The organism is Pseudomonas sp. UYIF39 (assembly GCF_029963765.1).
Classification (GTDB): Bacteria; Pseudomonadota; Gammaproteobacteria; order Pseudomonadales; family Pseudomonadaceae; genus Aquipseudomonas.
The window spans coordinates 56,738-104,679 of the sequence record NZ_JALBYU010000023.1 but is presented as its reverse complement, the minus strand read 5'-3'; the positions used below and the strand labels follow the sequence as shown (position 1 = coordinate 104,679).

At 55.8% G+C, this 47,942-nt stretch carries 38 protein-coding genes, 4 tRNA genes, 2 pseudogenes and 1 riboswitch (1 of these 45 cut by a window edge); of the genes and pseudogenes, 28 read left to right on the top strand and 16 right to left on the bottom strand.

Translation table 11 applies throughout. The features are described from left to right. Positions 1-43: 43 nt before the first annotated feature. The 3 genes from MO767_RS24895 to MO767_RS24885 all read right to left on the bottom strand — a co-directional run bounded on the left by MO767_RS24895 (position 44) and on the right by MO767_RS24885 (position 1,781). Positions 44-493, bottom strand: a complete 450-nt coding sequence (locus MO767_RS24895) for a hypothetical protein (RefSeq protein WP_282482688.1) — start codon at positions 491-493, stop codon at positions 44-46. A gap of 449 nt (positions 494-942) precedes the next feature. Further along, complete coding sequence (locus tag MO767_RS24890) at positions 943-1,575, bottom strand: Fic family protein (RefSeq protein ID WP_095667586.1); 633 nt, start codon at positions 1,573-1,575, stop codon at positions 943-945. Beyond that, a complete protein-coding gene (locus MO767_RS24885) occupies positions 1,572-1,781 on the bottom strand; it encodes a hypothetical protein (protein WP_143519873.1) in 210 nt (69 codons plus the stop codon). Before MO767_RS24885 ends, MO767_RS24890 begins: the two co-directional genes overlap by 4 nt. A gap of 761 nt (positions 1,782-2,542) precedes the next feature. Here MO767_RS24885 and MO767_RS24880 point away from each other — a divergent pair. Further along, positions 2,543-4,807, top strand: a complete 2,265-nt coding sequence (locus MO767_RS24880) for a restriction endonuclease (RefSeq protein ID WP_282482687.1) — start codon at positions 2,543-2,545, stop codon at positions 4,805-4,807. Between the two features lie 187 nt (positions 4,808-4,994). Then, positions 4,995-6,155: an IS30 family transposase gene (locus MO767_RS24875; protein ID WP_282482686.1), complete on the top strand. Its 1,161-nt coding sequence runs from the start codon at positions 4,995-4,997 to the stop codon at positions 6,153-6,155. A gap of 283 nt (positions 6,156-6,438) precedes the next feature. On the opposite strand, the gene MO767_RS24870 is transcribed toward MO767_RS24875, so the two are convergent. Continuing rightward, positions 6,439-7,035, bottom strand: a complete 597-nt coding sequence (locus MO767_RS24870) for a LysE family translocator (protein ID WP_219097844.1) — start codon at positions 7,033-7,035, stop codon at positions 6,439-6,441. A gap of 100 nt (positions 7,036-7,135) precedes the next feature. On the opposite strand from MO767_RS24870, the gene MO767_RS24865 reads away from it, so the two are divergent. Beyond that, on the top strand, positions 7,136-8,005 hold the full coding sequence (locus tag MO767_RS24865; RefSeq protein ID WP_219097843.1) for a LysR family transcriptional regulator: 870 nt from the start codon (positions 7,136-7,138) through the stop codon (positions 8,003-8,005). Between the two features lie 607 nt (positions 8,006-8,612). On the opposite strand, the gene MO767_RS24860 is transcribed toward MO767_RS24865, so the two are convergent. From MO767_RS24860 to MO767_RS24840, 5 genes are all read right to left on the bottom strand, one after another. After that, entirely contained in the window at positions 8,613-8,918 is a 306-nt protein-coding gene (locus MO767_RS24860; RefSeq protein WP_219097841.1) for a helix-turn-helix transcriptional regulator, read from the bottom strand. A gap of 129 nt (positions 8,919-9,047) precedes the next feature. Then, positions 9,048-9,509: a hypothetical protein gene (locus MO767_RS24855; protein ID WP_219097840.1), complete on the bottom strand. Its 462-nt coding sequence runs from the start codon at positions 9,507-9,509 to the stop codon at positions 9,048-9,050. Between the two features lie 706 nt (positions 9,510-10,215). Beyond that, entirely contained in the window at positions 10,216-11,466 is a 1,251-nt protein-coding gene (locus tag MO767_RS24850) for a ribonucleotide-diphosphate reductase subunit beta (protein ID WP_008034875.1), read from the bottom strand. A 517-nt stretch (positions 11,467-11,983) separates the two neighbouring features. Beyond that, positions 11,984-12,259, bottom strand: a complete 276-nt coding sequence (locus tag MO767_RS24845) for a hypothetical protein (protein ID WP_282482685.1) — start codon at positions 12,257-12,259, stop codon at positions 11,984-11,986. Positions 12,260-12,448: 189 nt separating this feature from the next. Continuing rightward, positions 12,449-12,712 carry a DUF2790 domain-containing protein gene (locus MO767_RS24840; RefSeq protein ID WP_038979415.1) on the bottom strand — a complete coding sequence of 88 codons (264 nt, stop codon included), beginning with the start codon at positions 12,710-12,712 and terminating at the stop codon, positions 12,449-12,451. A 414-nt stretch (positions 12,713-13,126) separates the two neighbouring features. Between MO767_RS24840 and acs the strand changes: the two genes are divergently transcribed. The 7 genes from acs (at position 13,127) to MO767_RS24805 (ending at position 20,919) form a co-directional block, all read left to right on the top strand. Continuing rightward, positions 13,127-15,082 carry an acetate--CoA ligase gene (gene acs, locus MO767_RS24835; protein ID WP_282482684.1) on the top strand — a complete coding sequence of 652 codons (1,956 nt, stop codon included), beginning with the start codon at positions 13,127-13,129 and terminating at the stop codon, positions 15,080-15,082. A gap of 587 nt (positions 15,083-15,669) precedes the next feature. Continuing rightward, positions 15,670-16,443: an ABC transporter substrate-binding protein gene (locus MO767_RS24830; RefSeq protein WP_008154331.1), complete on the top strand. Its 774-nt coding sequence runs from the start codon at positions 15,670-15,672 to the stop codon at positions 16,441-16,443. Between the two features lie 91 nt (positions 16,444-16,534). Beyond that, the gene (locus MO767_RS24825) at positions 16,535-17,224 is read left to right on the top strand and encodes an ABC transporter permease (RefSeq protein WP_008154330.1); all 690 of its coding nucleotides are present in this window, start codon (positions 16,535-16,537) and stop codon (positions 17,222-17,224) included. Beyond that, positions 17,221-17,919, top strand: coding sequence for an ABC transporter permease (locus MO767_RS24820; protein ID WP_129437652.1), 699 nt, complete (start codon positions 17,221-17,223; stop codon positions 17,917-17,919). Before MO767_RS24825 ends, MO767_RS24820 begins: the two co-directional genes overlap by 4 nt. Position 17,920: 1 nt before the next feature. Then, positions 17,921-19,033, top strand: a complete 1,113-nt coding sequence (locus MO767_RS24815) for a M14 family metallopeptidase (RefSeq protein ID WP_282482683.1) — start codon at positions 17,921-17,923, stop codon at positions 19,031-19,033. Positions 19,034-19,060: 27 nt separating this feature from the next. Further along, the gene (locus MO767_RS24810) at positions 19,061-19,825 is read left to right on the top strand and encodes an ATP-binding cassette domain-containing protein (protein WP_008154324.1); all 765 of its coding nucleotides are present in this window, start codon (positions 19,061-19,063) and stop codon (positions 19,823-19,825) included. Positions 19,826-19,938: 113 nt separating this feature from the next. After that, complete coding sequence (locus tag MO767_RS24805) at positions 19,939-20,919, top strand: GlxA family transcriptional regulator (protein WP_282482682.1); 981 nt, start codon at positions 19,939-19,941, stop codon at positions 20,917-20,919. A gap of 32 nt (positions 20,920-20,951) precedes the next feature. On the opposite strand, the gene MO767_RS24800 is transcribed toward MO767_RS24805, so the two are convergent. Further along, positions 20,952-25,817 carry a DUF6543 domain-containing protein gene (locus tag MO767_RS24800; protein ID WP_282482681.1) on the bottom strand — a complete coding sequence of 1,622 codons (4,866 nt, stop codon included), beginning with the start codon at positions 25,815-25,817 and terminating at the stop codon, positions 20,952-20,954. 287 nt (positions 25,818-26,104) lie between these two features. On the opposite strand from MO767_RS24800, the gene MO767_RS24795 reads away from it, so the two are divergent. The 7 genes from MO767_RS24795 (at position 26,105) to astE (ending at position 33,879) form a co-directional block, all read left to right on the top strand. Continuing rightward, entirely contained in the window at positions 26,105-27,325 is a 1,221-nt protein-coding gene (locus tag MO767_RS24795) for an aspartate aminotransferase family protein (RefSeq protein ID WP_282482680.1), read from the top strand. A gap of 132 nt (positions 27,326-27,457) precedes the next feature. Continuing rightward, a complete protein-coding gene (gene aruF / locus MO767_RS24790; protein WP_008154316.1) occupies positions 27,458-28,477 on the top strand; it encodes an arginine/ornithine succinyltransferase subunit alpha in 1,020 nt (339 codons plus the stop codon). A 95-nt stretch (positions 28,478-28,572) separates the two neighbouring features. Continuing rightward, on the top strand, positions 28,573-29,598 hold the full coding sequence (gene astA, locus MO767_RS24785) for an arginine N-succinyltransferase (protein WP_282482679.1): 1,026 nt from the start codon (positions 28,573-28,575) through the stop codon (positions 29,596-29,598). Beyond that, on the top strand, positions 29,595-31,064 hold the full coding sequence (gene astD, locus MO767_RS24780) for a succinylglutamate-semialdehyde dehydrogenase (protein WP_282482690.1): 1,470 nt from the start codon (positions 29,595-29,597) through the stop codon (positions 31,062-31,064). The genes astA and astD overlap by 4 nt, the downstream gene beginning before the upstream one ends. Before the next feature lie 137 nt (positions 31,065-31,201). After that, positions 31,202-32,548 carry an N-succinylarginine dihydrolase gene (gene astB / locus MO767_RS24775; protein ID WP_282482678.1) on the top strand — a complete coding sequence of 449 codons (1,347 nt, stop codon included), beginning with the start codon at positions 31,202-31,204 and terminating at the stop codon, positions 32,546-32,548. Positions 32,549-32,568: 20 nt separating this feature from the next. Continuing rightward, positions 32,569-32,856: a hypothetical protein gene (locus tag MO767_RS24770; RefSeq protein ID WP_033056735.1), complete on the top strand. Its 288-nt coding sequence runs from the start codon at positions 32,569-32,571 to the stop codon at positions 32,854-32,856. Positions 32,857-32,868: 12 nt separating this feature from the next. Next, positions 32,869-33,879, top strand: a complete 1,011-nt coding sequence (gene astE / locus MO767_RS24765; protein ID WP_056741420.1) for a succinylglutamate desuccinylase — start codon at positions 32,869-32,871, stop codon at positions 33,877-33,879. A gap of 53 nt (positions 33,880-33,932) precedes the next feature. Here astE and MO767_RS24760 read toward each other — a convergent pair whose 3' ends face one another. Next, entirely contained in the window at positions 33,933-34,442 is a 510-nt protein-coding gene (locus tag MO767_RS24760; RefSeq protein WP_123368736.1) for a 6,7-dimethyl-8-ribityllumazine synthase, read from the bottom strand. 102 nt (positions 34,443-34,544) lie between these two features. Continuing rightward, a riboswitch (FMN riboswitch) is annotated at positions 34,545-34,715 on the bottom strand. Positions 34,716-34,910: 195 nt separating this feature from the next. Here MO767_RS24760 and ltaE point away from each other — a divergent pair. From ltaE to MO767_RS24725, 7 genes are all read left to right on the top strand, one after another. Next, positions 34,911-35,915: a low-specificity L-threonine aldolase gene (ltaE, locus tag MO767_RS24755; protein WP_282482676.1), complete on the top strand. Its 1,005-nt coding sequence runs from the start codon at positions 34,911-34,913 to the stop codon at positions 35,913-35,915. 146 nt (positions 35,916-36,061) lie between these two features. Next, positions 36,062-38,686, top strand: a complete 2,625-nt coding sequence (gene alaS / locus MO767_RS24750) for an alanine--tRNA ligase (protein WP_282482675.1) — start codon at positions 36,062-36,064, stop codon at positions 38,684-38,686. A 91-nt stretch (positions 38,687-38,777) separates the two neighbouring features. Continuing rightward, on the top strand, positions 38,778-40,019 hold the full coding sequence (locus MO767_RS24745; RefSeq protein WP_129437628.1) for an aspartate kinase: 1,242 nt from the start codon (positions 38,778-38,780) through the stop codon (positions 40,017-40,019). Positions 40,020-40,206: 187 nt separating this feature from the next. Further along, positions 40,207-40,395, top strand: coding sequence for a carbon storage regulator CsrA (gene csrA, locus MO767_RS24740; RefSeq protein ID WP_002554426.1), 189 nt, complete (start codon positions 40,207-40,209; stop codon positions 40,393-40,395). Positions 40,396-40,457: 62 nt separating this feature from the next. Continuing rightward, positions 40,458-40,548 (top strand) — tRNA-Ser (locus MO767_RS24735). Between the two features lie 107 nt (positions 40,549-40,655). Then, positions 40,656-40,732 (top strand) — tRNA-Arg (locus MO767_RS24730). 71 nt (positions 40,733-40,803) lie between these two features. Further along, positions 40,804-40,880, top strand: a tRNA-Arg gene (locus tag MO767_RS24725). A 19-nt stretch (positions 40,881-40,899) separates the two neighbouring features. Here the strand turns inward: MO767_RS24725 and MO767_RS24720 are convergent. After that, positions 40,900-41,418, bottom strand: a complete 519-nt coding sequence (locus MO767_RS24720) for a cell envelope protein SmpA (protein ID WP_282482674.1) — start codon at positions 41,416-41,418, stop codon at positions 40,900-40,902. Positions 41,419-41,738: 320 nt separating this feature from the next. Here MO767_RS24720 and mgtE point away from each other — a divergent pair, with 320 nt between their 5' ends. Next, on the top strand, positions 41,739-43,181 hold the full coding sequence (mgtE, locus tag MO767_RS24715; protein WP_282482673.1) for a magnesium transporter: 1,443 nt from the start codon (positions 41,739-41,741) through the stop codon (positions 43,179-43,181). Between the two features lie 105 nt (positions 43,182-43,286). Here mgtE and MO767_RS24710 read toward each other — a convergent pair whose 3' ends face one another. Beyond that, positions 43,287-43,613, bottom strand: a complete 327-nt coding sequence (locus MO767_RS24710; RefSeq protein WP_003178899.1) for an Arc family DNA-binding protein — start codon at positions 43,611-43,613, stop codon at positions 43,287-43,289. A 386-nt stretch (positions 43,614-43,999) separates the two neighbouring features. Here MO767_RS24710 and phnN point away from each other — a divergent pair. Beyond that, positions 44,000-44,573, top strand: a pseudogene (phnN, locus tag MO767_RS24705) (phosphonate metabolism protein/1,5-bisphosphokinase (PRPP-forming) PhnN). Here phnN and MO767_RS24700 read toward each other — a convergent pair. Together MO767_RS24700 and MO767_RS24695 are read right to left on the bottom strand one after the other, a co-directional pair. After that, positions 44,548-44,727: a PA3371 family protein gene (locus MO767_RS24700; protein ID WP_282482672.1), complete on the bottom strand. Its 180-nt coding sequence runs from the start codon at positions 44,725-44,727 to the stop codon at positions 44,548-44,550. The pseudogene phnN and the gene MO767_RS24700 sit on opposite strands and share 26 nt — an antisense overlap. Positions 44,728-44,749: 22 nt before the next feature. Further along, positions 44,750-44,983: a hypothetical protein gene (locus MO767_RS24695; RefSeq protein ID WP_282482671.1), complete on the bottom strand. Its 234-nt coding sequence runs from the start codon at positions 44,981-44,983 to the stop codon at positions 44,750-44,752. 292 nt (positions 44,984-45,275) lie between these two features. Here MO767_RS24695 and MO767_RS24690 point away from each other — a divergent pair. Then, a tRNA-Arg gene (locus MO767_RS24690) sits at positions 45,276-45,352 on the top strand. A gap of 374 nt (positions 45,353-45,726) precedes the next feature. On the opposite strand, the pseudogene MO767_RS24685 reads toward MO767_RS24690, so the two are convergent. Next, positions 45,727-46,491 (bottom strand): annotated as a pseudogene (locus tag MO767_RS24685) (transposase); the annotation flags it as partial. A gap of 199 nt (positions 46,492-46,690) precedes the next feature. Between MO767_RS24685 and MO767_RS24680 the strand changes: the two are divergent. After that, positions 46,691-47,942: the 5' portion of a tetratricopeptide repeat-containing response regulator gene (locus tag MO767_RS24680; RefSeq protein ID WP_282482670.1), read on the top strand. Its footprint extends 353 nt past the window's final position; 1,252 of the gene's 1,605 nt are visible here — the first part of the coding sequence; its start codon is at positions 46,691-46,693; its stop codon lies beyond the right edge, outside the window.

Below are 47,942 nucleotides of genomic sequence, written 5' to 3'. Positions count from 1 at the left end.
GTCCTGGGTCATTTTTCAATCGGCAGGGTGGGTCAGTTTTCAATCAGCGCCAACAGGCCGATGCTAAGGAACGGCGTACAGAATCCATTCCTAGGATATCAATAATCGGGTCAGACGCTACGGTGGCGAGTTTGTACCAGTAAGGATCTATAAACCGTCGATTCGGATGAGATACGGAGTTCCTAACGCCATAGATCTCATACTTTATGAACAACTCCCGAAATGAAACAAGGTAGTTGTTAATGGATGTATCTTTTGTGAGCTCGGTAAGTATTTGAAATAATTCATCGAGATATGTTGCTTCTACTACATCTTTAACCTTGGTTCCATCAAACTGTCGATTGCTATCTTTTTCTCTGCTGGCTATATCTTGGATCAGCTGCTCTGGAAATCTGGAGACATCTAACTCTGTATCAATCACGAAATTCCCAAGCGCCTGCTCCATTTCATGGAGCACCATTGCAGCTTTGCGCCTATTTAAATTATCGCTCATCATTCATATCCCTGTCGTGCTTGATAGCGCAGTATTATTGTTAGAAACTAAAGCTCGCCACACACAAAAAAAAGCATTTTCAAAAAGAATCCATACCTCATATATATTTACTTTCTGCATATTTTCTTCCCTGATAGATTTATCAATCTAGTTTATGCGTTATGACCATAAAAAAGCCGAGATGGCCAATAGATATCACAACACCAAACTAAATACCACTTAGAAATGCGCCGCAAAAGCTTGGTCGACGAGTGCTACAGATTCGGGTGACAGCCTCAATGCCATGAGCTCGAATTCCATTGCAGGTATCCGGCGTTCAGATCCTTGCAGCTGAATGTCCACTTTTGGCCGTTTTCTGTCTGTCACTGAACGTTGAAAACGCCCCGAAGCTGACAATGGCTATATCCCCAGAGTGATTCTCGTGCGAAACGACCAAGGCGTTATAGAAATTAATCCTGAGGCTTATCTGCGGGGGGTTGTTGCGTACTGAGTTGCTCGGTGATTAGCCGGACTAACAGATCATGCAGCGGGCTTAGATCCAGCTTTCCTGTAGGCAGGGACGCATCAACACGCTGTAGTGCATCGACGTATTCATCTCGGTTGCGACAAATCAGCTCAGGAAGGATCGTAGTCCCTGGTAGCCAGCTTCCGGACTTCACACACAACACGAAATAGCAGGCAGCCCTAGCTGTTCGACCGTTGCCATTGATAAACGGGTGAATGTGGTTTAGTCGCCAAAGCACGTATGCCGTTAGCGTCACTGGATCGGATTGCTCCCAGCTCCTGTTCACTATATTCACAAAATCGTCCATGAGCGCCTCGACACGGTAGTGCTCGGGGGGCATATGATTGCCTACGACGACTTGGCAAGGACGGTACTCGCCTGCATTTGTATGCAGGCAAGTAATGGCATGAAAATTCAATGCCTTGATGATGTGGTTCGACAGAAACGCTCGGTCCACAGCCAATGCTGCACCCACTATAGACCGCAAAAAGTCGTACTGCCGATTGCCATTGGAGACTTCCAGTTCTTGGTAGACTGGATTTTGCTCGGTGTTTCCGCATAGCTCGAAGAGGATCAACGTTTCGCCCCTTCGACTCCTTCCTGCTCAAAGATCAGCTTGCGAACCTGTTCGCGGGTTATGCCGTTCTTCGAGCCAACAGACCCGTAAACGAACGATACACGCTGTTCCAATACTTCTTCGGCCGTCTGCTTATGTTGCGCAGCCCCTTTGAGCGCAAGCAACAGATCTGGGCTCGTATTCAAGTCCAAGAAATTCTTTGCCACGTTGACCTCCTTTGCGCTGGTTGACCTATTCATTCGACACCGGTGCACGCCTGATGTCCTCTTTATTTATCGATCCCGCTGACAAATAGCGCAAGAAAATTTACGTTCCCGGCGCCAGACACCGACGCGGGGGCCGATAGGCTATGCAGCAGATTGTAGCCTGTTCTCACGCTTTGCCTCTGTGCGTTTTAGTACCTACTGTCGATCTGTAACGCCGATGAGAACCGCCAAGGGCCTGCATCGCTCCGACCTCGCGCAGCCCTTTGCAGACAATATGGCGGGCAGGCTTTAGCCGGGGCGACGCGACCCATTCGTCCCTCGTCTGTCCACGGTCTGCCTTTGGCCGACATCTGCCGGCCACGACAGGCGGGAGTCGGCCGATTCTGTTGAAAAAGTCGGTTTTCTCAAACAGCCAGAATACGGAACGGCGAAAACGTCTTATTAGTGCGCTGCTACGTGAAATCTGAGTCCGAATACCACTGCGCCGTTTCTAGATTTCAATCTCAGGCGCGTACTTTTCTGTCGTGAAAACCACGCCCGACTTTTTCAACAGAATCGGCCAGAAGCGGCCATTCAGATCATCCGTTATTCGACATGGCGTTGCTGTGTTGGAGCAATGCACTAAGTCATATGGCTGACCACCCGAAGAAAGCACGCATCGTTGCTGCTATCACTGCGATCGTCCATGTGCGGCGTCCATCAACTACACTTTCATGCTGAGCGGTTTACTAGCAGGCGGTTCATTTCAGAGCGAGGCTTTTGTGAGCGATTACGATTTTTCGCGGCTAAATGACAAAGAGTTCGAAGTCTTTTGCGCTGACCTGCTAAGCGCGAGGGAAGGGGTTATATTCGAAAGATTCAAGCCCGGACGTGACGCTGGAGTGGATGGGCGCTTTTTTAGGTCCGACGGGGATGAGTGGATTCTCCAGTGTAAGCATTGGATTTCGACTCCGTTAGAAAAGCTCGTTAAATCTATTGCAGATTCTGAAAGCCTTAAAGTTCAGAAATTATCGCCAAGTCGATATATATTAGCCTTGTCTCACTCGCTTTCACTTAACGATAAAAAAATTTTAATGCAGAAACTTTCACCATTTGTTTTGTCTCCAGCAGATATACTGGGTCGACAGGATTTGAGTGATATGCTCGCGAAGTATCCAGATGTTGAAAGACGGCACTATAAACTCTGGATTGCTAGTTCGAATGTTCTTGCGTATATGCTTAATAAGCCCATACATGATAGGAGCCAATTTGAGCTTGGCGAGATAATTGAGGCCTCTAAGCTATATGTGGCTACGGTAAATCATAATCAAGCGATTGATAAACTGGAATCTACGAGTGTTGTTATAATCACGGGTCCAGCTGGCATTGGTAAGACAACATTGGCCGGGCAGCTAATCCTGCAGTACGTCGCAGACGGCTTTGAGCTTTCGGTCATTTCTGATGATATTAAAGAGGCTGAGAGCATCTTCGACCCTGACTCAAAGCAAATTTTCTATTTTGATGATTTTTTAGGCCGCAACTACCTAGAAGCGCTTTCTGGTCATGAGGGCGCCAAGATTGTTGGTTTTATTAGGCGCATAGTTAAGAATCCTCAAAAGCGATTTGTATTGACATCTCGAACTACTATTCTCAATCAAGGAAAAATTTTAAACGATGTTTTCTACAACTCAAATATAAATAGAAATGAGTTTGAGATTACACTTGAATCTTTGGCGAAGATCGATAAGGCCAGAATTCTTTACAATCATATCTGGCATTCTGAAATAGATGCTGAATATGTTGAGCAGTTGTACTCGCATAAACGTTATCGAACTATTATTGATCATAGGAATTTTAATCCTCGGCTAATCCGATTTATTACCGATGCCCAGCGATTGGAGGATGTCCCATCCGAGTCTTACTGGGCTCATATAACTGGTTTGCTAGATGATCCGTCTCAGGTCTGGGATCATCCATTTCAAGCGCAACTGGATGACTGTGGCCGTGCCTTGGTTTTGCTGGTCGCTATGAACGGGCGCGTGATTACTGAGCCTGAGCTTTCAGAGGCATTTGCGCGATATCTGGAGAATCCAGGAGCCGCCAGTCTTACTGGAAAAAAAGACTTTCTACTAAACCTTCGTCACCTATCTGGTTCGATGCTCACGCGATTAGTAGTAAGCGAAAATCAGCCTTTTGTTCGGTTATTTAACCCGTCTTTGGGTGACTTCGTACTCAACAGATATGCCAGTAACACTCCTGTTTTACGGCAGTGCTTTGGTAGCCTGAAGACACAATCCTCATTGAAGACGCTGAAGGATATGCAGGATAACAAGATAATCAGTGCTGGCGTGGCGACCGAAGTGATAGGTCATATCTTTTTATCCGTTTTAGATGTTAATTTCCTTGGGTCTAATGCCGAATTTGTAGCTCAATTATGTATTTCAAGGTCTGAGCTTGGTAAAAAATTTAACTTGTCAGACCAAAGTCTTTTAAAAGCGATTAATTTCATTTGTGGCGAGAAGTGTTGCCGATCCTTCTTGGCATCGGCACGAGTAATTTTATGGGCACTGCGCAGTGGCAGTGTTGATAAAATAACTGTGGAAGCGTTCTTGGCTGGAGCCTTTGCCAACGACCCAAGTTATGACGAATTACTGATTTTAAGTCAGCTTGTCAAATGCTATGAAGTTGAAGAGCATCAATCGCTTTACGATGCATATGACCAAGTCATCATGGATTACCTGATCGCATCAGTTGAAGATGAGTTTCCAGATGCAGAGGTATTTTCTGATGGTGGTTCGCAATCAGCAGCTCGCAGAAAATTTGTGGAGCTAATGGATGAAAAGGCTGTCGAGTTGGGTGCAAATGATTCATCTGGTGTGGCTGATGGTGTTGTAGACTTAGTTGATGTAGATAGATTCTACGATAAATATTTTAATGAACCAGAGCATGAACCAGATTATGAGTCTTATAAAGATCAACGCGTGAGTTTGTCCGAGCGATTATTTAGTGCTATCGATCCAATTGACGATTTGTTTTCGCGTGATTAAAGCATTCATCCTGGAAGCATTTTGCGGATGAATAATATGGTGGATTTCATTCGCCCTAGGTTTCCAAGCGCATTCAAGGTCTTCATTAGGCCGACTGCTATCTGTCACGAATGGCAGCTAATGGCTGTGGATTCAACCGGTCGACGCAACACAACTAAATTCTGTGTAAGCAGAAGGAGTGTTGCAGATGAAGCAGAGACCTCGGATCTATTACACCGAAAGCCAGAAAAAACTGATGTGGGATCACTGGCAGAAAGGCGACTCTCTCCAGCACATAGCCCAACTATTTGATCGAAACCATTCATCGATACAGCGCATCTTGGCGGAAACAGGCGGTATTAGACCCGCTGTACGCCGCAGGTCCAGATTGGCGCTGACGTTGGCTGAGCGCGAAGAGATTTCGCGTGCAGTGGTGGCAGGCAACTCGATCCGTTCCATGGCCGCGCTGCTAGGGCGAGCAGCCTCTACGATCAGTCGTGAGATCAGACGCAACGGTGGCCAAGGATGCTACCGGGCTAATCAAGCTGATCAGGCTGCCTGGGATCGCGCGCATCGACCTAAGGTTTGCAAACTTGTTGAGAACCGAACGGTGGCGCAAATTGTTGCAGACAAGCTTCAATTGCAGTGGTCACCGGAACAAATTGCCGGTTGGTTGAAGCGTACCTACCCGGACGATACGAGCTATCAGGTGTCACACGAGACGATCTATCGCACGCTCTTCATACAGGCTCGCGGGGCTCTGAAGAAGGAGTTGCTTGAGCATTTACGGCGCACGCGGGCCATGCGTCGCTCGCGCCATCACACGCAGAAGAAAGAAAATCACGGTCGAATCACTGACGCGGTATCGATCCGCGAACGCCCAGACGCGGCTAAGGATCGGGCGGTTCCAGGTCACTGGGAAGGCGACCTGCTGTGCGGTAGCAGGAACAGCCAAATTGCCACTCTTGTTGAGCGTCATACCCGCTACGTAATGCTGGTGAAATTGGACGGTAAGGATAGCGAGACGGTCATCAGCGCCCTGATCGAAAACGCCCGCAACTTACCCCAAGAACTCTACAAATCGCTGACGTGGGATCGCGGCAAAGAGATGGCTGACCATAAGCGCTTTACGGTAGCTACCGACATCAAGGTCTACTTCTGCGATCCTCATCGTCCTTGGCAACGGGGATCGAATGAGAACACCAACGGGTTGTTAAGGCAGTACTTCCCGAAAGGAACCGACCTTGCGGATCACTCGCAAGCCACGCTCAATGAAGTCGCAAGGCAGCTAAATAGCCGCCCTCGGAAAACACTAGACTACGAAACACCGGCAGAACGATTTAGCCAATCTGTTGCGTCGACCGGTTGAATCCACAGCCGATTCTGTTGAAAAAGTGGCTCCCCTGTCCTGCCTGCGGCAAAAATCTCTGCATTGGCCGGCGGGGGATCAAACAGCATGATGGGACAGTTATCGAGTGGGCAGGAGCGACTGTTTTACGCGTTCAAAAAACCGCCAGTTTTCTGAGCTGTTCGAACAGCTGACAATATTGAGCTTGCCCGTATGAATTGCTGACGCCGTATTTGGGCGCATCAGATTGCGGTCGTCCAGACGGCGCGGTGAATAATCATCGGCTGCGAACACACTGATTCATCTAGAGCCACATAGGGATGGTTGATGCCATGATAAGCGCTCCGAGTGAGCTGTTTACGATTCGCCAGTGTGCCGGCTTTTTAATCCGTCGAGCCAGTTCGCGCCCGGCGTAACACCAGATTGATAGTGATGCCAGCGCAGCAATACCGAAGCTCAAACCCATCACTAATGCCATTTGGCCCGGACTACTGGCCAAGTTGGCGTACGCGGCCGCAGCCGCGGCGGTCATGGCCCAACCTTTTGGATTATGCCAAAGCATCCACAGCCCTGCGATATAGCCAGTTGGGTGCATCGCTTTCATGTCGGTGCCGGGCGCAGGTGCGCCGGCGACCTTCCAAGCGAGCCAGAGCAAATATAGCGTGCCCGCAGTTTTCAACATCAAAGGGAATAACGGGTCGAAGATTAGTACGTTCGTCAAGCCAAAGGAGGCGCCCGCTGCCATTGATGCCAATCCTGTTGCGATTCCTAGAATCAAGGGTATCGAGTTGCGGAATCCGAAATGGGCTCCGGACGCGGTTGCCAGCGTTGTTGCGCCGCCGGGAGTTATCGTTGCGGCGACCGTAAACAAGGCCAATGGCCAGAAACTGTCGATATTCATAAGTCGCTCAACCACCCGAAAAAGATCAAGCTTAATGTCGACTTTTCCATTAGGGTAACGAAGGATGTTAAATCGTATCATTAGCTAACGTAATGCCATCATGCCTCGTGATCTCGACATAAGCCTTCTTCGTACCTTTGTTGTCGTCCATGACCGCGGCAACATGACGGCTGCCGCCCGTGTTCTGCATTTGACCCAAGGAGCAATCAGTCAACACGTCAAACGTCTCGAATCCCTATTCGATGCTCCTCTGTTCCGTCGTGAGCACCGCCAGCTGAGCCTAACGGGCGCAGGTGATCGCTTGTTAGCAAAGGCCAGAGCGCTTCTGGTGCTGAACGATGAATTGTGGGCCGAAATGTCCAAGAAGACGATTAGCGGCCCGGTGCGCTTCGGGGTTCCATACGACCTGATGGGGCAGGAGTTAGCGTCTGCTTTGAAGGCTTATCAAATCGCTTGGCCGCATGCTGACGTTTTGCTCACATGTGCAGCGTCCGACAAGCTGGTGATAGCGCTGGAGCGGGGCGAAATTGATCTTGCGCTGGTCGAAGAGCCCGTAGTTCATACGCGTGCGAGCTTCTTCAAGGTGCAATGTCTGAGCATCGAGCGCCTGGTATGGGTTGGGGCTTCGGGCGGAAGCTCATTCAAGAAGCAGCCATTGCCCGTGTCGCTGGTGGCAGAGAGTTGTTCCTTCCGCCCCGCAATCGTTTCGGCCTTGGAAGAGCAGGGCCGAGCATGGCGCACCGTTTACGAATCGGGGAGTATCGAGGCGACCCGCGCAACGGTTAAAGCGGATCTGGCGGTGACCGCGTGGCTCGCGTTCACCGTGCCGCAAGACTTACAGATTTTATCGGTAGAGAGTGGATTACCGGAGCTCCCGCCATTTGCGATCAATCTGTATCAGAGGTCTGACGAAACTGCGCTGGCGACGCTACAGCTTGCTTCGTTAGTCGGCCGGGTGTTCGGAGGCTAATAGGAAGTGTTCGCTTGCGGCCGATTTCTGTCTTTCGCCACGGTCAGCTATGGATCCAGGCTATGTGAAAACGAACTGAGTACGTCGATAGCGCGAATTGCCCTTGTCAGTTAGATAAATGTTCGTAAATGCGGTTGGGGTCGCGCCAGCGGCCCAAACCGCCGATCACGCAGCTGATTCACGTCCTGATCGCCTCAAGCAAATCCTGCGATGCCGAAGATGTTCATCATTCGCTTGAGGTTATAGGCGAGCGCAAGAAGGCTCATCTCGGTGCTTACCCGCGGAAGTGATTTGGCCTGGCCGCAGGGTAATGATTTAATCTACCTTCCAACTGTCTGATATTCTCTGTATGCCGCACTCCTTCAATCCCATGAGGCTGTAATGAAAGGAAAACGTAAAGTAAAAACGACCAAGTGGTTTTTGAGAGATCAGTACAAAACTGAAGCCAAACTTTTGCTGATTAACAGATCCCAAAAGGCCCATAGATTTTTGGATATTGCTTTGCAGTCAGGGGGGGACCTAGAGCCTATTGGAAGGCTGGCGGGCATTTAATATGTAATGGATGGCATATTTTTAAGTTTCTTAGGGAGGGCATATTTTCATGTTGCTACTTTTTGGGGCTTTTAAGGTTTTCAGTTTTTAACTGGGTTAAGCTTTCAAGTTCAATCGCTACTTTGGCCAGTAGTTCCGCTGCGGATTCTGGACCCATAGTTTCGTATGCTGCAGTAAGTAGGGTAATTGGATGAAGCTCTAGTTTTTTAGCAATCTCGGCAATTTTTGGAAGCGTGGGTGACTTTAATCCACTCTCAAGCTCACTGATAAAACCCTGATTGGTTCCAATTGCACCTTGGGGAAGACCTTTGATTCGCCGAATGGATCTGACCGTTTCGCCAAATGATTCTCTGAGTTCCATTTGCTTACCCGCAAAAGGAACTATAAGGCCTTGCTTGAGCAAAAATCTCTATACGCTATAGAGATATTTGCGTGTGAGAATGGCAGAGCGCGGAGGGGACTTACGCCACAGCACTTTCCGATCGGGGACTTAACCAATCTGCCCGAAAAATCCAGGAATCACCTGTTCTGCAAGACAGAAAAGTGGTTCTGGAGTGTGTACCTGAAGGTGCTGTGTGGAGTACAGAATCCTTGATTTTTTTTTCTTCCGCAGATCGAGTTCGCCAATTTTGTAGACTGATTCCTTCGTGCGATACACGATACTACTTTCGGGCGTCTCCAGTCCGTTGTAGCTGGTCACGCTGAGGAGCTCTGCCATGATCCAGTGGCTTTTCCCACTGATTAAAGGAGGACACATCATATGGATGTGTTTAATTTCAACGCCCTTAACAGTGAGTAGGTAGTGATGCAGTGTGTAGGCACACCTCAGTAACGCTGCTCGGCTGACCTCTCCCGTCTGTAGCGAGGTTATAGTTGCAACGAAGCAGGGACCATCGATTTCGGCATGGGACCAAGTCCGTACTTTTTTCTCTATAGGGTCGTAAACGAGCATCACTCATAGCTCCAGAAATCTAGCTTGCGGATAACCAAACTGAACGCGTATTCTACAATATATGCTATAGAGATAATTTAGTTGGTTTGACCGTTCGTCGCGAGCATTAACGATTGAACTACGTACTTGTATGGAGTGATGGCTATTTGTTGCGCATCCCTTTATCGAGGTGCGTTAAACAGTGCAGCATTGTGTAATATCGAACAGCAGCCCAGGGCGCGGACTTTCTGCGAATATCAAAGTCTTACGGGATAGTATTGAATAGTTCAAGCTGCTCACGTAGATCGGGTGACTGAGTCAGACAACGCAATTTAGTGTGGCAGTTATGGTTTCAGGCAGAGGTGGTCGTATTGTACTTAGGCGTCAGGGCTATCGCGACATCGATGACCGCGACGGTTAGCTCTCACCCAAGGCTTGAACCCAATTTTGCAAGGATTTCTGGCGGAGGCAAGCGATAATGTCTCCACTGCCGTCAGTGGTGTTGTGACATTTTAAGTGCCCATTGTAATAGGCGGGTTATGCGTCGGAGGGCGACCATCCAACACTTGCATTCCCGTTCAACGGTTGCGTTTATACCCTTTATGCAGAAAAGCCACCTTTTCCCTAGGGCTTAGGTGGCTTTTTACATTTTCTGCACTGAGTTGGTGCTGTCTATCCAGCTTTAGTGAAAAAAGTCCAGACCTGGCTGAAAAATAAGGCTCGGAAGTTAATCCCAGCTAAGCGCCCCACCAGTCTGATACTCAATAACCCGAGTCTCAAAGAAGTTCTTCTCTTTCTTCAAGTCCATAATCTCGCTCATCCAAGGGAACGGGTTAGTCGTCCCTGGATACTCTTCCTTCAACCCAATCTGCGACAGACGACGGTTAGCGATGAACTTGAGGTAGTCCTCCATCATCGCCGCGTTCATGCCCAACACGCCGCGAGGCATGGTGTCGCGTGCGTATTCGATTTCCAGCTGAGTGCCCTGCAGGATCATCTGCGAAGCTTCTTCCTTCATTTCAGCGTCCCACAAGTGCGGGTTTTCGATTTTGATCTGATTGATCACATCGATGCCGAAGTTCAGGTGCATGGATTCGTCGCGCAGGATGTATTGGAACTGCTCGGCGACGCCGGTCATTTTGTTGCGGCGGCCCATGGAGAGGATCTGGGTGAAGCCGCAGTAGAAGAAGATGCCTTCCAGAACACAGTAGTAGGCGATCAGGTTGCGCAGCAATTCTTTGTCGGTTTCGACGGTGCCGGTTTCGAACTTTGGATCGGAGATCGAACGGGTGTATTTGAGGCCCCAGGTGGCTTTTTTCGCGACCGATGGGATCTCGTGGTACATGTTGAAGATCTCGCCTTCATCCATGGCCAACGATTCGATGCAGTACTGGTAGGCGTGGGTGTGGATCGCCTCTTCGAATGCCTGGCGCAGGATGTACTGGCGGCATTCCGGGTTGGTGATCAGGCGGTACACGGCCAGGACCAGGTTGTTGGCAACCAGGGAGTCGGCGGTGGAGAAGAAGCCGAGGTTGCGCATGACGATGCGGCGCTCGTCGTCGGTCAGGCCTTCCGGGTCTTTCCAGAGGGCGATGTCGGCGGTCATGTTGACTTCTTGCGGCATCCAGTGGTTTGCGCAACCGTCCAGGTACTTCTGCCAGGCCCAGTCGTACTTGAACGGGACGAGCTGGTTGAGGTCGGCGCGGCAGTTGATCATGCGCTTTTCGTCGACGGCCACACGGGCGGAGGCGCCTTCGAGTTCGGCGAGGCCTTCGGCGATGTCGAGGTTGTCCAGGGCAGCTTTTGCACGGGCGATTGCGGCGGAGTCGGACGCGGTTACGGCGCGGGCTTCTTGAGCCGCGACGCCACCAGCGGTGTCGAGGCGGTCCATGTTGGCTTCAGTTGCGTGCCCAGCGTTGGCGCCTTTTACAACGGTTTCGCCGCTGTCTTCTTTGTCGAATTCGTCCCAGCTCAGCATGACGTGTCGTCTCCTGCGTGAGGGCCAGATGCCCGTGTGAAAACTGATTGGTTGGTTTTTCACACGACCGTACTGGCCGCGTTGGATAGCGTTTTTTGCAGCGGTACACGCAGGCAAATAAACATAATTTTGTACGGGGTTCCGAGAGCCTCTGACGGGCGCAGAAATCGGTGAAGACTTCGGCGTGGGCTTCAGACTGGCTGTTATCCCTGTAAGGGAATATTGCAGGCCCGTTAAGGCGGCATTATAGGGAAATTTTTGCGGCCGTGGTGGGGCGAATCCGCGCATGGAGCGGTCGAGAAGGAGGGTTTTTCGGTCGGAGCGAGGGTTTACAGGGCTTTGGCTGGATGTCGCGGGTGCAGATTTTTTTTCATAAATTTTAGCGGGCAATTTTTTTGTTCAAAAAATAGCCAAAAAATCGCGTTTTTCACTACATGTTGTGTTTTAAGTCGCTTTTCGATGCCCCTAGACACAACTAAGCCCGACCGAAGTCGGGCTGTGAAGTCACGCTCAACGATCAGCTGAGACGAGCCGCACCAACGTGGTCTGCACCATCGGCAGCGACTTTGGCAGCGCCGGTGTGGTCAAAACCGTCAGAAGCGAGTTTGGCAGCGCCCGTGTGGTCGGAGCCATCGGAGGCGAAAGACGCCGAACCGGTGTGGTCGTAACCGTCAGAAGCGACAGCCGCTTGCGTGCTGTAAGCAGCCGAGCCGGTGCGGTCGTAGCCGTCAGCGGCGAAGGTGTTAGCGGCCAGTACGGAGAGGGTCAGGGCGAGGATCAGTTTGGTTTTCATGGTAGAGGCTCCAGGTTCGTTGGCGTTTTGTGCCTTGGGTGTGGAATTGATACTACGCCAGATAATTTGATTAAAAAGCGCAAATAGACGCTGAAATTTATCGTATAAATCGATATATAAGGTTCGGCGCTTCATCTGCCTTCAATAGCGGGCGGGTGGGTCGAACCTTGGGAGGATGAGAGCGGGTGATTAGCCGTTAGAGCAGCCGTTACCCATGACGCTGTAGCGCAGAATGTGGCGTTGGCCTTTGGAGTCGTCGTATTCCATTTTCGCCGGAACAACTTCGCAGACGTTCGGGATTTCGCTCATGGAGATAACTTTGGCGATGTCCAGGTGAGTGGAGTAAGTGTATTCCTCGATGGCGGGTTGCTGCTGCGCGACATCAGTCGGGACCTCGTCTGCCATGGCGGTTGCGCACAGGCTGCTGAGGGCCAGAACTAATAAAGCTTTCATTTCAGATTTACCTTTTAGAGGTCGAATGGGGTCACGCAACCTTTTTGGGGTTGCGTGTAGAACTTAAGTACTAGGTTTTGGATTAACTGCCTTCGTGGGGGCTGCAACTTGGTTAATCACGTTGCCTGGTTGGCGAGGCTGATTTTAGGCGTGGGGTTTACATTCATATAGGCGTGCTTTTGATAAACACTATTGGCAGATCCTGTAACAATCCTCGAAAAGCGACCTTTGGCTCGCTGATGAAGCCAATTTAATAAATGCCCAAAGCCCCTGAAATCACCGCCCTTGAGCGCATTGACGAGGTATAGCCACATTTTGTAGGGGCTTGTTACTACCATCGTCGAATGGTTCTATAGGCCCGGCCCGGCTACAACTGGGTCATACAAAAACAACTATTCCACCGAGGTAACAAAGATGAGTGCGGCTTCTCTGTATCCCGTTCGTCCCGAGGTTTTGGCCAACACGCTGACTGACGAGGCGACCTACAAGGCCATGTACCAGCAGTCCGTCGTCAACCCGGACGGCTTCTGGCGCGAGCAAGCCAAGCGCCTCGACTGGATCAAGCCTTTCACCACGGTGAAACAGACTTCCTTCGATGATCACCATGTCGACATCAAATGGTTCGCCGACGGCACCCTGAACGTTTCCTACAACTGCCTCGACCGTCATCTGGCCGAGCGCGGCGATCAAATCGCGATTATTTGGGAAGGGGATGACCCTGCCGAAAGCCGCAACATCACCTATCGCGAACTGCATGAACAAGTCTGCAAGTTCGCCAACGCCTTGCGCGGCCAGGATGTGCACCGCGGCGACGTGGTGACTATCTATATGCCGATGATCCCCGAAGCCGTGGTCGCCATGCTGGCGTGTACCCGGATCGGCGCGATTCACTCGGTGGTGTTCGGTGGTTTCTCGCCGGAAGCCCTGGCCGGTCGCATCATCGACTGCAAATCCAAAGTGGTGATCACGGCCGACGAAGGTGTTCGTGCCGGCAAGAAGATCCCGCTCAAGACCAACGTCGACGATGCGCTGACCAACCCGGAAACCAGCAGCATCCAGAAAGTCATCGTGTGCAAGCGCACCGGTGGGAATATCAAGTGGAACCAGCATCGCGACATCTGGTACGAAGACCTGATGAAGGTGGCAGGCAGTGTCTGCGCGCCGAAAGAGATGGGCGCTGAAGAAGCACTGTTCATCCTTTATACCTCCGGTTCGACCGGTAAGCCGAAGGGTGTACAGCACACCACCGCCGGCTACCTGTTGTACGCGGCGATGACTCACGAACGCGTGTTCGACTACCGTCCGGGCGAAGTCTACTGGTGCACCGCCGACGTCGGTTGGGTCACCGGCCACAGTTACATCGTCTACGGCCCGCTGGCCAATGGCGCGACCACGCTGCTGTTCGAAGGTGTGCCGAACTATCCGGACATCACCCGGGTGGCAAAAATCGTCGACAAGCATAAGGTCAACATTCTCTACACCGCGCCGACCGCCATCCGCGCAATGATGGCGTCCGGCAAAGCTGCCGTTGAAGGTGCCGATGGCAGCAGCCTGCGTCTGTTGGGTTCGGTCGGTGAGCCGATCAACCCGGAAGCGTGGGATTGGTACTACAAGAACGTCGGCCAGTCCCGTTGCCCGATCGTCGATACCTGGTGGCAGACCGAAACGGGCGGCAACATGATGAGCCCGCTGCCGGGCGCTCACGCGCTCAAGCCGGGTTCTGCTGCGCGACCATTCTTCGGCGTGGTGCCGGCATTGGTGGATAACCTGGGCAACATCATCGAAGGCGTTGCCGAGGGCAACCTGGTGATTCTCGATTCGTGGCCAGGCCAGGCGCGCACGCTGTATGGCGACCATGACCGCTTCGTCGATACCTACTTCAAGACCTTCCGCGGCATGTACTTCACCGGTGACGGTGCGCGTCGTGACGAAGACGGTTACTACTGGATTACCGGTCGCGTGGATGACGTGCTCAACGTGTCCGGTCACCGCATGGGCACCGCCGAGATCGAAAGCGCGATGGTCGCCCACCCGAAAGTCGCAGAAGCAGCCGTGGTCGGTGTGCCGCACGACATCAAAGGGCAAGGCATCTATGTCTATGTCACGTTGATCGGTGGCGAAGAGCCGAGCGAGCAGCTGCGTCTGGAGCTGAAAAACTGGGTGCGCAAGGAGATTGGCCCAATTGCTTCGCCGGATGTCATTCAGTGGGCGCCAGGCCTGCCGAAAACCCGTTCGGGCAAGATCATGCGCCGCATTCTGCGCAAGATTGCTACGGCCGAATACGATGGGTTGGGGGATATCTCCACCCTGGCGGATCCGGGTGTGGTGCAGCATTTGATTGATGAGCACAAGATCATGAACGTCGCTTAACAGCGGTTCCTGAGTCATCGAAGCCCCGCCCGGCATTGCGCCGAGCGGGGCTTTTTCGTACCGATTGATCCGATGCGGATTGTGGGAACGATCAACAGCGCAACCAATAATTATCGGCTTCTGCTGTAAGCCCCTTCCTACTGTTACCCGCCATCGCTCAAGTAACTGAATGTGTAACCGCTCGCTCCGATACGGGGCATAGGGAAACGCAAAGCCCGGTATCAAAGCCTCATGACGGCCGCTGAAAAATAAGACACAACGCTGCGCTTGCCGGATTAGAAGGGTTTGCCAATAATAGGCCCGCAATTTGCAGGATAGATCGGTTAACTGTCTTTTGCTCTTGCATGAATTTGCAAGGCTGTCAACGCGCCCAAGCGGCTTTCTCGGTGCTTCTGTAATTAGTTGTCGCATTGAAGAAATATCGGCTTCGGGCCTGTCGTTAGAATGCCGATCACTCGCTCGTTGTAGCTCGCGTTGAAAAAAGCGCGCGATTCCTACAGCGCAGCACCGCTTTGCGGTTCCACTCATTCGCATATTGGGCTGTCGCTCACTCTGCCGTTTTAGCCCTTTACCGATGGAGTCCCAAGATGAAGAAACTCGTGCTGCTTGGCGCCCTGGCACTGTCCGTGCTGTCCCTGCCGACTTTCGCCGATGAAAAGCCTCTGAAAATTGGTATCGAAGCGGCTTACCCTCCGTTCGCTTCCAAAGCGCCGGACGGCAGCATCGTTGGTTTCGACTACGACATCGGCAACGCTCTGTGCGAAGAGATGAAGGTCAAGTGCGTTTGGGTCGAGCAAGAGTTCGACGGTCTGATCCCGGCACTCAAAGTGCGCAAGATCGACGCGATCCTGTCGTCCATGTCGATCACTGAAGATCGCAAGAAGTCCGTGGACTTCACCAACAAGTACTACAACACCCCGGCTCGCCTGGTCATGAAGGCCGGTACTCCGGTCAGCGACAGCCTGGCTGAGCTCAAGGGCAAGAACATCGGCGTGCAACGTGGTTCGATCCACGAGCGTTTCGCCCGCGAAGTGCTGGCCCCGCTGGGTGCCGAGATCAAGCCTTACGGTTCGCAGAACGAAATTTACCTCGATGTGGCCGCTGGCCGCCTCGACGGCACCGTGGCAGACGCTACGCTGCTGGATGACGGTTTCCTGAAAACCGACGCTGGCAAAGGGTTCGCCTTCGTTGGCCCGGCCTTCACCGACGTCAAATACTTCGGCGACGGCGTAGGTATCGCAGTTCGCAAGGGTGACGCGCTGAAAGACAAGATCAACACCGCGATCACCGCCATTCGCGAGAACGGCAAGTACAAGCAAATCCAGGACAAATACTTCGCCTTCGATATCTACGGCAAGTAATACACCCCGGCGACAAGTCCGAAATGGCGCAAGCAACAGAATCTCTGAGGTTTGCGCCATTTTTTCATCCCCCTTTTCGAGGACCTGAATCATGTTGAAAGGCTACGGGGCTGTCATCCTCGATGGCGCATGGCTGACGCTTCAGCTCGCCTTGTCGTCCATGGTCTTGGCCATTGTTCTGGGTCTGATCGGCGTTGCGCTGCGTCTGTCCCCGATTCGCTGGCTGGCCTGGCTGGGCGACCTGTATTCCACGGTGATCCGCGGGATTCCCGATCTGGTGCTGATCCTGCTGATTTTCTACGGCGGTCAGGACCTGCTCAACCGCGTCGCGCCGATGCTTGGTTTTGACGACTACATCGACCTGAACCCATTGGCCGCCGGTATCGGCACGCTGGGCTTCATCTTCGGTGCGTACCTGTCGGAAACCTTCCGAGGTGCCTTCATGGCGATCCCGAAAGGTCAGGCAGAAGCCGGCATGGCGTACGGCATGAGCAGTTTTCAGGTGTTCTTCCGGGTGTTGGTGCCACAGATGATTCGCCTGGCGATTCCGGGTTTCACCAACAACTGGCTGGTACTGACCAAGGCCACCGCGCTGATTTCGGTGGTGGGGCTGCAAGACATGATGTTCAAGGCCAAGCAGGCGGCAGATGCCACCCGCGAGCCTTTCACCTTCTTCCTCGCAGTGGCGGCAATGTACCTGGTGATCACCAGCGTCTCGTTGCTGGCATTGCGTCACCTTGAGAAGCGCTACTCGGTAGGCGTAAGGGCGGCTGATCTATGATCTTCGACTACAACGTCATTTGGGAGGCCCTGCCGTTGTACTTCGGCGGCCTGGTGACCACCCTCAAATTGCTCGGGCTGTCGCTGTTTTTCGGTCTGCTGTGCGCCTTGCCGCTGGGCTTGATGCGCGTCTCGAAAAACGCAGCCGTCAACATGAGCGCCTGGCTCTATACCTACGTGATCCGCGGCACACCGATGCTGGTGCAGCTGTTCTTGATCTACTACGGTCTGGCGCAGTTCGAAGCGGTACGTGAAAGCTTCCTCTGGCCGTGGCTGTCCAGCGCGACGTTCTGTGCGTGTCTGGCCTTCGCGATCAATACCAGCGCCTACACCGCTGAAATCATCGCCGGCAGCCTGCGGGCCACGCCGAACGGTGAGATCGAAGCGGCCAAGGCGATGGGCATGTCGCGCTACAAGATGTACAAGCGCATCTTGCTGCCGTCGGCCTTGCGCCGGGCGCTGCCGCAGTACAGCAACGAAGTGATCATGATGCTGCAGACCACCAGTCTGGCGTCCATCGTGACTCTGATCGACATCACCGGTGCCGCGCGTACGGTCAACGCGCAGTTCTACCTGCCGTTCGAAGCCTACATCACCGCCGGCGTGTTCTACCTGTGCCTGACCTTCATTCTGGTGCGGATGTTCAAACTGGCCGAGCGCCGCTGGTTGGGCTATCTGGCCCCGCGGAAGCACTGATATGGAACGCATCGATCATTCATTGCCGTGGAGCCACTTGGGCAGCGAACGCCAGATTTCGGTGTTCCGCTTCGGTAGTGGCGAACGCAAGGCCTACATCCAGGCCAGCCTGCACGCCGATGAGCTGCCGGGGATGCGCACGGCCTGGGAGCTGAAAAAGCGCCTGACCGAACTCGAAGCCCAAGGCTTGCTCAACGGTGTGATCGAACTGGTGCCGGTGGCCAATCCACTGGGCCTCGGCCAACTGCTTCAGGGCAATCATCAAGGGCGTTTTGAGGCGGGCAGCGGCAAGAACTTCAACCGGGATTTCGTCGAGCTGAGCGCGCCAGTGGCCGAGGAGCTGGAAGGGCACCTGGGTGATGATCCGCACGCCAATGTTCAGCTGATCCGTCAGACCATGAGTGATGTGCTCGCCGCATTGCCGCCAGCCGCCAGTCAGTTGCAAGGCATGCAGCGCATTTTGCTGAGCCATGCCTGCACGGCTGACGTGGTGCTTGATCTGCATTGCGATGCCGAAGCGGCGCTGCACATGTACGCCTTGCCGCAACACTGGCCGCAATGGCGTTCGTTGGCCGCGCACCTGAACGTAAAGGTGGGGCTACTGGCGGAAGATTCTGGCGGCAGTTCGTTTGACGAAGCGTGTTCGCTGCCGTGGTTGCGTCTGGCGCGTCAGTTTCCTGATGCGCAGATTCCCTTGGCCTGCCTGGCGACTACCATTGAATTAGGTGGTCAGGCCGATACCGGTCGCACAGAGGCGACGGCTTACGCCGAAGGCATTCTGGCGTTCCTTGCCGAGCAAGGCCTGATCAGCGGCGAATGGCCAAAACCTGCGCAAGATGCTTGCGAAGGCATGCCGTTCGAAGGCACTGAGTTGCTGTTTGCGCCACACCCTGGCGTGATCAGTTTCTTGCGTAAACCCGGTGAGTGGATTGAAGCCGGCGATGAGATTTTCGAAGTGATCGATCCGTTATCGGATCGGGTCAGCACGGTGTGTGCTGGTACGTCCGGGGTGCTGTTTGCCATTGAACGGCTGCGTTATGCCCAACCCGGTTTCTGGCTGGCCAAGGTGGCGGGGCGCGAAGCGCTGCGTCACGGGCGCTTGCTCAACGACTGACTGACTGTTTTTGTGAGAACCGACCGCATGTACAAACTTGAAGTCCAAGACCTGCATAAACGCTATGGCAGTCACGAAGTGCTCAAGGGCGTGTCCCTGAAAGCGGCGGCTGGCGATGTGATCAGCATCATCGGCTCCAGTGGCTCCGGCAAAAGTACTTTCCTGCGCTGCATCAACCTGCTGGAGCAGCCGCACGCGGGCAAGATCCTGCTCAACAACGAAGAGCTGAAACTGGTCGCGAACAAGGACGGCGCGCTGAAGGCCGCCGACCCGAAACAGCTGCAACGCATGCGTTCGCGCCTGTCGATGGTGTTCCAGCATTTCAACCTGTGGTCGCACATGACCGCGCTGGAAAACATCATGGAAGCGCCGGTCCACGTGCTCGGCATGTCCAAGGCCGAAGCCCGCGAGAAGGCTGAGCACTACCTGAACAAGGTCGGCGTGGCTCATCGTAAAGACGCTTATCCGGGCCACATGTCCGGCGGCGAGCAGCAGCGGGTGGCGATTGCCCGTGCGCTGGCGATGGAACCTGAGGTGATGCTGTTCGACGAACCGACGTCGGCGCTCGACCCGGAACTGGTCGGCGACGTACTGAAAGTCATGCAGGCCCTGGCGCTGGAAGGCCGGACCATGGTGGTGGTGACGCACGAAATGGGCTTCGCCCGTGAAGTGTCGAATCAGCTGGTGTTCCTGCACAAAGGTGTCGTCGAAGAAAGCGGCAACCCGCGTGAGGTGCTGGTCAATCCACAGTCCGAACGTCTGCAACAATTCCTCTCGGGTAGCCTCAAGTAATCGCTCCCGTTACGCACCAAATTAGGTCATGCTGCGCACCGCGCGCCAGATGGTCTAATTTGGTTGCAGCCGCTTTCGGCTTCTAACAGTGTTTTCGTTTCGGATTGCCCGCCATGACTGCCCATCGAATTGGTTTCCTGATTTGGCCCAGCACTAAAGCACTGACGCTTGCGCTGGCTGAGGAGGCCTTGCGTGTTGCCCAGCGTGTGCATCCGGATGTTGTCTACGAACTGTCGTTTTTGCAGGTCGAACCGCCGACTGAAGGCGCCTGGCAATTGCCGGGTGAGCCGTGGGCCGGCAAGCTCGAAAACTTCCAGAAACTGTTCCTGCTCGCCGATGAGCCACCAACCACGCTTGCGCCAGCGCTCAGCAGTTCATTGAAGCAACTGGTGCGTGCTGGCTGCGTGATTGGTGGTTTGTCGGCCGGTGTTTACCCGTTAGCGCAACTGGGTTTGCTCGACGGTTACCGCGCTGCCGTGCATTGGCGCTGGCAGGACGACTTCACCGAGCGCTTCCCGAAAGTCATCGCCACCAGTCATCTGTTCGACTGGGATCGCGATCGTCTGACGGCATGCGGTGGCTTGTCGGTGCTCGACTTGCTGCTGGCCGTGCTGGCCCGCGACCACGGCGCCGAGCTGGCCGGTGCGGTGTCGGAAGAACTGGTGGTCGAGCGCATCCGCGAAGGCGGCGAACGCCAACGCATTCCGCTGCAGAATCGCCTCGGTTCCAGCCATCCGAAGCTCACGCAAGCCGTGCTGCTGATGGAAGCCAACATCGAAGAGCCGCTGACCACCGACGAAATCGCCCAGCATGTGTGCGTGTCCCGTCGGCAGCTGGAGCGGATCTTCAAGCAATACCTCAACCGTGTGCCGAGCCAGTATTACCTGGAACTGCGCCTGAACAAGGCCCGGCAAATGTTGATGCAAACCAGCAAGTCGATCATCCAGATCGGCCTGTCGTGTGGCTTCTCCTCAGGGCCGCACTTCTCCAGCGCCTACCGCAACTTCTTCGGTGCCACGCCGCGGGAAGATCGCAACCAGCGGCGCAGCAGCAGCCCGTTCGAACTGTCGTCGGTACCCTCGGAGCGTGGGTGAAAGAGCAACCACGCCACCTGCTGAAGGTTGATTTATTCCTCCATGTCGGAGCCTTCAGAAGTCGAGAGATCCATCTCACCTCGATTGATCACCTCTTCCACGCCAAAGTCCATGCCCGTCCGTTCGAAGTAGCCGATCAGCCGTAGCAGGCTCTCTTCGGAAAACCGATTACCTCGAAAACTGATGTTTTCAGCGATTTCCACCGGCAGCTCCAGCACATCGCTGGGGACTTCGGTGATGGCGTTGCCACTGAGGTCGGCCCAGTCCAGCTCGGTCATTTGCAGCAGGCCGTGCGGTATTTCGGTGATACCGGTGTCATTCAGCAGTACGGTAGCGAGCTCCATCATCTGACTCAGGTCAGGCGTTTGCCCCAGGGGATTGTGGGCCAGATCGAGATAATCGAGCTGTTCCATTCCCGCCAGCGCACTTGCCGATTCCGATGACAGTTCGACGCGGCATTCTGGGAGCGACAGCGACCGCAGTTGACCCATCTTGAATACAGCATCGGGAATGTTGCCCAGATTACAGTCGCGAAGCTTGAGGCTTTTGAGGTTGGGGAAAGACTCCAGAAAACGCCCGGCGCGGGTCACTCCGTTGGCGCTGCGTAACTCCAGCGATGTCACATGACTGAAGTCGGCGTTCAGGGTAGGCAGGTCGCCGTTGATGTCGGACTCGAAAACGAGTTCATAGGTGGGCTCCAGCGCCTCATTGAAATCATCCAGTTCGCTTTCATGCCGCCAGCACTGCTCCAGCGTCTGTTTGAACTGGTCGCGGTTCAAGTGCTCGACAAGCTGTTGTTGGGCGGTGAACGGTTCGCCCGTCAACGGGTGTTGGGCCGGAAGGTCGGAAGTCCATACCGCCAAGTCGTTGCTCAGTTGTGCCAACTCCGCTTCAAGGTTTGTCAGCTCGATCCGGCCGTCTGCCAGTGTGCCTGCCAGTTCATAGACAAACTCGCTCGCCTGTTCGACCTCCAGGTTCGGGTACAGCGCCCTGACTCGGTTGATGTCCGCCTCTGGGGCATAGATACCCAAATCGAATGAGCTGTCGAAGTAGTGATGCTTTATCAGTTGTCGGGCGTTATCCGAAAGAGGATTGTGCGTCAGGTGTATTGCTCGTTTGGTGTACACCGGGCTTTCGAATAATTGCGATGGCAGTTCACTGATCCTGTTGTGTAGCAGCTTGGCGGTATCGAGTTTTGGGTGGCGAACTACGCTGTCGGGAATGTCGGTCAGGCCGGTACGGCTCAGGTCCAGGTGAACAAGCTCAGGCATAGATTCGACACTGGGCACCATAGTGAACGGGTTCTGGTACAGATCCAGAATGACCAGCTTGTTCAATGAAGACAGTTTCGCCCAGTTGGCTGCATCGAACCTGATTCCGCAATCGCTTAACACCAGCGCATCAAGGTCTGTCATTCGAGGAATGGCCTCGGGGAGGGAGGTCAGGGAAAAGCGTTTTAAATCGAGGCGGCGCAAACTGTTGAAGCGCTGAAGAAACTCGGGAACACCCTGCACAGCATGATTCCCTTCAAGGGACAGCAATGACACATGGGGGAAATCGGCCGTCAGCGTCGGTAGATCGCCAAGAATCGGCTCGGCAAATCTGAGTGTGTAGCGCGGCGTGTCATTCGGGCTATCGAGGTCCCGTTCTGATTGTCGGCGCCAGCTGCGCTGGATTTCCTGGGCCAGCAGCCTGCGATTGTGTCGAGCGACCTGCCGTTCCAGTTCGTTCAAGGAGGCTCGGGTTTGCGGGTGAACAGTGGGCGAGTCATTTATCCAGGTGTTCAGGTCCTGATTCAGTCGCGAGAGCTCGCTGGACAGGCGTGAGAGCTCCATGCGAGCGCCATCGGGATGCGTTTCTAGCTGGAGAACAACTGACTGGAGTTCCTCCTCGGAAAGGCTGGGGTAAACCTCGCGAGCACGTTCGTTGAGGGACGGCGTCGGGAAGTAACTGCGCCGGTATCCATCCGAGCCGCCAGGCAAGCGCATGGTCGTCGGATCGTAGAACGGTTTTCGGTTGGGATTTTTTGCAAACAGCTTGCGTAGTGCCGGTTGGTTCAGTGCATGTTCGGCGATGTGTAGTTTGAGTGCCTGAGCATTTGCGATCGATGGGCTCAACGCATTGCGCTGTGCTTGCGGCAGCGCCTGAAAAAGTCCCTGATAAAAATCACCGGGCACCGAACCGCTGTCTTGATATACCTGGTAAATACCATGCTCAGCGCGTACCAGTGTTTTCACAATTGGTGCATCGAGCTGGCCAATGCTGTCGCGCACAAGACCGTCATGGGCGTAATCCCTCACTTCAATACGCAGCTCGGCGGGAAAACCGGGCAGCGAATTCAGGCTTTGCAAGGCCAGTCGGTGGGCGTCGGTGTTGTCCAGAATGTCGGAATAAAGGCCTTCACAGGCTCGGGTTGCGCGTACGGCTTCCATGGCTTTTAGTGCTGCCTCCTTGAGCCGTTGGGGCGTGCGACCGTTGTGCAGCTGGCGTAATTCGGTCCCGGTTGCATTACTCACCAGCTCTTGCGCGACATCGGTCGGCAATCCATGCACGTCGTCGAGCAGTCGCTGGACCTGCACGTTGTCGGTTTTCTCTTGCGCGCGATAGCGTGTCTCGAACAGCGATTTGTCGTGCTTTCGGGCGAGTTCGGCCGTTAGTTTTCTGAAGGCTCGCGTTTGGGTTTCCGGTGCCGGCATTGGCGTGTCGACAGGCCATGAATCGAAGCTGGTCAGCAGTTGGTGTTGCAGGGTCACATCGGCCTTCCGATAGCGCTCGAGTTGGTCGCTGCCGATCTGTTCAATAAAGGTTTCGATGTCCCGGTTGATCCTGAAGCGCTTGATCGTGTCTGTCAGCAGCGAAGGCGGACGATAATGTTCGACATGCATTTCGCGCACTACGTTGTCGTGGTAACCGCTGACCCGCAGGATCTGTTCGCGCTCGGCGCTGGTGAACGACTCGACGCTATGGCTGAGGCGGCGCATGACCTTTTCCCGGTCCCAGTTCAGCGGTTGCTCCAGTTCTGTGTGCCAGGCGCCGTGGTTGTTATGCAGCAGAGGGGGCTGATAAGCATCAGTTCGGTTCGGATGCTCAATCTGAAACGTGCCTGGCACGCGGTCGGGCTTCACGGCATACAGTTTTCCCTCCAGTGGCAGCAGCGTCTTGCCCTCGTTTTGATAGAGGCCGAGATGATCGGGTTTTGCTCCTTCGGGCAAAATGAGTGCTTGTTCGTAAGGCTTGAGATCCGGCTTCCAGTAGCGGGTTTTTCCTTCGGGCGTTGTGACGGGTTTGAGTGGATCGACAAGCGCAATAGCTTCACGGGAGAGCAGACGGCTGAGGGTGCGGGCAGCGATGGTGCTGCCCACCGCAAATGTCCCCACCTGAACCACCGTTTCGACGAACGTCATCAGATGCCCGAACGCTTCAGTTTTCAGCCCTTCAGCCAGGTCCACTATGCCTTCGAAGGTTTCGTCGAGTAACTGGTAGGCCATGTAGCCCAGCATCAATTCGCCGAGAAACGGGACGAAAGGCAACGCAACGAACGTCGCGATTTCAAGGGTTTTCGAGGCCACTTTGCTGAAGGCATTCCACAATGCCCATCGCGCGTTGCTGTCGGCAGTGGCGGTGGAGACGGCGAGCGTACTTGCATCGTTGAGGATCTTGTTCAGCTGTCGCTGATAGAGATGGTTCCACAGGTCCGCTCTGAACGGGATCGCCGAAAACCGCAAATCAGGCTTGTCGATGGGCGTTTCGCGCCAGCTCGGCAGTGCGTCGCCAAGTCGGTGTTGATGCCAGGTCACTCGCTGGAGGCGACGGTTGAGGTCCGCGAAAAAATGTCCTCTTTCCTTGTGGTCGACGAAACGACTGAAGAACGTTTGATAAGCGGGCGAGCGCAGTTTGCGGGTCAGCTCGGCCATGAACGCCAATGTATTCGGGTATTCCTTGAGAGGATGCTCTGGATCATCGGGAATGTAGGCGATGATCCGTGTTGCCGTGCGTGCGCGCTCCAGGCTCGCCGCGAAAATGACAATGCCGGTCAGCGAGGAGGACATCATGGTCAGATCGTGACCATACAGCGGCTGCCCATCCAGTCGAGCACCCGAACGCCCTTCCAGAATGCGCAGGATCGAGAGATGGGCATCCGCGGGAATATCCCTTCGGATTTGCGCCATCTGCAGCACGGATTTGAGTGCTGTTTTGTGCGAGCCGATCACCTTCGATTTCAACACCGCACCGGCCACCGGGTTGGACAAACTCAGATTGTCTTTGAGGTAAGCGTTGTACCGGGCGCCGATATCCAGTTCCCGGCACAACCGGGTAAAGGCCGCGATAGTGAGCTTTTGCTTGACCGCCGGCAGCGTATCGAACTGCCCTGTGGGCGAAGGTTTGGTGATGAACGTCGAGGCTGGCTCGTAAGCCCCTGCCGCTGTTTCCGATTCCTGAAAGTTATGCAGGGCCGCGTCGAGCATCGACACGGTCCAGGTGCGCGCGGCGCCAGTCTTGATTCCGAAAAGCGGCACGGTTTGAGGGATGTACAGGCGCAGGAAGGTGGTTTTGACGTCCAGATCCAGTTCAAACCGGGTTTTTAGGGCGTCGCTCAGCAGCGGTTCGGCAAAGGCTTGTGCGCTTTGCAGCTTCGACAGCATTGAGTCCAGACGATTTCGATGGGTCCAGTGTTCCTGACTGATCTTTTTCAGCGACTGGTGCTGCAGCGGTGTTGCGGTGCCATGCCAGTCCGGCGTCATAAGCGTGGCGTTCTTGAGAGCTCGGTGTGTACTGGACGATGCTTCTAATACCCAGACTGGCAAATTGTTGAACAGGTGATGGTAGTGATCGTCCGGCTGCGTGGCGGATTCACTGCCTCCAGTAGTGGAAAGGCGATCGTTCTCGTATCGGCTCATGCGCTATTCCCTTAGCGTTTTGAATGAGCCGCCAGCAAAACAGACGATGATCGGTTCCGTGCGGTACATATTTACCGCACCGTTCGACAAGCCTGCCTATAACCTGTGTCGGCGGTTTAAACTGCGCCTTTGCGACCCTATATGTCGCATTGCCGTAAACCCGGGAAAAACCGGGGTTTGCGCTATAAGAAGTTGTCGCTTGGCGGCAAGGCCGGGCTGAAAACTGTCCTTACAATCCCCCCATCGCTCGCCAGTTTCAGGCGAGTGTTCCTCATCAGGAGACTCCGATGTCCGTTGAGCACGCTGCGGTACAACGCGCTGATTTCGACCAGGTAATGGTTCCCAACTACGCGCCTGCCGCTTTCATTCCTGTTCGTGGCGCCGGTTCCCGCGTCTGGGACCAGTCTGGCCGCGAGCTGATCGACTTCGCCGGCGGGATTGCCGTTAACGTATTGGGCCATGCGCACCCGGCGCTCGTCAGTGCCTTAACCGAGCAGGCGAACAAGCTGTGGCACGTGTCCAACGTCTTCACCAATGAGCCGGCCTTGCGCCTGGCCCATAAGTTGATCGATGCCACGTTTGCCGATCGCGCGTTCTTCTGCAACTCCGGCGCCGAAGCCAACGAGGCCGCCTTCAAGCTGGCCCGTCGCGTCGGTTTCGATCGTTTCGGCAGCGAGAAGTACGAAATCATCGCCGCGCTCAACAGCTTCCACGGTCGTACCCTGTTCACCGTGAACGTCGGTGGCCAGTCGAAGTACTCCGACGGTTTCGGTCCGAAAATCACCGGTATCACCCACGTGCCGTTCAACGATCTGGCTGCGCTGAAAGCCGCCATTTCCGACAAGACTTGCGCTGTGGTTCTGGAACCGATCCAGGGCGAGAGCGGCGTGATCCCGGCCGAACTCGAATACCTGCAAGGCGCCCGTGAACTGTGCACCGCGCACAACGCGCTGCTGATTTTCGACGAAGTGCAAACCGGTATGGGCCGCAGCGGCAAGCTGTTCGCCTACCAGCATTACGGCGTGACGCCGGACATCCTGACCAGCGCCAAGAGCCTGGGCGGTGGTTTCCCGATCGCCGCGATGCTGACCACCGAAGACCTGGCCAAACACCTGGTCGTCGGTACTCACGGCACCACCTATGGTGGTAACCCGCTGGCGTGCGCTGTCGCTGAAGCTGTGATCGACGTGGTTAATACCCCTGAAGTGCTGGCCGGCGTCAACGCCAAGCACGACAAGTTCAAGGCTCGCCTGGAACAGATCGGTGAGAAGTACGGCCTGTTCACCCAGGTCCGTGGTATGGGCCTGTTGATCGGTTGCGTGCTGAACGATGCCTGGAAAGGCAAGGCCAAAGACATCTTCAACGCCGCTGAAAAAGAAGGCCTGATGATTCTGCAAGCTGGCCCCGACGTGGTTCGTTTCGCGCCAAGCCTGGTGGTTGAAGACGCCGATATCGATGCCGGTCTGGACCGTTTCGAGCGCGCCGCGGCCAAACTGACTCAAGCCTGATTCATGCAGTGCTCCTCAGCGCCTATCGTTATAGATAGGCGCTGAGACAATTTTCCTGTGCCGGGCCTGCCCGGCATTTTTTTCCCCGAGTTGGCGCAAACGCCAACCTGAAGTTAAGTAAGGAGTGACACCATGCTGGTGATGCGCCCCGCGCAAATGGCTGATCTGGGCGAGGTACAGCGTCTGGCTGCGGACAGCCCGATTGGTGTCACTTCCTTGCCGGATGACGTTGAACGCCTGAGCGACAAGATCGCGGCAAGCGAAGCCTCATTCGCCGCCGAAGTCAGCTTCAACGGTGAAGAGAGCTATTTCTTCGTCCTGGAAGACACCGCCACCGGCAAACTGGTGGGCTGCTCGGCCATCGTTGCGTCTGCCGGTTATTCCGAGCCGTTCTACAGCTTCCGCAATGAAACCTTTGTGCACGCCTCCCGCGAGCTGAAGATTCATAACAAGATCCACGTGCTATCCCAGTGCCACGACCTGACCGGCAACAGTTTGCTGACCAGTTTCTACGTGCTGCCGGAGCTGGTGGGGTCGGCCTGGTCGGAACTCAACTCCCGTGGTCGCTTGCTGTTCGTGGCCAGCCATCCGGAGCGTTTCGCTGATTCTGTGGTGACCGAGATCGTCGGTTATAGCGATGAAAACGGTGATTCACCGTTCTGGGATGCCATCGGCCGCAACTTCTTCGACCTCAACTACGCCGCTGCCGAGCGTCTGTGCGGCCTGAAGAGCCGGACGTTCCTGGCCGAGTTGATGCCGCATTACCCGATCTATGTGCCACTGCTGCCGGACTCCGCTCAAGAGGCGATGGGCCAGGTGCACCCACGGGCGCAGATCACCTTCGACATCCTGATGCGCGAAGGCTTCGAGACCGATCACTACATCGACATTTTCGACGGCGGGCCGACCCTGCACGCCCGTGTCTCGGGGATCCGTTCGATCGCCCAGAGCCGAGTAGTCCCGGTGAAAATCGGCGAGCCGGTCAAAGGCGCCGGTCGTCAGTACCTGGTGGCCAACGCCCAGTTGCAGGATTACCGCGCCGTTTTGCTTGAGCTCGATTACGCGCCGGGCAAACCCGTGACCCTGGATCTTGAAGCGGCCGAAGCCTTGGGCGTCGGTGAAGGTGCCAGCGTGCGCCTGGTGGCGGTTTAACGCCTGCTGCTACGCCTGGAAAGATTGCTTGGAAATAATGCCTAAAAAGCAGCGAGTTTCACGGGTGGCGCAAGCGGCCCGTTTGAGGAGATAGCATGATCGTTCGTCCCGTACGCAGCAGCGATTTACCCGCTCTGATCGACCTGGCCCGCAGCACCGGCACCGGCCTGACCACCTTGCCGGCTAACGAAGAACGTCTGGCCCATCGGGTCGGCTGGGCCGAGAAGACCTTCCGCGGCGAAGCCGGGCGGGGCGATGCGGACTACCTGTTCGTGCTCGAAGATGATGACGGCCGCGTGGTGGGTATTTCCGCCATTGCCGGTGCCGTCGGTCTGCGTGAGCCTTGGTACAACTTCCGGGTTGGCCTGACCGTCAGCGCTTCGCAAGAGTTGAACATCTACCGCGAAATCCCGACGCTGTTCCTGGCCAATGACCTGACCGGTAACTCCGAGCTGTGCTCGCTGTTCCTGCACGCCGACTACCGCACCGGCCTCAACGGTCGCATGCTGGCCAAGGCGCGGATGCTGTTCATCGCCGAGTTCCCGCAGATGTTCGGCAACAAGATCATCGCCGAGATGCGCGGCATGTCCGACGAAGCCGGGCGTTCGCCGTTCTGGGAAAGTCTGGGGCGTCACTTCTTCAAGATGGAATTCAGCCAGGCTGACTACCTGACCGGCGTGGGCAACAAGGCGTTCATCGCCGAACTGATGCCGAAATTCCCGCTGTATACCTGCTTCCTGTCGCCAGACGCGCGCAATGTCATCGGCCAGGTTCACCCGGACACCGAACCGGCGCTGGCCATGCTTAAAAGCGAAGGATTCAGCTATCAGGGCTACGTCGACATCTTCGACGCCGGCCCAGCGGTCGAGTGCGAGACCAGCAAGATCCGCGCAGTGCGCGACAGCCAGGCGTTGGTGTTGGCCATCGGCACGCCGGGTGACGACGCCACACCGTTCCTGATTCATAACCGCAAGCGCGAAGACTGCCGGATCACTGCTGCTCCTGCACGTTTCGCCGCCGGTACACTGGTGGTCGACCCACTGACTGCCAAACGTCTTCAACTCAACGCCGGCGATCAAGTGCGCGCCGTTCCGTTGTCCGCTGCCAGGGAGTCGAAATAATGAATTCGCTATACATCGCAGGTGAATGGCTGGCCGGCCAGGGTGAAGCCTTTCAGTCGCTGAACCCGGTAACCCAACAAGTGCTGTGGGCCGGCGAAGGCGCTACCACTGCTCAGGTTGAATCGGCCGTGCAAGCCGCGCGTCAGGCATTCCCGAGCTGGGCTCGCCGTACCCTGGAAGAGCGCATCACAGTGCTGGAGGCCTTTGCCGCCGCGCTGAAGAACAATGCTGACGAACTGGCTCGCACCATCGGTGAGGAAACCGGCAAACCTTTGTGGGAAGCGGCGACCGAAGTCACCAGCATGGTCAACAAAATTGCGATCTCGGTGCAGAGCTACCGCGAACGTACCGGCGAGAAGAGCGGCCCGTTGGGCGACGCCACTGCCGTGTTGCGCCACAAGCCACACGGTGTGGTCGCTGTGTTCGGGCCTTACAACTTCCCTGGTCACCTGCCGAACGGTCACATCGTGCCGGCGCTGCTGGCCGGTAATAGCGTGCTGTTCAAACCCAGCGAGTTGACGCCGAAAGTCGCCGAGCTGACCGTCAAATGCTGGATCGAAGCCGGTCTGCCGGCAGGTGTGTTGAACCTGCTGCAAGGTGCTCGCGAGACTGGTGTCGCCCTGGCGGCGAACCCGGGCATCGACGGCTTGTTCTTCACCGGTTCCAGCCGCACCGGTAATCACCTGCATCAACAGTTTGCCGGTCGTCCGGACAAGATCCTCGCGCTGGAAATGGGCGGTAACAACCCACTGGTGGTTGATCAGGTTGCGGATCTCGATGCTGCCGTTTACACCATCATTCAGTCGGCGTTCATTTCTGCCGGTCAGCGTTGCACCTGTGCACGCCGCTTGCTGGTGCCGCAGGGCACCTGGGGCGACACGCTGTTGGCGCGTCTGGTGGCGGTCAGCCGTACGATTGAAGTCGGCGCGTTTGATCAGCAACCGGCACCGTTCATGGGCTCGGTGATTTCCCTCGGCGCTGCGAAAGCACTGATGGATGCGCAGGAACATCTGCTGGGTAACGGCGCAGTCGCGCTGCTGGAAATGACTCAGCCACAAGCACAAGCGGCCTTGCTGACCCCGGGCATTCTGGACGTAACGGCAGTAGCTGATCGCCCTGACGAAGAGCTGTTCGGCCCGCTGCTGCAAGTGATCCGCTACGCTGATTTTGAGGCGGCGATCGCTGAAGCCAACGATACCGACTATGGCCTGGCGGCCGGTCTTCTGTCGGATTCCGAAGCGCGTTATCAGCAGTTCTGGCTGGAAAGCCGTGCCGGCATCGTCAACTGGAACAAACAGCTGACCGGTGCTGCCAGCAGCGCACCATTCGGCGGTGTCGGCGCCTCGGGCAACCACCGCGCCAGCGCCTACTACGCGGCAGATTACTGCGCGTACCCGGTCGCTTCGCTGGAAACCCCGAGCCTGACCTTGCCAGCGACTCTTACGCCTGGCGTGAAAATGGCGTAACGCTCATTTGCGAGCAGGCTTGCTCCCACATTGGAATGCATTTCCCTGTGGGAGCGAGCCTGCTCGCGAAGGCCGCGCCCCAGTCTCAAAGAATAGTTACAGAAGCCATAACAACAGATTCTCGTGGAGCCTCGCTGATGAAATCCTATGAAGTCAATTTTGACGGTCTAGTGGGGCCGACCCATAACTACGGCGGTTTGTCCTACGGCAACGTCGCGTCCCAGAGCAACAGCCAGCAGTCTTCGAACCCGAAGGAAGCCGCGCTGCAAGGCCTGGCGAAAATGAAATCGCTGATGGAAATGGGCTTTCAGCAAGGTGTTCTGGCACCACAGGAACGCCCGGACGTGGCAGCCCTGCGTCGTTTGGGTTTCAGCGGCACCGATGCTCAGGTGATCGAGCAAGCTGCTAAAGATGCAATGCCGTTGCTGGTGGCCAGTTGCTCGGCGTCGAGCATGTGGGTGGCCAACGCCGCCACTGTCAGCCCGAGCGCCGACACCGCGGATGGCCGTGTGCATTTCACCGCGGCCAACCTGAACTGCAAATATCACCGCAGCATCGAACACCCGACCACCAGTCGCGTGCTGGGGGCGATGTTCGCTGACCAGAAACACTTCGCTCACCACGCCGCATTGCCAGCCGTGGCGCAGTTCGGGGACGAAGGCGCAGCCAACCACACCCGTTTCTGCCGTGAATACGGCGAAGCAGGCGTCGAGTTCTTCGTGTTCGGTCGCAGCGCGTTCGACACCCGTTACCCGGCACCGCAGAAATACCCGGCCCGCCAGACCCTCGAAGCCTCCCAGGCGGTTGCCCGCCTGCACGGCTTGAGCGATGACGGCGTGGTCTACGCTCAGCAGAACCCTTCGGTGATTGATCAGGGCGTGTTCCACAACGATGTGATCGCGGTGGGTAATGGCGAGGTGTTGTTCTACCACGAGGACGCGTTCCTTGACACCGAGCAGATGCTCGCTGAATTGCAGAGCAAACTCGCCAAAGTCGGTGGGAAATTTCAGTCGATCTGCGTGCCGCGTTCTGCCGTAACCGTGGAAGACGCCGTTCGTTCCTACCTGTTCAATAGCCAACTGCTGTCGCGTCCTGACGGATCGATGCTGTTGATCGTGCCGGAAGAATGCCGTGGCAACGAGCGTGTCTGGCAGTACCTGCAAGGTTTGACCAGCTCCGGCGGTCTGATCCGCGAAGTGAAAGTGTTCGATTTGAAGCAAAGCATGCAGAACGGCGGCGGCCCGGCTTGCCTGCGACTGCGCGTTGCGCTCAACGAAACCGAACTGGCGGCCGTCAACCCAGGGGTTATCATGACGGCACCGTTGTACGGCACCCTGACCGAATGGGTCGACAAGCACTACCGCGACCGCATGGCCGAAACCGACCTGGCGGACCCGCAATTGCTGCTTGAGTGCCGGACGGCACTGGATGAACTGACGCAAATCCTTAAACTGGGCGCGGTTTATCCATTCCAGATTAATTGAACGTCGAGAGCGTAAAAAACATGAGCGATACCCTGCAGCTGATCCTTGAAGACACCGACGGCACGCAACTGGAAACTTCCTGCACCCGCGTCGCGGTCATGTGGCAAGGCAAAGAGCTGTGGATTCAGCAAGACGGCCGCGGCCAATTGCTGATCGGCGTGGACGTCGAGGAAGGTGACGCTGAATACGCAAACCTGCTGCTGCGCCCATTGGCGACTAATCTGGTAAGTCTGCAACTGGAAATGGAACCGGCTGAAGTCGGTGACGAAGACCACGTGCACGGCCCGGATTGCGCACACGACCACTAAGGAAGCCGCTCTATGCTCGCCCTCGGCAAACTGCTTGAACTGACCCTCGCCGGCCGCGAACCGGCGGAGAAGACTCAACTGACTGTCGAAGGCGTGCGCATGCGCTGGTTGAGCGAAGGTGCGCTGGAAGTCCGGCCACCTGAAGCTCGCGACAACGGCCTGGACTTGCTGCTTTCGGCCGGCATCCATGGCAACGAAACAGCGCCGATCGAGTTGCTCGATCGCCTGTTGCACGACATTGCCCGCGGCGATCTCAAGCCGCGCGCACGTATTCTGTTCCTGTTCGGTAACCCGGAAGCGATTCGCAAAGGTGAGCGTTTCATCGAGCAGGACGTCAATCGGCTGTTCAACGGCCGTCACGAACAAAGCAGCGGCTCCGAAGCCCTGCGCGCGTGTGAACTGGAGCGGCTGGCGGCGAGTTTTTTCAGCCTGCCAGATCGCAACCGTCTCCACTACGACCTTCACACCGCGATTCGTGGCTCGAAAATCGAACAGTTCGCCTTGTATCCCTGGAAAGAAGGCCGTCAGCATTCACGTCTGGAACTGGCGCGTCTGCGCGCTGCCGGCATGGAAGCGGTGCTGCTGCAAAACAAGCCGTCCATCGTTTTCAGCTCCTACACTTACGACAAACTCGGTGCTGAGTCTTTTACCCTTGAACTGGGCAAGGCGCGGCCATTCGGGCAGAACGATGGGGTCAACGTCGATCTGCTGGAAACCCGCCTCAAACAGATTATCGAAGGCAGCGAGCCGGCCCAGACCGAAGAGGCGCTGGACGGGTTGCAGCTGTTTAGCGTGGCGCGAGAAATCATCAAGCACAGCGATAGCTTCCGCTTGAACCTGCCAGCGGACATCGAGAACTTTTCGGAGTTGGAAGTGGGTTACCTTCTGGCGGAAGACATCGCCCAGACCCGATGGATCATTGAGGAGGAGGGTGCCCGGATCATCTTCCCGAACCCCAAGGTGAAGAATGGCTTGCGCGCCGGCATCCTGATTGTGCCAACTACCGACGAAAACCTCGCCTGACTGACGCCGCTGTGAAGATCGTTCCCACGCAGAGCGTGGGAACGATCACTCAACTAGACGGCTACCGCGCGGGGCTCGCTACGACGCAACGCACGTATCTTGTGCAACGTATCCGCGCACGTTTTCGCCGCTTCCTGGCCTTTATGCACAAAGTGCTCGAAGAAGAACTTCTGATGTTCTTCGCCAGCATGGAAGTGGTGCGGGGTCAAAACCACGGAGAACACCGGCACTTCGGTTTCCAGCTGAACTTGCATCAAACCGCTGATCACCGACTGGGCGACGAATTCGTGGCGGTAGATCCCGCCGTCGACCACCAGGCCCGCCGCGACAATGCCGGCATAACGACCGGACTTCGCCAGTAGCTTGGCGTGCAGCGGAATTTCAAAGGCGCCGCCGACTTCGAAGAAATCGATCTCCGATTCCTGATAACCCTGAGCAATCATTTCGGCCACAAATCCCTTACGGCTCTGATCGACGATTTCCTTGTGCCAGCAGGCCTGGATGAACGCAACGCGCTCGCCCTGATGGTTTTTGCTTTTGCTATCGATTGCGGTGGGTTGCATGTTCTGACTCCTGTTTATGTAAAAAACAGGGCATATGAATCGAATGGGATTTAAGGGTACGCACGCTCGCACGAATGCCGGCGGACGGCCCTTTGGCGCCAATCCCGTTCTCTCTTCATCCGGACTATGACCGTCGGCCCCGGGATCACACCGGGTCTGCTGACCTTGCCGCCATCACAGCCATTGCCGTGCCTGTCGCCAAGCGCTCGCGGGCTATGCGCATTGCGCGCAATTACCGCCGGTGGGGAGTTGCACCCCGCCCTGAGAACGTTTTGCCGCCAGATTGTTTGGCGGCGAAGCGTTTTTAACACATATTTCTCACCTGTGCATTGCTGCTATCTGATGATTGCTATCGATTTTTTCGTCAGTTCAAGAAGCCTTTTCGTACCCAAGGGTTGATTATTCGTCGGCATGACCGCAGTAATTCCTGACTGAAAGGGATTTTCCCTGCTTACCGAGGCCAGATTCATGAGCGTTATTGATCTTCGCAGCGACACCGTCACCCAACCGACCGCAGGGATGCTCGACGCGATGGCCACAGCGGCCACCGGTGACGACGTTTACGGCGAAGATCCGACGGTCAATCGACTGGAAGCCGAGCTTGCGAATCAGTTGGGTTTTGCTGCAGCGCTGTTTGTTCCTACGGGCACCATGAGCAATCTGCTGGGCTTGATGGCCCACTGCGAACGCGGTGACGAATACATCGTCGGCCAGCAGGCTCACACCTATAAGTACGAAGGCGGCGGTGCGGCCGTGCTCGGTTCGATCCAGCCACAGCCGCTGGAAGTGCAGGCCGACGGCTCGCTGGACCTGGCGCACGTGGCAGCTGCGATCAAGCCGGATGACTTCCACTTCGCCCGCACCCGTTTGCTGGCGCTGGAAAACACCATGCAGGGCAAGGTTTTGCCGCTGGAGTATCTGGCGCAGGCTCGAAGCTTTACCCGTGAACATGGGTTGCAGCTGCACCTGGACGGCGCGCGACTGTACAACGCGGCGGTCAAGCTGGGTGTCGATGCCCGTGAGATTACTCAATATTTCGATTCCGTCTCGGTCTGTCTGTCCAAAGGACTGGGCGCGCCGATAGGTTCTGTGTTGTGTGGTTCGGCCGAGTTGATCGGCAAGGCACGGCGTCTGCGCAAGATGGTCGGCGGCGGCATGCGCCAGGCCGGGATTCTGGCGGCAGCAGGTTTGTACGCACTTGATAACAATGTTCAGCGTCTGGCTGACGACCACGCCAATGCGCAGTTGCTGGCTGAAGGCTTGCGAGCGGCGGGTTACGAGGTCGAGCCGGTGCAGACCAACATGGTTTATGTGCAGATGGGCGACAAAGCCGAGGCCATCAAGGCGTTTGCCGCCGAACGCGGGATTAAACTGAGCGCTGCCGGACGTCTGCGCATGGTCACGCACATGGATGTCAGTCGGGTTCAAATCGAGCAGGTCGTCGCGACATTCGTCGAGTTTTCGCGCAACTGATAGCGTTAGCGGTCCAATTGACCGTTTCTATCGTATAAACACGCTGTACCCCGCGCGCAGGGCCGATATAATGCGGCCCTTTGCCGTCGCTTCGTCTGTTGACGTTTCGCACAGGCCTTTGGCCGCAGCCTCCGTGGAAGAACCTAATGAAAAGCGCAGAAATCCGTGAAGCCTTCCTTCGCTTCTTCGAAGAGCAAGGCCACACCCGTGTAGCCTCCAGCTCTTTGATTCCGGGCAACGACCCAACCCTGCTGTTCACTAACGCGGGGATGAACCAGTTCAAGGACTGCTTCCTGGGCCAGGAAAAACGCGCGTACACCCGCGCGGTCAGCAGCCAGAAATGCGTGCGCGCCGGCGGCAAGCACAACGACCTGGAAAACGTCGGTTATACCGCCCGTCACCACACATTCTTCGAAATGCTGGGTAACTTCAGCTTCGGTGATTATTTCAAGCGTGACGCGATCACCTACGCCTGGAACTTCCTGACGTCTGACAAGTGGCTGAACCTGCCGAAAGAAAAACTCTGGGTCACTGTCTACGCCAGCGATGACGAGGCGTACGACATCTGGACCAAGGAAATCGGCGTTCCGGCCGAGCGCATGGTTCGCATCGGCGACAACAAAGGCGCGCCGTACGCGTCCGATAACTTCTGGACCATGGGCGATACCGGCCCGTGCGGTCCTTGCACCGAGATTTTCTACGATCACGGCGCCGACATCTGGGGCGGCCCACCGGGCTCGCCGGAAGAAGACGGCGACCGTTACATTGAAATCTGGAACAACGTGTTCATGCAGTTCAACCGCACCGCCGATGGCGTGTTGCACCCGCTGCCTGCCCCGTCGGTTGATACCGGCATGGGCCTGGAGCGGATCAGTGCCGTGCTGCAACACGTTCACTCGAACTATGAAATCGACCTGTTCCAGAGCCTGCTGAGCGCATCGGCCAAGGCCATCGGTTGCACCAACGACAATCAGGCGTCCCTGAAAGTCGTCGCCGACCACATTCGTTCGTGCGGTTTCCTGATTGCCGACGGCGTGCTGCCGTCCAATGAAGGTCGCGGCTACGTGCTGCGCCGGATCATTCGTCGCGCTTGCCGTCACGGCAACAAACTGGGCGCCAAGGGCAGCTTCTTCTACCAGATCGTTGCGGCACTGGTCGCCGAGATGGGCGAAGCCTTCCCTGAGCTGAAATCCCAGCAAGCGCACATCGAACGCGTACTGAAAGCTGAAGAAGAGCAGTTCGCCAAGACCCTGGAGCAGGGCCTGAAAATCCTAGAGCAGGATCTGGCTGAGCTCAAAGGCGACGTGGTGCCGGGCGACGTGGTGTTTAAACTCTACGACACCTACGGTTTCCCGATGGACCTGACCGGCGACATCGCTCGCGAACGCAGCCTGACCATCGACGAAGAAGGCTTCGAGCGTGAAATGGAAGCCCAGCGCGTCCGTGCCCGTTCCGCCAGCTCCTTCGGCATGGACTACAACAGCCTGGTCAAGGTTGATGTGGCCACCGAATTCACCGGCTATGAAGCGACTAAAGGTTCGGCGAAAATCGTTGGTCTCTATAAAGATGGCCAGTCAGTCGACGTACTCAGTGAAGGCGAAGATGGTGTGGTTGTACTGAACCAGACGCCGTTCTACGCTGAATCCGGCGGTCAGATTGGCGACTGCGGTTTCCTTCAGGTCGGCAACGCGCGCTTTGACGTACGCGACACCACCAAAACCGGTGGCGCCTTCTTGCATCACGGCGTGCTGGCGTCGGGCAGCCTGACCATCGGCGCGCCGGTAGAGACTCATGTTGATGCCGAAGTGCGTCACGCGACTTCGCTGAACCACTCGGCGACTCACTTGCTGCACGCGGCATTGCGTCAGGTGTTGGGCGAGCACGTTCAGCAGAAAGGCTCGTTGGTCGACAGTCAGCGCCTGCGCTTCGACTTCAGCCACTTCGAAGCCATCAAACCTGAGCAGTTGAAGGCTCTGGAAGACATCGTCAACGCCGAGATTCGCAAGAACTCCGAAGTTGAAACCGAAGAAACCGATATCGAAACCGCCAAGCAGAAGGGCGCCATGGCGCTGTTCGGCGAGAAGTACGGCGACAATGTGCGCGTACTGAGCATGGGCGGTGATTTCTCCGTCGAGCTGTGCGGTGGTATCCACGCCAACCGTACCGGCGACATCGGCCTGCTGAAGATTATCAGTGAAGGCGGTGTGGCTTCCGGCGTGCGTCGTATCGAAGCGGTCACTGGCGCCGCGGCGCTGGCATACTTGAACGCTGCTGAAGAACAACTCAAGGAAGCGGCCAACATGGTCAAGGGGAGCCGCGACAACCTGATCGACAAGCTGTCGGCTGTGCTGGAGCGCAACCGTCTGCTGGAGAAGCAACTCGAGCAGTTGCAGGCCAAGGCTGCCAGCGCGGCGGGCGACGATCTGTCGGCTTCTGCCCTGGATGTCAAAGGCGTGAAAGTGCTGGCCGTGCGTCTGGACGGTCAGGACGGCAAGGCGCTGCTGGCGCTGGTCGATCAACTGAAAAACAAACTCGGCCGCGCAGTGATCCTGCTCGGCAGTGTCCATGAGGAAAAGGTCGTTCTGGTTGCAGGCGTAACCAAAGACCTGACTGGCCAACTCAAAGCCGGTGATTTGATGAAGCAAGCCGCTGCGGCAGTGGGCGGGAAGGGCGGTGGTCGTCCAGATATGGCGCAAGGCGGTGGTACTGACGCTGGCGCACTGGATGCGGCATTGGCCCTGACTGTTCCATTTGTAGAGCAGGGTTTATAAGGCAGTGTATCCGGCCCGCAGTCTAGTGGCGGGCCCGAACGCTGTTTGAGTGATTATTTGGGCGCCCTTCATGGGCAGAGGCGGCTTTGAAATGGCTTTGATCGTACAGAAATTTGGAGGCACCTCGGTCGGCACTGTCGAGAGAATCGAGCAGGTCGCCGACAAGGTTAAGAAATTCCGCGAGGCCGGCGATGACCTGGTGGTTGTGCTGTCTGCAATGAGCGGCGAAACCAACCGTCTGATCGATCTGGCCAAGCAAATCAGTGGCGACGGCCAACCAGTTCCTCGTGAGCTGGATGTAATCGTCTCCACCGGTGAGCAGGTGACGATTGCGCTGTTGGCCATGGCGCTGATCAAGCGCGGCGTGCCAGCGGTATCTTACACAGGCAGTCAGGTGCGGATTCTGACGGACAGCGCTCACAATAAAGCGCGTATCTTGCAGATTGATGAACAGAAGATTCGTGGCGATCTGAAGGCCGGTCGTGTGGTTGTTGTCGCCGGTTTCCAGGGCGTCGACGAGCACGGCAACATCACCACCCTCGGTCGTGGCGGTTCCGACACCACCGGCGTGGCCCTGGCGGCAGCCTTGAAGGCTGACGAATGCCAGATCTACACCGATGTCGACGGCGTCTACACCACCGACCCGCGTGTGGTGTCCGTGGCTCAGCGCCTGGACAAGATTACCTTCGAAGAGATGCTGGAAATGGCCAGTCTCGGTTCCAAGGTGTTGCAGATCCGTGCGGTGGAATTCGCCGGCAAGTACAACGTTCCGCTGCGCGTACTGCACAGCTTCAAGGAGGGTCCGGGCACCCTCATTACTATTGATGAAGAGGAAACCATGGAACAGCCGATCATTTCCGGCATCGCTTTCAACCGCGATGAAGCCAAGCTGACCATCCGTGGCGTGCCAGACACCCCGGGCGTTGCATTCAAGATACTCGGCCCGATCAGTGCCGCGAACATCGAAGTCGACATGATCGTGCAGAACGTTGCGCACGATAACACCACCGACTTCACCTTCACCGTGCATCGCAATGACTTCCAGGCAGCGCAAACCGTGCTGGAAAACACCGCTCGCGAGATCGGTGCCCGTGAAGTCGTTGGCGACATCAAGATTGCCAAGGTGTCGATCGTCGGTGTCGGCATGCGCTCCCACGCAGGTGTGGCCAGCCGCATGTTCGAATCCCTGGCGAAAGAAAGCATCAACATCCAGATGATCTCGACTTCGGAAATCAAAGTCTCCGTAGTGATCGAAGAGAAGTACCTGGAGCTGGCTGTGCGCGCTCTGCATACGGCATTCGAACTGGACGCACCGGCCCGTCAGGGCGAGTGATGCGTTAACCGAAGGGCGCGGTCTGACCGCGCCCTTTTGTTTTTTTGAATGGTGCGACTCGAGGCTGTTCTTTTGCTCGCGCTAGTCAATACTCAGGCATGTAGGGCTGCGATCGTTCCGGTTGTAGGTCGAGTGCCTTTTTTTTGCAGACTGTTGTCCCTGAAATGAAATGCGTGAGGAGAAAGGTATGCTGATTCTGACTCGTCGGTGCGCAGAAAGCCTGATTATTGGTGATGGCGAAATCACCGTGACCGTGCTCGGCGTCAAAGGAAATCAAGTGCGTATCGGTGTCAACGCCCCGAAAGAGGTTGCGGTCCACCGTGAGGAAATTTACCTGCGTATAAAGAAAGAGAAGGACGAAGAACCAAGCCATTAATTTTTATCGTTTTTTATGTTTGCAAACGGGGAAGAAGCTGGTTAATATACGCCCCGTGTTGCGGAGAGCTGGCCGAGTGGCCGAAGGCGCTCCCCTGCTAAGGGAGTACACCTCAAAAGGGTGTCGGGGGTTCGAATCCCCCGTTCTCCGCCATTATTTGCGTAGTACGTTGTAATCTAGCTTCTTCGGTAAGTGTTTGAAATTACTAGAAAAAGTGCTTTACATAGAGATTAAACGGCCTATAATGCGCGGCAACAAATGCACTCGTAGCTCAGCTGGATAGAGTACTCGGCTACGAACCGAGCGGTCACAGGTTCGAATCCTGTCGAGTGCACCATTTAAGAGTCATTTGCAGTAATGTGAATGACTTGGCTTCAACCAGTTGTGATCTGGTATAAAAACACAAATGCACTCGTAGCTCAGCTGGATAGAGTACTCGGCTACGAACCGAGCGGTCACAGGTTCGAATCCTGTCGAGTGCACCAAACACCAAAAAGCCCGCGTTTAACGCGGGCTTTTTGCCGTCTGGGATTTGGCTTTTCCTTTGGTGCATCCTCTCTCATCGAACTCGACGTGCGCGCTACGACCTCGCTGGGTGTTGTAACGGTAGCTCGTGGCTGAATTGCGAATACTGATCTTGTCTGGCTTGCCAAGTGCGCTCTCGACGTCCTGCTGATTCATGCCGGCAACAACCCGCTGATTGATGATCGCTTCGCGGCGTTCTTTAGCGCTGATGAGGTTTCCACATTTGTCCTCGGTCTTGCCGACGACAGTTGGATCTCTCCTTTTGATTTTCATACCTGATATTTCGCGATTCTCGGCTTCCGGCATGAGAGCGGTCACGCTGCCCGGTGTGAAGGTGCGTACATCCTGCAGCGAAAGGCTTTCTCCGGCCGCACAGCTCAACGTCGTGAAGGTAATGCTCCCGTTGGCCCCCTCGCAGCGGTGAACGGTCGTGGCAAGCGCCCAGGGCGTCGGGCAGAACAGGGTGATCAACAAAAAACAAAATGCATTGGATGGCATCAAACGTCCTCCGTGACGGTCCAACTCAAGGGTAGTCGTTACATTTTTCGTCTGTGGTGTGTTTTCTTTTCAGGATGAGTCGTCGCAGTTTTAGAGGTCAGGACTGCACTCAGCTTTGTCTTGCAACCGCTTGTTTCAGCCACGATTTTTTAACGTTTAAAACCGTCGGGCGGTGTATCATTGCGCCCGTCAGCCCCGCCGGGGCTTGTGGAATACCTCCATGGACTTACCCAGTAGTTACTCAGTACCCCGTTTTTCCAATCATGAATTGACTGATTGATCCTTCCGGCGTGCCCCGCTGCTGGGAGTGGAGTTCGCCTATGTCTGAAGTTGAAGTAAAGAAAACGCAGGAAAGCTTGCAGGACCGCCTCGCTCAAGTTGTTGAGCTGCTGCAGCGTCAGCGGGTGGTCGAAGACCTGACTCATCGCCAGGAAGGTCCGCATCATGACCGGGTCGAGAGCCTGGTTCACCGGCAAAACCTCGTCGAGTTGCAACGCAAGCTCGATGATCTGCACTCCGCCGACGTCGCCTACATCCTTGAAGCCTTGCCGCTGGGCGATCGTCTGACGCTCTGGCAATTGGTCAAGGCCGATCGCGACGGCGACATTCTGCTCGAAGTATCCGATTCGGTTCGTGAAACGCTGATCGCTGACATGGACGATCACGAGCTCCTGGCTGCGGCGAGGGACATGGACGCCGACGAACTTGCTGACCTGGCCTCCGAGCTGCCGCGAGACGTCGTCCACGAGCTGATGGAAACCCTCGATGGTCAACAGCGTGAGCGCGTCCGCTCTGCGTTGTCCTACGATGAGGAGCAGGTCGGTGCGCTGATGGACTTCGAGATGGTGACGATCCGTGAGGATGTCAGTCTCGAAGTGGTTTTACGTTACCTGCGGCGCCTCAAGGAATTGCCCGGCCACACTGACAAACTGTTCGTGGTCGATTACGACGGCGTGCTCAAGGGTGTATTGTCGATCAAGCGTTTGCTGGTCAATGACCCGGAAAAACAGGTTTCGGAAGTCATGGCCAGCGATCCGGTGAGTTTTCACCCGGACGAAGACGCCTATGACGCTGCTCAGGCGTTCGAACGTTACGACTTGATCTCGGCACCCGTAGTCGACAAGAACGGTAAGCTGATCGGCCGTCTGACCATCGACGAAATGGTCGACCTGATTCGTGAAGAGAGCGAAAACGAAGTTCTCAACATGGCGGGTCTGCGTGAAGAGGAAGATATTTTTGCGTCAGTCTGGAAATCCCTGCGTAACCGTTGGGCCTGGCTGGCAATTAACCTGATCACCGCGTTCATCGCATCCCGGGTGATTGGTCTTTTCGAAGGCTCCATCGAGAAATTGGTGGCGCTGGCGGCACTGATGCCGATCGTGGCGGGTATCGGTGGCAACTCGGGTAACCAGACGATCACCATGATCGTTCGGGCCATGGCGCTGGATCAGGTCAGCACCGGCAATACTTCGCGCCTGATGCGCAAGGAATTGGCGGTAGGTCTGATCAATGGCCTGGTGTGGGGTGGTGTGATCGGCGTCGTCGCCTATCTGCTGTATGGCAGTTGGTCTCTGGGGGTGGTGATGACCGCTGCCATGACGCTCAACCTGTTGCTGGCGGCATTGGCAGGGGTGTTGATTCCCATGACCCTGGCGCGGCTTGGGCGCGATCCTGCGATGGGCGCCAGTGTGATGATCACTGCCATGACGGACAGCGGCGGGTTCTTCATCTTTCTCGGGTTGGCGACGATCTTCCTGCTCTGACTTATCGACATTAAAAACCCGCCAATCAATCGGCGGGTTTTTTTGTGCTCGAATTTCAGGCAAAAAAAAGCCAGCGATTAAGCTGGCTTGAACTTTCGGATGAAATCAGGAAGCGTCTGCGGCCATTTCGGCATCATGCGCAATCAGCGAAACGAGAGCGTTCTGCTGACGGTGGGAGAGTTGGCGGAAGCGTTGCAGCAGTTCACGTTCGTGCAATGACAGCTCCGGGCTGTCCAGACGCATGCTCAATTCTTCGCCCAAAGCGCCTTCCTGAATAAGGCTTTGCTCAAGGCGCGCGATGATTTCGGAGTTCATGCTGCGATGATGATTGCGAGCCACCTCGGCAATGCGTTCACGCATTCCGTCTGGCAGACGTACGACGAACTTGTCAGCCGTACGGCTGGAATAAATTGCCTGTTTCAATGGGCGCATATATTTAACCGGTTAGTTCAGGGGAGCGGTTCTCGGGATTGGCCGCAGGATGTCTGATAGGACAAGCGGTCTGGCCAAATGTTCAACCTGAATTGATAGAGGCTCGCATCATGCCTCAAAGTAGCCAGTTCATTGGCGTCAATTCTGTGACAAATATTGAACTGGATAAAGGCGTTATGCCAGCACCAATTATCAGAAATGCGGACTGGTTTGGAAAGTTTGCGCTGGTCCGTATTACTGGCCGCACCCTATTGCCCGACAGGTGATGTCCTGAGACGCCTGATGGCGCATGCTGTGCAGATTCGATCAGTGTTCCTTACTTGTACAGGATAGTGGCAATTGGCCGATTTACTAGGGGAAGACGTGCCGTGCGAGGTGATTTAAAGATGGATGGCAGGCTGATTTACTTGATGGGGCCTTCTGGGTCCGGCAAGGACAGCCTCATCGAAGCCGCTCGAGAGCCGTTGCAGACGCTCAATTGTGAAGTGGTGCGTCGGGTCATCACGCGTTCGGCCGAATCAGTGGGCGAAGACGCGATTGGCGTTTCCCGGGAAGAGTTCGAGCAACGCAGAGTCGAGGGCGATTTCGCGCTGTGCTGGAACGCCAATGGCCTGGATTACGGTATTCCGATCGAAATAGATCAATGGCTCAATGACGGTCGACATGTCTTGGTCAACGGTTCTCGCGGCCATCTGGCTGAGGCGCTGCATCGGTATCCAACGCTGTTGCCGGTTCTTTTGACGGTCAAGGATGAAGTCCTGCGAGAGCGTCTGCTGCGCCGTGGTCGCGAGAGTATTGCGGAGATTGAAGCAAGGTTGCATCGCAATGGGTTATTCACGGCAGAGGGTTCAAGTGGAGATACGCGGATCCATCGCCTCGACAATTCAGGCGAACTGTCCACTACAGTTGCCAATCTGCTGGATCTGTTGAGGGGTTAACGCAGTACCGGATCAAACTTGATCTTTCGGCCGGCAATCAGCGCCAGCATAAACAGCGCACCGAACACGCCGCTGGCGATCAAAGGCAGGGTGAGGACCGTATCCTGGACCACTGACAGATGAAGAATGCCGCTCAGTAAGGCTAGGATGAAAAACCCTGCGGCTGATTTGGACATGCGGTGCTCCTGATGGGGTGATTCAAAATACCAAACGTTCTGAAGACTGAGCCGGCAGCAAAATGCCTTCCTGGCTTACCTCTTGGCTGACAAAGCTACGCTGATCGCTCATAACCGCCAGTTGAGGCGCTCTTTGCACCTGAAGGTAATGAGGCATGCGTTGAGCAACCGGCTCAACACCGCTCTCGGGGACAGAATGAAAGCCCAACAGAATCGCCAGAGCGATCGCGTTCGAGAGTAAAAGGGCGCTTTTCATGAGGCTGACCTCTATTGTTCTACGAGAACAGCTAAAGCAGCCCGCATGCCAAGAGTCTAACGCCAATTAAATCCTTTAAAAACAATGAATTAAGATATTTAGCCGACGTGCTCGCATTGCATTTTGCAATGATGGCTTTTTGTGGTGATGCAATTTGCACGGTAAACAAAGCCACACTTCTGCGGGGCGTCTGCCTACACTTAAAAAGCCCAACGGACGACATGACAAAAGCGGGGCTGCCCGTTAACATGCACGCCGTCCATCGCACCGCGTTTCTTCGTGGTCGATCTGTGTCTCAGTAGCTCAATTGGATAGAGCATCCCCCTCCTAAGGGGAAGGTTGGCAGTTCGAACCTGCCCTGGGACACCATTAATTCGTATCTCTTCGGTCACCTTCTGACAGGCATATTCACCTCGTCAGCAGGTAGCACCAAGAGGCAAAAAAGCCCCGCCGGGCAGTTCTCCGGCGGGGCTTTTTTACGCGCCATCACCCGACGATCTACATGGAAAGTCTGTCTTTGCTGTGCCTTACTCCAGACACAACTCATGGAGCGACGTCGATGCGGCGTAGAGGTACAAAATTCTGGTTATGGACCAACACGCAGTTACCCCTCCATGCGCATGAAGAGGTACTCAGCAATGGCCTGCATATCGAGGTTTCGATGAGCATTACTGCGCGGCGTTGAAGTGGGGCGCTCAGCGGGCGAGGGAGATTGTCGCGGACACCCAGGAGTTCGTCTTGCATTGATGGGGCCGAATCCAGTCGTACCGATGCATCAAGAAATGGCTGATATCGCGCTGGGCTTCTTGAGCAGTTCTGTAGCCCGCGGTCGGTATCCAGGTTGGGTGCCGGGACATCGGACTCCCGATTCAAGATGTTCGGGATATCCAACCGTTCGACCGTCGCTCGTTTATAGGCATGAGAACCTGGCTGTTTGCTCACGAGGTCAAGCTCACGCATCAAGCTGCGCACTTTGAACCGACCGAGTTGCTCACCACCGTCACGCATCAACGAGAGAAGGCTACGGCTGCCGGCAGCACTGCGACTTTGTGAGAACAACTCGCTCACCCGGCTGCGTAACCGAAGCCGTTCGACATCAGGCGTTCGGCGCTTGAGGCGGTGGGCGTAATAACTTGATCGATTGATCTCAAACACTTTGCACAGCCAATCAATCGGCTCATGGACGCTCAGCTGATTGATCAGCGCGTACGCTCGTGATCTTCCGACATCAAGAGCGCGGTAGCCTTTTTTAGTATGGATTTCTCTCGCTCAAGGCGAGCGATCCGAGCTTCCAACTCCTGAATTTTCTGCTGTTCCGGGGTCAGCGCTTTGCTCTGCGGCGTAACGCCTTTGCGCTCCTGCTGAACCTGGTCGACCCAACGGCGTAGTGCCGACTCTCCGACACCGAGTGAACGGCTGGCTTCGATGTAGCTGTAGTTTTGCTTGAGCAAGAGATCGGCAGCCTCGTGTTTGAATTCAGCAGTAAAGGAACGGCGTTGTTTGGTCATCTGACACCTCGATCTGGCGAGCATTCTCGCCTAAATGGGTGTCTGGTTTCATTAGACCACTACGGGATAATCCCGTTTTTCAATAACACCTTCAAATATTTAGCGCGTACTGAGCGGCATGACTTCTCAAGGGAACGCCACTACTGGCCGATAACCCGAACAGTGATGGTCTTCTTCTTAAATTGCCTGGAAATCTTCGATGCTGTCGTATCACCAAAAGCGTTTTTTGATCGTCGATGATTTCTCGGATTTCCGCAGTTCCGTCAGGTCCATGCTGCGCGAGCTTGGCGTCAAGGATGTCGACACCGCCGACACCGGTGAGCAGGCGCTGCGTATGTGTTCGCAGAAGGCCTACGATTTCATCCTGCAGGACTTTCACCTGGGCGACGGCAAGAAGAACGGTCAGCAAGTGCTTGAAGACCTGATGATCGAAAAGCTGATCAGCCATGAGGCCGTGTTCGTCATGGTCACAGCCGAGACCAGTCAGGCAATGGTGCTCAGTGCGTTGGAACACGAACCCGATGCGTACCTGACCAAACCGTTCAACCGTTCCGGCCTGGCTCAACGGCTGGAGCGGCTGGAGCAACGCAAGACCTTGCTCAAGCCGATTCTGCAGGCCCTTGATCGAGGCAAGCCGGTTGAAGTGCTCAATGCCTGCATCGCCTTGTGCAAACAAGACATCCGCTATTCGCCGTTGTGCCTGCGCTACCGCGCCGATGCCTTGCGCGACCTGAATCAGAACGAGGCGCTGGAGCGTCTCTATGACAGCATCATTGCTGATCGACCGTTGCCGTGGGCGTTTGCCGGTCTGGGCAAATTGCTGTTCAAACGTGGCCAGGTCGGTCAGGCCAAGGGCGTCTATGAAAAAGCCCTGAAAGTGTTCCCGATGATGCCGGCGCTCTACGACGGCATGGCCGATGTACTGGTCGCCGAAGGCGATACCAAGGCGGCCCAGCGTGTGCTGGAAGAGGCGATACGCTTGTCGCCGCTGGCGGTGCGTCGGCAAGCGCAGTTGGGCAAGTTGGCGATGGCCAACGAAGATTTCGACACCGCCTCCAAAGCCTATCGCCAGGCCGTGGCGCAGGGCGCGCAGTCACGTTTCAAGGATGCGGAGAGCAACCTTGGCCTGGCCCATGCCTTGATCAGTAAAGGCAGCGAAAAAGGCCTGGATACCCGGACTCGACTGGAAATCAACACGACGCTGAGTGCGGTGGCCAAGGAAAACCCTTCCGACCCGGGTCTGCAGATTCGTGCGAGATTGATGAAAGCCACCAGCCTGCTGCTCAACGATGCCGAAACCGCCGAGAAGCTCACCGAGCAGGCGATGATGCGCCTCGATGGCATGGAACAGTTCATGAGCGCCGAAGCGGCGCTGCTGGTGGCCAAGCAACTGCAGATGCTCGGCCAGGCCAGCGCCGGTGCCTCGATGTTGAAAAACTGCGCGGAAATCT

Bases quoted from the DNA above. Each gene is read 5' to 3' on its own strand.
- MO767_RS24895 (WP_282482688.1), bottom strand. From the start codon at position 493: ATGAGCGATAATTTAAATAGGCGCAAAGCTGCAATGGTGCTCCATGAA.
- MO767_RS24875 (WP_282482686.1), top strand. From the start codon at position 4,995: ATGAAGCAGAGACCTCGGATCTATTACACCGAAAGCCAGAAAAAACTG.
- MO767_RS24870 (WP_219097844.1), bottom strand. From the start codon at position 7,035: ATGAATATCGACAGTTTCTGGCCATTGGCCTTGTTTACGGTCGCCGCA.
- MO767_RS24865 (WP_219097843.1), top strand. From the start codon at position 7,136: ATGCCTCGTGATCTCGACATAAGCCTTCTTCGTACCTTTGTTGTCGTC.
- MO767_RS24860 (WP_219097841.1), bottom strand. From the start codon at position 8,918: ATGGAACTCAGAGAATCATTTGGCGAAACGGTCAGATCCATTCGGCGA.
- MO767_RS24855 (WP_219097840.1), bottom strand. From the start codon at position 9,509: ATGCTCGTTTACGACCCTATAGAGAAAAAAGTACGGACTTGGTCCCAT.
- MO767_RS24850 (WP_008034875.1), bottom strand. From the start codon at position 11,466: ATGCTGAGCTGGGACGAATTCGACAAAGAAGACAGCGGCGAAACCGTT.
- MO767_RS24845 (WP_282482685.1), bottom strand. From the start codon at position 12,259: ATGAAAACCAAACTGATCCTCGCCCTGACCCTCTCCGTACTGGCCGCT.
- MO767_RS24840 (WP_038979415.1), bottom strand. From the start codon at position 12,712: ATGAAAGCTTTATTAGTTCTGGCCCTCAGCAGCCTGTGCGCAACCGCC.
- acs (WP_282482684.1), top strand. From the start codon at position 13,127: ATGAGTGCGGCTTCTCTGTATCCCGTTCGTCCCGAGGTTTTGGCCAAC.
- MO767_RS24830 (WP_008154331.1), top strand. From the start codon at position 15,670: ATGAAGAAACTCGTGCTGCTTGGCGCCCTGGCACTGTCCGTGCTGTCC.
- MO767_RS24825 (WP_008154330.1), top strand. From the start codon at position 16,535: ATGTTGAAAGGCTACGGGGCTGTCATCCTCGATGGCGCATGGCTGACG.
- MO767_RS24820 (WP_129437652.1), top strand. From the start codon at position 17,221: ATGATCTTCGACTACAACGTCATTTGGGAGGCCCTGCCGTTGTACTTC.
- MO767_RS24815 (WP_282482683.1), top strand. From the start codon at position 17,921: ATGGAACGCATCGATCATTCATTGCCGTGGAGCCACTTGGGCAGCGAA.
- MO767_RS24810 (WP_008154324.1), top strand. From the start codon at position 19,061: ATGTACAAACTTGAAGTCCAAGACCTGCATAAACGCTATGGCAGTCAC.
- MO767_RS24805 (WP_282482682.1), top strand. From the start codon at position 19,939: ATGACTGCCCATCGAATTGGTTTCCTGATTTGGCCCAGCACTAAAGCA.
- MO767_RS24800 (WP_282482681.1), bottom strand. From the start codon at position 25,817: ATGAGCCGATACGAGAACGATCGCCTTTCCACTACTGGAGGCAGTGAA.
- MO767_RS24795 (WP_282482680.1), top strand. From the start codon at position 26,105: ATGTCCGTTGAGCACGCTGCGGTACAACGCGCTGATTTCGACCAGGTA.
- aruF (WP_008154316.1), top strand. From the start codon at position 27,458: ATGCTGGTGATGCGCCCCGCGCAAATGGCTGATCTGGGCGAGGTACAG.
- astA (WP_282482679.1), top strand. From the start codon at position 28,573: ATGATCGTTCGTCCCGTACGCAGCAGCGATTTACCCGCTCTGATCGAC.
- astB (WP_282482678.1), top strand. From the start codon at position 31,202: ATGAAATCCTATGAAGTCAATTTTGACGGTCTAGTGGGGCCGACCCAT.
- MO767_RS24770 (WP_033056735.1), top strand. From the start codon at position 32,569: ATGAGCGATACCCTGCAGCTGATCCTTGAAGACACCGACGGCACGCAA.
- astE (WP_056741420.1), top strand. From the start codon at position 32,869: ATGCTCGCCCTCGGCAAACTGCTTGAACTGACCCTCGCCGGCCGCGAA.
- MO767_RS24760 (WP_123368736.1), bottom strand. From the start codon at position 34,442: ATGCAACCCACCGCAATCGATAGCAAAAGCAAAAACCATCAGGGCGAG.
- ltaE (WP_282482676.1), top strand. From the start codon at position 34,911: ATGAGCGTTATTGATCTTCGCAGCGACACCGTCACCCAACCGACCGCA.
- alaS (WP_282482675.1), top strand. From the start codon at position 36,062: ATGAAAAGCGCAGAAATCCGTGAAGCCTTCCTTCGCTTCTTCGAAGAG.
- MO767_RS24745 (WP_129437628.1), top strand. From the start codon at position 38,778: ATGGCTTTGATCGTACAGAAATTTGGAGGCACCTCGGTCGGCACTGTC.
- csrA (WP_002554426.1), top strand. From the start codon at position 40,207: ATGCTGATTCTGACTCGTCGGTGCGCAGAAAGCCTGATTATTGGTGAT.
- MO767_RS24720 (WP_282482674.1), bottom strand. From the start codon at position 41,418: ATGCCATCCAATGCATTTTGTTTTTTGTTGATCACCCTGTTCTGCCCG.
- mgtE (WP_282482673.1), top strand. From the start codon at position 41,739: ATGTCTGAAGTTGAAGTAAAGAAAACGCAGGAAAGCTTGCAGGACCGC.
- MO767_RS24710 (WP_003178899.1), bottom strand. From the start codon at position 43,613: ATGCGCCCATTGAAACAGGCAATTTATTCCAGCCGTACGGCTGACAAG.
- MO767_RS24700 (WP_282482672.1), bottom strand. From the start codon at position 44,727: ATGTCCAAATCAGCCGCAGGGTTTTTCATCCTAGCCTTACTGAGCGGC.
- MO767_RS24695 (WP_282482671.1), bottom strand. From the start codon at position 44,983: ATGAAAAGCGCCCTTTTACTCTCGAACGCGATCGCTCTGGCGATTCTG.